Raw genomic sequence first — 57,671 nt, forward strand, 5'->3', positions numbered from 1 at the left:
ATATCAATTATTACAATAACGACAGGATAAGACTTAATCTAAAAGGAAAGAGTCCGGTACAGTACCGAACTCTTTCATATAATAATATTGTTTAATTTTGTCTAAACTTTTGGGTGCAGTCTACATTGAAGCGGATTTTTTTTATTGAGTCAGGAAGCTTGAGGATGGAAGAAGGGATTTACCTGATATTTTCATAACTCTTGGATTTCTTTCGTTATTAGAGGCAATTTTAACTGCTTATGGTAAAAATCAAACCTTATAGGTTTCTGAAACCTATAAGGTTTTTGGGTATTCAGAGAACATTTCAGTAATTATTATACCCAATAAGAACTTTAGTGGATACCAGTACTTCCAGCTTCATTCTTCCAACTTCCCGCCTTTAAAACGTCACATCCAGCCCCACATAGAAGTTCGCCTTCATAATAGGAGCATATACCATTCCGCCGTCAAAATAACTTCCGAAAGGATTTTTAAAATCTACAATCGCATTTTTCTGATAATAAGAAGTAAGGTTTTCACCTCCTGCATAAGCTCTGATCTTTTTATTGAAATTTCTTGAGATCTGAGCATTCAAAACAGCGTAAGATTCAGAATAGGCTGGCAGCTGAAACTCTGCCGGATTCGTTGATGTATCCGGAAGTCTCTGTTTTCCCACCCAGTTTAAAGTAGTATCAAAGCTCCAGAATCCGTCGTTATCATTCTTATTGGTTGAATACGCCAGGTTCACAAATCCTCTGTGCTTCGCCATAAAAGGAACTTCTCTTCTTCCACCGATATAATCTGCCTGTACATCATAATATTTATAAGCCAGTCTTACCTCTAGATTTTTTACAGGCATGAAATCCCATTGGGTCTGGAATGAATTCGCAAAAGATTTCCCATCCAGATTATAGAATGTCAGTTGTTGAGGAGATTGATCTAGGTCTACCAATACCTGATCCTGGAAGTCTGTTCTGAAGAAGTCAGCAATAATGCTTGATTTCCTTCCGAACAACTTAAATTCCTGCTGTAAACTTGCTCCGTAGTTCCATGCAATTTCAGGCTTTAATCCATAAATATTTCCTCCGTTAGGTAAAATATTGATAGCCCTGTTTGATGCAAAGTACTGCTGGCTTTCCGCAAATACATTTGCTGTTCTGAAACCTCTTCCCGCAGAAAGTCTTAAAATTGTCTGAGGTGTGAAGTCATATTTGAAATTAAGCCTTGGTGTAAACTGAGTTCCTGCCAGATTATGAAAATCTACTCTGGACCCTGCTACTAAAGTATATTTTAAACCTGTTAAAGTATATTCAGCAAAAATACCGGGTACAATTTCATTTCTTCTGATGTCATCCAGCAAATACGTTTCTTTATAACCGTCATATAAGAAACTTGCCCCTGCTTTATACTTATGGTTGGTATTTCCAATGATGCTTTCAAAGATTAGATTAGAATAATACGTATGCTGTTGTCCCGCATAATTTCTCAATCCGAAAAAGCTGTCCTGTTGATGATAAACGTACTGATTCATCCAGCCGATACTCTGATAAGGTTTTCCTTTAAAAATATATCCTGTTTTATTCCAGACCTGGAACCTTGAAATATCGATTCCTACCCCATAAAAAGGCTGTTTGTCCTGACCCAGTTTTTTATCAAAACCAATTTCTCCTGCCGTTCTCTCATCTCTGATAAAATTAATTCCGAAGTGAGACCCGAATCCCGACTTTTCAAGATCGTTATAATTCAGCAGATATGCTGCGTTGATCTGCGTTCCTTTTGGTCTGTCCAGAAAGCCGTCATGATTCATATCCGTATTTCCGAAAGTTCCGTTTCCGTGCAGAAGGAATGTCTGTGACCATTTATCGTTGATAGGAGAAACATTGGTAATATTGATTTCAGCTCTTCCATTGAAGTCAGAAAAGAGATTTAATGAGGTTTCAGGAGTTTTTGCATTCTTCAAAAGTTCAGTATTGATCTGTCCTGTAATACTTTCATACCCATTCGTTACGGTGCTTCCTCCTTTGGTAAGCTGGATGCTTTCAATCCATCTTCCCGGGATAAAATTTAATCCATAAGCGGATGCCAGGCCTCTGATTTCTGGCAACTGCTCTTTTGTTAAGCTGGTATATTTCTGATCCAAACCAAGCATTTTCAGCTGTTTTGTTCCCGTAACCGCATTGCTGAAAGAAACATCTACTGTTGCATTGGTTTCGAAGCTCTCAGAAAGATTACAACAGGCAGCCTTTAACAGTTCTTTTTTATCGATATTAAAAACAAGTCCGGTTTCTTTTTTGCTTAAAGCTGTCGCTGCTTTGGAGCCTGTTACCACAACACCATCAATACTTTTTTCATGCTGAGAATGATCTTCTTTAGTTGCAGAGGTTTCATTGTCTTTATGATCTTCATGCTTTGCTCCTTCTTCGTAATGGACCTTTGGATTAGGTTCACCAAAGGTAAAATCCCTGTCATACAGGCAGCATCCCGGAAGGCCATTGTAAACAGCATCAGACGCTTTATATTTTTCATTATCATGACCTGCATCAGCAATAGCCTTTAAAATCTTATCTGATGATGTTTTTGAAGGATTAAAATTTAAAGTAACCGTTTGTTTCTCTGCATTCCATTCTGCAGTATCGGCTCCGGCATCTTTTGATGCTTTTTCAATTCTGGCTTTACAAGAAGCACAGTTTCCTCTTACGTAGAACTCATTTTCTTTTTTAGCGGAAGCATTAGCATCTGCATGATGTTCATGATGTGTTTCCGCTTTAGAAGGTTGTACATCTCTGTCGTAATGGCAACATCCCGGAAGCCCTTCGTACGTTGCATCAGACGTTTTGAATTTCTCATTGTCATGTCCTGCTTCTGCTACCTTTTTCAGAATATCATCAGAAGATACCTTATCTGTTTCTAACGTTAAGGTTTGCAGATCAATGGAGTAAACTGCTGTTTTGGCACCTGCTTTTTTAGCTGCACTCTCAATTCTTGTTTTGCACATTTCACAGTTCCCTTTTACCTTGAACTGATTTTTTGAAAGTGTCTGAGCAGATATACATTGTGTAAATAGGAATAATGCACCAAGTATGAACCTAGAAATATATAATTTCATTTTGTTTAAAGTTTTAATTAATTAAAAAAACAGTTCATTATAAGGCATAATGAACCCATGGTATTTAATTAACCTATCTTGGGCGGCTGCCAGATCTCCTTTAAACGGTCTGAAAGATAAGGATCTGAATATTGGAACTGAGGATTTTTATTCGCTTTGTAATAAGAGAGTTCCAAACGTAGATTTTTTGAGAAAGGGGTTTCAATAAAAGTATAGCAGGCAATGCATGATGAGCAACAGTCATCATTACATGATTTTGTTTTATCATGTTTGCTTTCCTTTTTTGAAGAATGATTTTTACAGCAGTTCGTTTTCTTGTAAGACTCTGCTTTACAGCATGTTTCCTGCATTTCCTGCGCATAGAAATTATCCTTGGGAACCAGAAAGATTCCCAGACAAAATACTATAGCAAGTAGGTGAAACAGCTTCATATCTGCAAAAATAAGAAATTTATGGCAAAGGATCACCAACTTTCAGAGAACAGCTGTGCCACGGTTCACCATGGGCAGGATTTAATTTTGGTTTTTCTCCCATTGCGAGATTCTGTGCAGCAGGTGCAGGAGACGGGGTCGGAGTTGTCTGTACTGCATTTTGAACGGATTGAGGAGCCGGAGCAGGCTTGCTGTTTAATGGTTGTCCTACAGGAATATCACATCGATGTCCGGGCTGCCCGTGGAGCGGATTCATTCCCGGAGCCGTTTTTACCTGCTTTCCGTTGTTATCAAGGGTAATTTTTCCAGGTGATACAGCATTCGGGTCAATCTGTATGGTGTTGCCTCCGTTCACATTTACATTTTGTGTTGAAGGAGCAGCTGCAGCAGGTTGTCCGTTCAAAGGTTGTCCCACAGGAATATCGCATCGGTGTCCCGGCTGTCCGTGTGGAGGATTCATCCCCGGAGCTGTAGCCATAGGAGCGGGGGTTGGATTAGACTGAATGCCTGCCTGATCCATCAGCGCTGTTTTTGAGGTGGTATTAAAGGCAACGTTCGGTTGTCCGGCGCTAGCTTCTTCTTTTAAATAGGTAGCTCTTTCATCCTTTTTACAGGATGCAGCTAATAGTGATACGGCGATAAAACCAATAAATGTATTCTTCATATCCATGGGTATGAAAACAAAATTAGCAAAACATTTTCAATTGTTTTGCTAATTTTATACTTATAATTTGATTTTTGGATTAATTTTTTACCAAAAGTCTAAATCCTTCTCCATGAACATTGATGATTTCCAAGCCCTCGTCATCTTTTAACAGCTTACGAAGTTTTGCAATATATACGTCCATACTTCTTGCCGTAAAATAATTTTCTTTTTTCCAGATCTTTCTTAAAGCAAGATCTCTCGGCATGAAATCATTTCTGTGAATGCAAAGAAGCTTCAATAATTCATTTTCTTTAGGAGAAAGCTTGTATTCCTTATCACCTACTTTCAGCTGTCTCAGCATAGAATCAAAGAAGATATTGCTGATCTTGAACTGCTCCTGTTCTTCATTTTCCAAAGTGGAACTTCTCTGAAGAATTGCCTTGATTTTGTATAAAAGAAGCTCAGTATCGAAAGGTTTTGTGATATAATCATCAGCGCCTAACTGGTATCCCTTTAAGATATCTTCTCTCATATTTCTTGCGGTAAGGAATATGATCGGTGTATTTTTATCAATCTTTTTTACGTCTTCCGCTAATGAAAACCCGTCTTTTTTAGGCATCATTACGTCAAATATGCAGATGTCGAATTCATTTTCTGTAAATTCTTTAAGTCCCTGCTCTCCATCAGTGGCAAGAGTTACTTCAAAATTATTGATGGTCAAATAATCTTTAAGCACCGCCCCGAAACTCTGATCGTCCTCTACTAATAATATTCTGTTGCTCATAATTTTAATAATTAAAAATTAACAATTAAGAATGAACTTTCTCACTCTATCTTCTATATTTTGATATTTGGTTTTACTTTTTATAATTGATGAATGATCATTGATGTAAAAGAGATTTTTATCATTTATCGCTTATCATCTGTCATTTATCTTTCTAGCTCATCGGCAGCTTGATCGTAAACGTACTTCCTTTTCCTTTATGAGAGTCCACGATAATCTGTCCTTTGTGCAGTTCCACAATTTTTTTAACGTAGGAAAGTCCTAATCCCTGTCCCTTTACGTTGTGTATATTTCCGGTTTCTTCCCTGAAGAATTTCTCGAAAATTTTAGTTTTATTCTGAGTATCCATTCCCATTCCTTTATCAGAAATTTCAATCACATACCAGTGTCCTTCATTTCTTGTTTTCACATGTATTTCCGGTGCTTCAGGAGAATATTTATTGGCATTATCCAGTAAGTTGACCAGCATGTTTGAGATATGGAATTCGTCTATTTTAAAATTATAATGAGTGGCATTGAACTCCTGTGTAAGGGTTCCGTTTCTTTGCTGTACAATCAGATTGAAAGATTCTGTAGTTTTTTTGATAAGTTCCCTGACATTGGTTTCTTTTAGGAAAAGCTCTACTTCATTTCTTTCAAGCTTCGACATATTAAGGACGTTTTCCACCTGCTTTTTCATCCTCAGGTTCTCTTGCTTGATCAGTTCGGAATAATATTTCACCTTATCCGGATTGGTAGCAATTTTGTCATTAGCCAATGAATCTGTTGCGACAGAAATGGTTGCCAATGGTGTTTTAAACTCATGGGACATATTGTTGATGAAGTCGGTTTTTACTTCAGCAAGCTTCTTCTGTCTCATCATATAATTGATGGAAATAATGTAAATCCCAAGAATGGTAAGAAGAGAAAGGAATGTTCCGAGCAGCATTGGCCAGTTGTTCATCGCCAGGGAATATTCTTTTTTAGGGAATACCAATGCAAGGCTGTATAAGGTATTTTTCTTATCTGCAAATAAAGGGAAGCTGTAGGTATTGCTGTCTTTTTTCTCTTTGTAAGCTTTGTTTGCTATACTTGTAAGTTTGTTGTTACGGTCAAGAACTCCGTATCCGAATTTAGCCGTAATTCCTCTTATTTTAAGCTCTTTCGCAATAACGGAATCAAGCGTTTTTGAATCAACTCTTTTGGTAATGGGAAGATTATTTCCGTATACCTTCACAAACTCCTTCATGGAATAATCACCGGTTTCGATTTCCTGGTTAATATCCGTGGTAAGAAGTTCGCGATTGGTCGTATCTCTCTTTATTTTGTAGGCTGCCTCGTCTGTATATAGCGTTGTCAGCTTAATAGAATCTCCTTTTTGAGAAATCGGAAGCTGCGTTTTTTCAATAATGTTTTTGGAATAGATGATCTGTCTCTGGGTGCCGGAATCTTCCACCTGCTGAATCGTAGTTAAGGATGGCTGCTTACTGTTGGCAATAATATTTTTTCTGAAATCTTTGTAATCCTGATTCAGGTACTTGTCAGCTTCAATCTCTTCAATACTTTTTGAAGTACTTTCCAAAACCGCATACACTTTATTCGAAAAATCCTGTTCCAGTACGCCGTAATAGCCTTTCAACCAATAAAATTGGAGCGTCACAAAGACAATCAGTGAGATCGTCATAAACACCGAAATTATTGGGATGAATTTGTTATTCATTATTTAATTATATATGTTTTGGAAAGATGAATGTTAAAATTAATTGTTTTAAGACTACATAAACAAAAAACGAGCCAAAAAATTGTTTTTTTTTTCTTAAAAGAGTGTTTTTTAACAATTATTTATGAATTATATTTTACTTGCCATATGAAAAGTCCCTTTCAGTAAATAAAGTGCTAACTTTATTAAAAATAAATATTTATGGAATCTAATATCACTTTCAACAAAGATTTTGACGAACTCAGCACTTATGTCATGAAGATGTATAAGGCTGATGTTTTGACAGTATGGAACTATTTTACCAAGGCCGAACTGTTGGATAAATGGTGGGGACCTAAGCCATGGAAGTGCGAAACGGTAAGCCAGGATTTCAGAGAAGGAGGAGTTTGGTTTTATGCCATGGTAGGGCCTAATGGAGAAAAAGGGTATTCCCAGTCAGAATATGGAGAAATTACAGAACACAGAAGTTTTGACTGGATGAGTGCTTTTTGTGATGAAAAAGGAAATATCAATGAAGATTTTCCAATGTCAAAATGGCTGATCGGCTTTACAGGAGTGGAAGAAGGTACCAAAGTCACTATTAATATTCATTACCAGTCTCAGGATGTAATGAAGAAGATGATGGATATGGGGTTCGAACAAGGGTTTACCATGGGATTGAACCAGCTGGAGGAACTGATTGGATAAATTTGAACATGTTAAAAATAATTATTTATAAAAAAGAGGATTTTCCATAGAAAATCCTCTTTGTATGTACTGGAAGTTAAGTTATAACTTAACTTCCATTTTCCAGCCTTTATAAAAGCTCTTCTTCCTGGAAATACTGAATAATAGCCTTTTTCATAAGCAGAGTCTGCTCGTTTGGCTTTAATTCAGGAAGTTCTTCCAGTTTTTCAAACTGCGGCCACCCGTCTTCATAGTGTGTAAATTTATAATATCCAAAAGGCTCAAGCAGCCTGCATACAGCAATGTGAATAAGGTTTACCTTGTCGTCTTTGGTATATTTCTGCTGGCCACTTCCCAACTCCTGTAATCCTATCAGAAACAAAAGAGTTTCAATAGGAGGGTTCTTCTCTGTCTGAAAGTTGTCTTCGAAGAACTGTTCTATTTTTTTCCAATATTCGGACTCGTTCATATAATTGATAAATGATGATTAATAATTGATCTTGTTAACGTTTTAATTCTTCACCTAATTTCCTTTTATAAGCAGAGGTTACTTTCAAAATTTCACTGGCTTCGTTAATAAGAATATCTAAATTTTCTTTTTTTAGTATATGGGGTTCATCTATTAACTCCAGCCAGAATAAAGTTTCGTCAGCTTCTTCTACAACAATGCATATTTTGGAATATTTTTCTTTGGTAGATCTGGCTCTGCACATTGCTCTATAGTTGCTTGCTGTGGATGAAACAGATCTGAAAACTTGTTTCCTTATATTTGATATTTTATCAGAATATGAAATATCAGACAACTCATTAATGATTGCAATGGTTAAAGATTTAGTCTTTTGTGCAAACATCTGGTTGTAGTTGTTGTCCGTAATCATATCAATTATCTTTTATCAATTATCATTTATCTTTAACAGAAACGCATACTCCAATGCATCTTCTTTCAGAGATTCAAATCTTCCGCTTGCTCCTCCATGTCCGGAACTCATGTCGGTTTTAAAGACTAAAATATTATTGTCTGTCTTTAGTTCTCTAAGTTTTGCCGTCCATTTGGCAGGTTCCCAATACTGCACCTGTGAATCGTGGAATCCTGTTGTGATAAGCATATGTGGATAGTCTTTAGCTTCTACATTATCATAGGGAGAGTAATCTTTCATGTAATGGTAATATTCCTCATCATTCGGATTTCCCCATTCATCATATTCTCCGGTAGTCAAAGGGATGGTATCATCTAACATGGTCGTAACAACATCTACGAAAGGAACCTGTGCTACGATTCCGTTGAATAGCTGAGGCTCATAGTTGACCACGGCACCTACCAACAGACCTCCGGCACTTCCTCCCATCGCGTACATATGTCTCGATGAAGTATAATTTTCTTTGATTAAATGTTTTCCTGCATCTATAAAATCAAAGAATGTATTTTTCTTGAATAACATTTTTCCGTCCTCATACCATTCTCTTCCCAAATACTCTCCACCACGGATGTGAGCAATGGCATAAATAAAGCCTCTGTCAAGAATAGATAATCTTACATTGGAAAAGCTGGCATCTACAGTATGTCCATAACTTCCATATCCATACAGAAGAAGTGGAGTGTCAGCTGATTTTTTGGTGTCTTTATGGTAGACTAATGAAATAGGAACTTTTACTTTTCCGTCTCTGGAATCTGCCCATATTCTTTCTGAAATATAATTTTCAGGGATGAATTTTCCACCCAGAACTTCCTGCTGTTTCAGTAGTTTTGTGGTCTTTTCCTTCATGTTATACTCATAGGTAGAGCTTGGCTGTGTAAGAGACGTATAGCCATAACGTAAGATCTCTGTATCAAATTCCAGATTGATCCCAATATAAGCGGTATAAGTTGGATCTGAAAAAGGTAGATAGTAAGACTCCTTAGTTTTCTCATCAATGATTTTGATCTGAAGCAGTCCTTTTTCTCTTTCTTCAAGAACCAGGTAGTCCTTAAAAATTTCAAAACCTTCCAGTAAAACTTCTGCGCGGTGCGGAATAACGTCTATCCAGTTTTCCATCCCACAGTTATCTATTTTTGTTTTTACAATCTTGAAGTTGATCGCATCATCAGCATTGGTAATGATGTAAAATTCGTCCTCGTAATGCTCTACTGAATATTCAAGGTCATCTATTCTTGGCTGGATCACTGTCCATTCAGCAAATACATTATCAGAAGGGATAAAACGGTGCTCATCAGAAATAGTACTTGAGCTGGCAATGAAAATATACTCTAAAGATTTTGTCTTAAATACATTGACGTCAAACGTGTCATCCTCTTCGTGGAAGATCAGGATATCTTCTGCTGAATCTGTTCCCAATTGATGTCTGTACACCTGGAATGCACGAAGGCTTTTATCTTTTCTGATATAAAAAACATGCTGGTTGTCATTCGCCCATACTGCTTTTCCTGTTGTGTTCAGGATAGTATCGGGAAGGATTTCACCGGTCTTTAAGTTTTTAAAATTAAGGGTGTAAATTCTTCTTCCCACGTCATCCGACGAAAAAGATGCCAGTTCGTTGTTTGGGCTTACGGCTACACTTCCTACTTCAAAAAAATCTTTGCCTTCTGCCAGAGTATTAACGTCAAGTACGATTTCCTCTTCGTTGTCGAGGCTCTTATGCTTTCTGCAGAAAATAGGATATTCCTTGCCTTCTTCATAACGCACAATATACCAGTACTCATTAAAGAAATAAGGAAGGGATTCGTCATCCTTTTTATACCGTGCTTTCATCTCTTCGAACAGCTCTTCCTGAAGAGCTTCAGTATCTTTCATGATGAATTCCTCGTAAGCATTTTCTTCTTCAATATATTGGATGACTTCAGGGTTTTCCCTTTCATTCAGCCAGAAGTAATTATCAATCCTTTTATCACCGTGGGTTTCTAATATTTTTTCTATTTTTTTTGCCTGTGGAACTTTCATCCGGATATTTTGGTTTTTTTTATAGAGCAGCATCTGTCTGCACTTTTCTTCTGAAAGTAAGCGGTTTACACAGATGTCTTGTTCAATGTTAATTTTTGTTCAAATTTAGGTAAAAAAAAACCATCTTCCCTTTATTGAAAAGATGGTTGATTGTATTTTTATAGTAAAGACTATTTGTGAAGTGCTTTAATATACTTTTCCAGGGCCATTGTCATTGAAGGAGTTTCCTTCGTAGGCGCCATTAAATCTACTTTTAATCCCGCTTCTTCTGCAGCTGCCAAAGTCGTGTTTCCAAAAACTCCGATTTTGGTTTCTTCCTGCTTGAAGTCAGGGAAATTTTGTTGCAGTGATTTGATCCCCTGCGGGCTGAAGAATATCAACATGTCATAATCTTTGACATTGATATCCGTAAGGTCGCTGCATACGGTACGGTACATGATTGCTCTTGTCCAGTCTACATTAGATGCATCCATGGTTTTTACAATATCCGGGCTTAAAACATCTGAAGATGGCAACAGATATTTTTCAGTTGGAAACTTTTTGAAAAGAGGAAGCAGGTCTGAGAAATTTTTCTCCCCAAAGCTGATTTTTCTTTTCCTGTACACAATATGCTTTTGAAGATAGTTGGCAATTGCTTCCGACTGGCAGATGTATCTCATCGTATCCGGAACAGCAAAACGCAATTCCTCTGCTAGTCTGAAGTAATGGTCAATCGCATTTTTACTGGTAAAAATAATACCGGTATACTGCGTCAGATCTATTTTCTGTGTTCTGAGCTCTTTATTGTCAACTCCTTCGACGTGGATAAATGGACGGAAATCAATCTTTATTTTTTCCTTCTTCGCTATATCCAGATATGGAGAAGACTCACTAGGCGCTGGTTGAGAAACCAATATAGACTTTATTCTCATCATTGACTTTTATTAAAAAAATAACAACTTCCAAAGCAATAATAATGGTGCGATTTGGAGGGTGCAAATATACAAAAATTTATAATACCATTTCTCTGGAAGAATCTTGTTCTTGTGAAATAAATAGAAAAAAACTTTGAAAATGAATACAAAAGAAAAGAAGCAGAAATAATATAAAAACATTTTATTTCTGTCTATCGGGAAGTAATAATGGGCTACACAAAGAATGATCAGTAAAAATGAAAGAATGAAATAAAACTTTGTGGAGGTAAAATAAAAAATAGTCCATTTTTTTCCATCCCCTATACTTTGATAAAATAAAAAACCTAATGTTGATTTTATGAGATAAAAAAATAGCACTGCCAGCAAAGTATATCCGAATTTATTAAGCTGATAGCCTAAAAGCTGAAGATCGGCAATAAATTTAGGCACAATAGGGATATACTGTGAAATTAGTACAGAAAGAGTAAGGGTAGTGACACAGGAAGTGATAATCCAGCTGGGAAGGTTGTTACTTGCATCAAAATATTTCTGAAGCAGAAAATCTTTGAGACTGGCATCTCTCTCTATAACGTTCATCATAAAAACGTATAAAAATATACAGCCTACAAGAATAAAGATTACCCAATCATTGTTCTCAGGTATTCTTACGTGATTGATGAAGTGTTGTGATGATGGCAAAATTTAAGTTTTTTATTTATTATTTAACTTCAATATAACACAGCCCGGCACAGATTTTCCTGTCAGATCCATGAATTTGCAGTTAAAATATTTGCTCTCACCGATTTTACGTACTGTTCAGATCTGTTGAATAAAAGTTTCTGTTTCATCCGCTCAATCCCTGAGAAATATTTTTGCAAAATTATAGATTATTTTGTATAAAATAAAAAGGTTAAATAAACTATCTTTGCAAACTGAAATGAAAAAACTCGTCATCATCCCAACGTATAACGAAAAGGAAAATATTGAAAATATTATTTCCGCAGTTTTTGCATTGGAGGATGACTTTCATATCTTAGTGGTGGATGATACTTCTCCAGATGGAACAGCAGAGGTTGTAAAAGAATTACAGAAGCAATATCCACATTATCTCCACCTGTCGGTAAGGCATGTGAAAGATGGGTTGGGAAAGGCATATATTCACGGATTTAAATGGGCTATTGAAAATAAGTACGACTATATTTTTGAAATGGATGCCGATTTTTCACATAATCCAAATGATCTGCCTAAGCTGTTTGAAGCATGTATCAATGCTGATATGGCAATCGGTTCCCGTTACTCAAAAGGAGTGAACGTAGTGAACTGGCCTATGGGAAGGGTATTGCTCTCTTACTTCGCATCAAAATATGTAAGGTTTGTATTGGGACTGCCTATTCATGATACCACAGCAGGCTTTGTCTGTTTTTCAAGAAAAGTGTTGGAGGAAATAGGGCTGGACAATGTAAAACTGAAAGGATATGGATTTCAGATAGAAATGAAATTCAGAGCATTTAAAAAAGGTTTCAGAATTGTGGAAGTTCCTATTATATTTACCAACAGAATTTTAGGAGAAAGCAAAATGAACGGCGGAATAATCCATGAAGCTGTTTTTGGAGTATTGAACTTAAAATGGAAATCAATCATCAACAGATTATGAAACTGATGAAAAAGCTAATCTTTATTTTCGTTTTACTGAGCCTGTTTTCGTGTGGTGATTATATTGATAAGCCTAAAAACCTGATCGATAAAGATATGATGGCAGAAATCATTGCCGATCTTGCGATCAATGATCAGGCTATCTTTGTATACCCTGACAAAAACATGGAAGCAGGTACAAGAGCTGTCCTGAAGTCACATAACGTAAAACCTGATGACTTTGTAGACAGTTTCAAATACTATGTAATTAAAGAAGAAATGGATGGGATTGCCAATGATGCTCAGGAAAAATTGCTGAAGAAAGATCCCAAAGCAGAAAAATATGTAAAGGATAAACAGAAAGAAAGTGGTCCTGTAACACCTTTGGTAAGGTAAAGTGTCACCGGAGTTTCTGTCCTGCAGAAAGTCACTGAGAAAAACAGTGTATCAAAAAAGTATAGAGATGAAATTTTTTAATATAGAAAAAACCTCTGAAGGAAAAGCCAGAGCAGGGGAAATTACCACAGATCACGGGAAGGTTCAAACGCCTATTTTTATGCCTGTGGGAACTGTTGCAAGTGTGAAAACAGTTCATCAGAGAGAATTAAAAGAAGACATTAAAGCCCAGATCATTCTGGGAAATACCTATCACCTTTATCTTCGTCCTGGAATGGAAACGATGCAGGATGCAGGTGGTTTACACAAATTCATGAACTGGGACCTTCCTATTCTTACCGATTCCGGAGGTTTTCAGGTTTTTTCTCTGGCCAGTAACAGAAAGATGACGGAAGAAGGGGCAAGATTCAAATCTCATATCGATGGAAGTTATCACATGTTTTCTCCTGAGAGATCAATGGAAATTCAAAGACAGATCGGAGCCGATATTTTTATGGCTTTCGATGAATGTACTCCTTATCCATGCGAATATAACCAGGCAAAATCATCTATGGAGCTCACCCATCGCTGGCTGAAAAGATGTATTGAATGGACAGATAATAATCCCGAATTATACGGACACAAGCAAAGACTTTTCCCGATTGTTCAGGGATCTACTTACTCCGATCTCAGAAAAATCTCTGCAGAAGTGATTTCTGAAGCAGGAGCAGAAGGAAACGCCATTGGAGGACTTTCCGTTGGAGAGCCTGAAGAAGAAATGTACAGAATTACAGATGAAGTGACAGATATCCTTCCGAAAGAAAAACCAAGATACCTGATGGGAGTGGGTACTCCATGGAATATCCTGGAGTCTATCGGACTGGGAATTGATATGATGGATTGTGTAATGCCGACAAGAAATGCAAGAAATGCAATGCTTTTCACATGGCAGGGGGTGATGAATCTTAAAAATGAAAAATGGAAGCGTGATTTTTCGCCTCTGGATGAATTTGGGACCAGTTTTGTAGATCGTGAATATTCAAAAGCGTATCTTCGTCACCTGTTTGTATCTAAAGAATACCTGGCAAAACAGATTGCTTCAATTCATAATCTTGCATTCTACCTGGATTTGGTAAAAGTAGCAAGAGAACATATTATTGCCGGAGATTTCTATGAATGGAAAAACTCAGTGGTGCCGGTTCTTAGACAAAGACTGTAAGAGAGTATGCTTAAAATTGTAGACAGATATATCATTAAAAAATACCTTGGAACGTTCAGTTTCATGTTGGTATTGTTGTCTATAGTCGTATTGGTAATTGATGTTCAGCAGAAGATTCCAAGGATAGAAAATGCGAAAGCCATTGATCCGAAGCTGGATCTGATGTATTTCCTTGTTCATTTTTATCCGTTCTGGATTATCAATCTTGTGGTGACCTTTCTTTCCATTCTGGTTTTTATTTCGGTGATCTATTTTACTTCCAGAATGGCAAATAATACCGAAATTGTTGCCATTATCAGTAGTGGAGCAAGCTTTCACAGGTTTTCCAAACCTTACCTCCTTACCTCCATTTTTATCGGTCTGATTGCTCTGGTGGTATATCATATGGTGCTGCCATGGGCTAATATCAAGAAAAATGAGCTGGAGGCCTATACATATAATGCAGCCAATAAAGAAAAGATTTTGGGAACGGCTCCGGCCTCCTCACAGCTGAGCAAAACAGAATACATTTTTGTTGATTCCTGGAATAAGAGAGAGAAAAGAGGATCAAGTTTCGTTTATCAGAAATATGATAAAGATAGAAAAATGACTTATGAGCTGAAAGCGAGCGAAGTATATTGGGACAAAGAAAAAAAACAGTTTGTTTTAAATAATTATTTAGAAAAAACAATCAACAGGGACAATACCGAAAAGCTGAATAACGGAATCGAATTAAGAAAAAATTATGGACATTCACCGGAAGAACTTTTTCCTAATGAGCTTCTGGGACAAAATAAAACCACCCCCGAACTCTTAAAATTTATTGAAAGAGAAAAGGCAAGAGGAAACAGTAACCTGAATTCTTACCTGAATGAGCTTCACCAAAGAACATCTATGCCTGTTTCGATCATTATTCTGACATTCCTGGCGCTTTCCCTGTCATCACAAAAGAAAAGAGGGGGATTGGGTATCAACCTTGCCATAGGGATTTCATTGGCTTTTATTTTCGTGTTTTCATTTGAAGCCCTAAAAGTGGTTTCTGAAAACAAAAGCTTGTCTCCGGCTGTAGCGATGTGGCTGCCCAATATGGTGTTTTTGCCACTTACGCTTTATCTTTACATTAAAAGAGCCAATCAGTAAAGGAGTTTTACTTCCTTATGATAAAAGGAGCGCATTCCGTCTTCCAGCTCGATCCAAAGTTCACCTTTTTCGTCTGCATTACGGATGATGCCATTTTGTCGTTCTTTTTCAATTTCAAAGACTGATATCTGATCTTTTCTGAAAAGGTTTTTGTTAAATCCATCCAGTATTTTCTGGTCGGGAGGGATATTTTTTAGTTTTTCGCACAGATATTCATGCAGATTCAAAGCAAGCTCTTCCAGATCAAAATGAATGCCTGTCTGCGTCAGGAGTGATCCTGCATGAGATATTTCGTCAAAATTTTCCTGAAGAATGTTAATCCCGGCTCCTATGATGAAATAATTATTTTGATTAATTTTTTTCTTTTCTATTAAAATTCCAACGATTTTTTTACCTTTAAGGATGATATCATTCGGCCACTTGATCTTTACCTCAGAGTCAGACAATTTGGCAAGGAAATCCCGGATAACCATTGCGGTATAATAATTGAATATAAAGTCGGAGCACAAGATGTTCTGAGTATTCACTGCCAGCGTATAAGCCAGATTTTTTCCGGCAGTCTGAGTCCAGATATTTCCATACTGACCACGGCCTTTAGTTTGATTAAAAGTATGAAGCCCTATAAAATTTGAATCTCCGTAAAGTAAAAACTTTGATATTTCGTCATTAGTAGAAGAACATTCTTTCAGGTAGAAGAGTTGGCTCATTTAAGAAAACTTTAAGACATTAAGAGGGTAAAAGTAAGGTTAAAGTAAAGAAAAAACAATAAATTTGCAGATTATAGTATTTTTTTAATGAATAAAACAGCAGAAAAACAAGCGTTAATAGATAAAATCGTTGAAGCTATCCAGGATGTAAAAGGAGAGGACATTATGATCTTTGATCTTTCCAACATCGAAAACTCCGTAGCAGAGACGTTCGTGATATGTAGTGGAAACTCAAATACACAGGTTTCTGCATTGGCAGGGAGTGTAGAGAAAAAAGTGAGAAACGAACTGAAGGACAGACCTTGGCATGTAGAAGGTACGGAAAATGCAATGTGGGTATTGGTAGATTATGTTTCAGTGGTGGTTCATATATTTCAAAAACAGGTACGTGAGTACTATGATATAGAAGAGCTTTGGGGTGACGCCGTCATTACCAAAATTGAAAATGAGTAATAAAATTTTAAAAAGTTTAAATGAATAATAAAGGATTCAACTGGTTCTTTCCCATTGCAATCATAGCTCTTTTGCTATTTTTTGGCTCCAATTTCCTTGGAGGTGATAGTGCAAAATCTATTGATGAGGATGGTTTCTTTAGAGAAATGCAGGCGGGGAAAGTCCAGAATATAATTATATACAAAGACATAGAGAAAGCTGATGTTTTCCTTACAAAAGAGGCAAAATCAGCAATGGTTTCCAAAACAGGAAAGGAAAACAACCCTTTTTCGGCGTTAGATATGACTCCTAAAGCAGATTTTTCTTTGAAATACGGAGATCTTCAGCTTTTCCTTCAGAAATTTGAACAGATCAAAGCGACCAATCCGGCAATCAAAACAACTAAAGATTACGGAACAGGTAAAAGTGCCTTAATGGATATTTTAGTTCCTGCACTGGTTTGGATTTCAATTCTAGGGTTATTCTACTTTCTTCTTTTCAGGAAGATGGGTGGAGGAGGAGGCCCTGGCGGACAAATCTTCTCTATTGGAAAATCTAAAGCGAAACTTTTTGACGAAAAAGAAAGGATTCAGGTAACATTCAAAGATGTTGCAGGACTTGAAGGAGCAAAAGAAGAGGTTCAGGAAGTTGTGGATTTTCTTAAAAACTCTGAGAAATATACAAAACTGGGAGGTAAAATTCCTAAGGGAGTCCTTTTGGTAGGCCCTCCGGGAACAGGTAAAACCTTATTGGCAAAAGCTGTTGCAGGGGAAGCTAAAGTTCCGTTTTTCTCACTGTCGGGTTCTGATTTTGTTGAAATGTTTGTGGGGGTAGGCGCTTCAAGAGTGAGAGATCTTTTTGCCCAGGCCAAAGCAAAATCTCCGGCGATCATCTTTATCGATGAGATTGATGCTATCGGACGTGCAAGAGGAAAGAATAATTTCTCCGGCGGAAACGACGAAAGAGAAAATACATTGAACCAGCTTCTTACAGAGATGGATGGTTTCGGAACCGATACGAATGTTATCGTAATGGCTGCAACCAACAGGGCCGATATCCTTGATAAAGCTTTGATGAGAGCAGGACGTTTTGACCGTTCTATTTATGTAGACCTGCCGGAGCTTCATGAAAGAAGACAGATCTTTGACGTTCACTTGAAAAAGATTAAGCTTGATGACAATGTAGACAGAGAATTCCTTGCAAAACAGACCCCTGGATTCAGTGGTGCAGATATTGCCAACGTTTGTAATGAAGCAGCACTTATCGCCGCAAGAAATAACCATACATCAGTTACAAAGCAGGATTTTCTTGATGCTGTGGACAGAATCATCGGAGGTCTTGAGAAGAAAAACAAAGCCATCAAACCTTCTGAAAAAAGAAGAGTGGCTTACCACGAGGCTGGACATGCTACTATTTCCTGGCTGGTAGAGCACGCATCACCGCTTTTAAAAGTGACGATTGTACCAAGGGGACGTTCATTAGGAGCAGCATGGTATCTTCCTGAAGAAAGACAGCTTACGACTACTGAGCAAATGCTGGACGAAATGTGTGCAACGTTAGGAGGTAGAGCGGCAGAGCAGGTGATTTTCAATAATATTTCAACAGGAGCGCTTTCTGATCTGGAAACGGTCACCAAGAGAGCTCAGGCAATGGTTACCATCTATGGTTTAAGTCCGAATATCGGTAATATCTCTTACTATGACAGTTCAGGCCAGTCTGAATATAACTTCGGAAAGCCATATTCTGAAGAAACTGCTACAAAGATTGATGCAGAAATCAAGTCAATCATTGAAAATCAATACGAGAGAGCGGTAAGAATTCTTGCTGAGAATAAAGACAAGCTTGACGCTTTAGCAAGTAAATTATTAGAAAAAGAAGTGATCTTCCGTGAAGATTTAGAAGAAATATTCGGAAAAAGAGCATGGGATCCAGAATTGACAGAGAAACCGGTAACCAATACTATTCCTGTAAAAGATCAGCCGGTAGTAGAGGATGCTCCTCAGATCAAAGAAAAAGAAGAGGAAAGCGAAATACAGGCTCCCGAAAGCCCAACACAGCTTTAAAGCTCTTAAAAATAGAATGAATACAACCTGACAACTTTGAAATTGTCAGGTTTTTTCATATTTAAAGAGATATTTTGGACACTATTGTAATTTATTTTCTATTTTTGTATAAAGTTGACTAAAAATAGATTAAGTTGAATTTATTCAAGAGGATTGTAAGCAAACTTACCAACCAGCCTGAAGAAGATGAAAAACAGAGCCTGGAGAAGCTTGGAGATTCGCTGAAAAATGCGGATCTCGACTATAAGTTTGCCCAATTATTTACGCATTCGGGAGGATTTTTTAATTATTGTGCAGATGAAGCGGAGGCTCTACAAACTTTAAATCAAATTATCAAAATAGAAGGTATCCACAATCTCTTCTGCTGGGATAAAGAACTTCAGAACTTTTTGAACGTGGTGAAAACTTCTTATACCTCAGAACTGCAGCAGCCAAATGATGCAGCATTCATCACCTGTGAATACCTGATCGCCTATGACGGAAGAATTATGCTTTCGCATAACAATATTCTTCATTATCATTCCTCAAGGCTTCCCGATAAAATTATCATCATTGCCAATGTTTCTCAGATTGTAAACAACCTGAATGATGCTATGGGGAAAATAAAAAGAAACGGAAATATCAAAAACCTTACTTCTATCAGCGGAAGCCAATCCAAAATGGACAGTTCTTCCAACGCCAATACAAAACTGTTTTTATTGCTGCTTGAAGATTAGCAACCACTTCTAAATTTTAAATTTTGGATAAAAATCTCATTCAAAGAACCGTATCAGGTATCGTTTATGTAGCCATCATTATTCTTTGTTCTACTCCGCTTGGAGCACAACTGCTGAACAGCATTGCCCCGGGACTTATCAAACAGCAATATCTTTATTATGGGTTAATGAGCTTGTTGCTGATCGTCGGAACATGGGAATGTGTAAAAATCATGAAATTTGGAAATGGGTACGAAAAATGGGTGGTATACCCATTGGTCATTTTTATATTTTATATTTTTTCCAAAAGATATTTTAACCATGATTTCTTTTTTGATTTCAGACTCAGTGAAATATTAGCCCTGGCTCTTATTGGCATTGCTGTGGTGACTTTATTCAAATATCCTAACGAATTATATTTCGACAGCGGAAAACTTATTTTTACCGTTATTTACGTAGCTCTGCCGTTCAGTTTTGCATTAGGCTTACCTAAGTTCTCCAGTTATAGTGATCATTTTTCTCTTGAGGTTCTGTTCCTGTTTATTCTGATCTGGAGTAGTGATACCTTTGCTTATCTGGTAGGGAAGTTTTTTGGTAAACATAAAATGGCTCCTAAAATTTCTCCCAAAAAAACATGGGAAGGATATGCCGGAGGAGTTGTTTTAACATTGATTTTATCTTATTTTATTGAACATTATCAGCCTGAATTGAGAGGAAACTGGATGATTGTAGGATTTTTGGTTGCAGCCTTTGCTCCATTAGGAGATTTGGTAGAGAGTCAATTGAAAAGAAATTTCGGTGTGAAAGACAGTGGAAACATCATTCCGGGACATGGAGGAGTTTTAGACAGGCTGGATAGTTTTATTATCTGCGTTCCTGTCGTATATTTGTACTTTATTTTAGAAAAATTTATTTAATCTCATGAAATTACATAGAGAATCAAAAGGAACGATTACCGTTGCGACTATACTTTTTATTATTGTAAGCGCTTTAGCGATTTATTTCCTTAAAATATGGTCACTGTTGATCATCATGCCTTTGTTGGTTATTTACAGTTTAGTCTTCTGGTTTTTCAGAGTTCCAAACCGTAATATTCTTGACCACAGAGAAAATGTGATCGCTCCGGTGGACGGAAAAGTGGTAATGATCAAAGAAGTAGAAGAGGATGAATTTATAAAAGGGAAAGCAATTCAGGTTTCTATTTTTATGTCTCCATTGAATGTTCACATCTGTAGATATCCGGTTTCGGGAGAAGTTATCTATAAGAAATATCACCCGGGGAAATATCTGGTGGCATGGCATGAAAAGTCTTCTACGGAAAATGAAAGAACTACAGTAGCAGTACAAACTTTCACCAACCATAAAGTAGTTTTCAGACAGATTGCCGGATATGTAGCCAGAAGGATAGTATTCTACTGTAATGAAGGTGATAAAGCAAAAGCAGGACACGAGTTCGGGTTTATCAAATTCGGCTCCAGAATGGATGTTTTCCTGCCTTTGGATACTGAGATTATCTGTAAGATCGGGGATATCACGAAAGGAGGTTTGGATGTAATTGCCAAACTGAAGGAAAATTAAAATTCTTATTAAATATAAACGCAAAAAGAGGGTCATTAAGGCTCTCTTTTTTGCTTTATAGGGGGTATATTTTGTTGAGTTTAACTACGCATGAGTGATATTGAGTACTGAGGGATTAAAGCTTATTTGTACAGATCAATAATTTTGCAGCTACACAAACACAGGTTATAAACGCTTTTATACCCATACAGAAAATGACTGAATATGACATATGATTTTAAGTGCTGATTTTTTTTATATTGATCAGGTTTGTTGAATAAACTAATCAGATTTTTACTAAATTAGAATGGAAAAACACGAATCATATTCTTTTATCACTGAAATTACAGACAGCTGTTTTGCTTGGTCAGTTTTTATGTCGTTTAAAAGCTATTAACATTGGAAAATTTATGCTTTCAGTAGTGCAAATGCCAATTTGAGCTTGTGAAAACATAAAAAAACAACAGGATGATTTATAAGTTTTTCTTTAAAGTGATCAACGATGAAGCAGAGAAAATGGATGATGGTTTTGAAAGCAGCTATCTGAATCTTATTAACCGGTATCTGCTTTTGTTATTTTTCATATTTCTATTTTATTCCATTTTTATTATTACTTTTTTCGGAGATAAGCTGATCTCAACATTTCTTACGGTTATTACTTTTTTCTGGTTGTTTTTAATGGCTGTAAAAGGAAAGACAAAACGATTTAAAACAATTTTGAAACCTTTCATTATCGGAATATTTGTTTTACTTACGTTTATAGTCAACTTCTTTAATATTTATACTTACAAAAATGCTGGTGTAGAGTATTTTTATTTTTGTCTTCTGTTTGCTGTCCCGTTTTTTTTAAACTATAAAAAAGATGCCTATTCTATTTTTTTTATTACTTTAATGATCAGTATTAACTTTATTATATGCCTGTACTTTGATTTTGACTTCCTGCCTAAAAGCCGGTTTTTAGAAAAAAAGGATTTTAAAATAATAAAATCATTGAATATTTTGTTCTCTATTGCCTCTTTTCTGATGGATATTGTCTTTATTACACAGAAAGATGAACTTATTAACGGTTTGATAACCGATAAAAAAGTAAAAGACTCTACCATCAAAGATCTTGTCAAAACAAATACAGAACTGATGAAGCATCAGATGCTTATCAATCATCTTTCAGAAGAAAATATTCAGGAGATACTGAATCTGGCAGAAACTAACTCTCCGGTCTTTTTTGAAAAATTTCAAGTGTTTTTTCCTTATTTTATTCCGGAAATTCTAAAAATAAACCCTAATCTGATCCATTCTGAATTATATTTCTGTGCTTTAATGAAACTTGATTTTGATACGAAGAAGATCGCACAATGTACCAATAACAGCATTCGCGCAGTAGAAAGCAAAAAATACAGAATACGAAAAAAACTCAATATTCCTTCTGAGATCAATATCAATAGTTACCTTATTAAAATTTAAACAGAATTCCGATTTTTATTACTCATACGTAGTCTTAAGTAGTGTCTGATGGTTTTTATTGTTTTTCTTGTCAATATTTTTAAATAAAAATGTTGTGATGAATATTAAGAACATTCATATCGGACCACTGATCAGATCTAAAGTGGAAGAATATGGGCTTCCCATAGAAAGAATCTGCCGCTTTTTAGACAAAACAGAAGATGACATAGAAAAAATGTATAATGCCAAAAGCATTGATACTGAAGTTCTGTTGAAATGGTGCAAACTTTTGAAATTTGATTTTTTCAGGTTTTATACAGGGCATTTGATTTTGTATGCTCCACCGCTTGTAAGAATTCAAAAGGCGGGAAAGGATAAGGAAAATACAATCATCTTCAGGAAGAATATCTATACAAAGGAAATAAAGGATTTTATACTTGAGAAGATAGAGACGGGAACAATGACCGCCGGTGAAGCGGTTGAACGATATAAGATTCCCAAGACAACCTTATATAAATGGATGAAAAAAATATAAAATGATGCCTGATTACAAACAGATTTATACTGACATTCTTGAGGAGAAATTTCCTGAAAAATTAACAGATGCTCACGTCAGATATCAACTTGAATCACTGTATTCTGCTATTGACGTTCTGAAATTTAATCAGTTAATTTTTGGGGAACCTGACTATACAACCGGGATTAATAATCAACAACTGCGTTCTTATGATAAAGAGTCTGTTTTGAAAATTCTCAGATATCAGCAGAAAAATAAACTTACCAATCTTCAGCTTAGCAGCCATTTTAAAATAAGCCGGAATACAATTGCCCGGTGGAAGGCTATTTTTAAAATATGAAGGATATGAAATCTGTTTAAGTTGAAGTATGTTTTTTTTAATTAAATAAGGTTTGATGGAATAACTGAATTTCTTTATTTGTGGGTTTGTTTATTTAAAATTATAGCTGTTTGTGAGTTTTACTACGTGTGAGTAGAATTGCGTATTGTGAGGTGATTTGATAATTGTAGGTTGATGATATTTTTGTCCCAATTAAATGACTTATTTAAATCTTATGTATTAAACAATTATAACTTATACAATGATGAGCACAAAATTTACTATGCCTCCGATCAAAGTCCTGCTTATAACGCTGATCTTTGCCTTTGGAAAATACTATTCTCAAGGCACTAATGGTGCTGTAGGGATCAATACCACAACACCCAATGCCAATTCTGTACTGGATATCGTTTCGGGTAATAATAACAAAGGAATATTTATTCCCCGTTTAACTGAGGCCCAGCGAAATGCAATTGTAATCAACACATCTCAGGATGATGGGTTGACGGTTTACAATACGACAGAAGACTGCCTTAATTACTGGAGCCTTGCTGATAATGAATGGAAAAGTGTCTGCGGACAAATGGGAAAATCTGTTTTTACGGTAGACTGCCCAAATTCCAAAGCAATGGGAAGCTATGTGAAAGGTAAAGATCTTACCAATTCCAATTATCTGAGCATTGCGGTTAATGTAACAAAGATTGGAAATTATACAATTACCGGGACTACTTCAAACGGATATAATTTTTACGGAACCGGGGTGTTCCTTAATACAGGAACACAAACGGTACAGGTCCCGGGCCAGGGTAATCCTCAGAATATCCAGACCGATAATATTGCAATTGATGCTAATGGCACCGAAGTAACATGTACTCCAGCGGTCTCTGTTACTGTTCTTAGCCCTTCAGGAACGTATACCATGAGTTGTGGAAGTGCAACCGTAAACGGAGTGTACAAAGTGGGAACGGCTCTTACGTCTTCCAATACGATTACTTTACCTGTCAATGTCTCAGCATTGGGTAGTTACACCATTACCACGAATACGGTAGATGGTATCTCTTTCAGTGGCTCCGGAACATTTACCTCTACGGGAAATCAGAATATTACCTTAAACGGATCGGGAACTCCGTCTTCTACATCTGTGAAAACAATTACAATTACTTCTGATAGTCAGGGAGGAGTGTCTACAACTTGTTCTGTCAATGTAATTGTTGTCATTCCTAAAAAAACAGTTTTACATATCGGACTGGAAACAGTCTATGGTTATAGTGCTTATACTGGTCCTTCGCGAAGTCTTATGGATTCCCCGACAAACTTTGGAGTTACTGCTTCAAGTATTATTAAATCTGAAGGCTTTAACCATATATCTTTAGGCAATGCACCTTCATCAGCTGCTCTTCAGACAGCGCTTAATAATAAACCGGATATTGTTGTAATTGGATACAGCTATACACCTAATACGACGGATGCTGGTAATATAGCTTCCTACTTAAATAAAAAAGGAGTTGTAATTGCTTTTGTAGACGATGTAACTACTTCACAAAATTTACTTAGGGGAATTTTTTCTGATCCTACAATTTCAGCGGCCAACGGAGCCGGAGCGGGTTCTGTCTATGCACTTAGCAATTCTGATGATCCGGTCCTTAACGGTCCTTTTGGAGATGTAAGAGGAAAAAACTGGGGTGAAGATGCTTCTACAACAGTAAATGTTTCAGGATTGACAAGCGGTTTTACTCCTTATAGTTTTGCCCAGCCTATCAACAGTACTACTAGCAGAACAGGGATTTCAGGATTAAGAAGTACTAATCTAAACTTTGTCTGGTTTGGAGACGGAGGATTCTTAAGTAATGAAAACGCCAACGGAAATCAATATACAAGTAATACTATTGAACCGTTTGTAGCACCAAGCTCGGGGGGATATTTACCTGTTCAGAAATCTGCCTACGGATATGCAGGAAATGGATATACTGCAGGCTCAATGCAGGTTCAAAATTCAATACTTTTTGCCAATATGCTCGCCTGGGCAATTCAACAGGCAGAATTCAACGGCATAAACACACAATGATGACGTTTTTAAAGAAGGCTCCGGTACGATTATTCGTACCGGAGTTTTTTATTTTATATATTTTTTAATTTCTTCTGTCAGATTGATGATAAATTCTACAGAAAGATCTTTTTCCATATCAATAAGAAGGATCTTGAACTTCTTTCTGCCGTCCTGTATCAGTTCAGGATAATCCAGCTTATCTCCATGGTAAAAGCTGATATAGTGTTTCTTATATTTTTTGCTGTAATAAAAATAGCACAGCATTTTCTTTTTATATTTGATAAATGGAAGCCCAAAACTGAATGTTTCTGAAATATTCTCGGGATCTGAAGCCAGAATCTTATCACGCAAAAATAAAAGAGTACTTCTTTCAGGCTCTTCGATTCTGTAGAAATACTCCTGTATAGGGTTCATTTTAATTCAGTTAAGGATTAATCAAAATTTTGAAGTTCGACAAGCTTGTGATACATTCCTCTTTTTGCAATCAGGTCATGGTGGGTTCCCTGTTCTACAATATCGCCTTTTTCCATTACTACAATCCAGTCTGCTTTCTGAATGGTTGAAAGACGGTGAGCAATGACCAAAGAAGTTCTGTTCTCCATCATTTTTTCAAGAGCATCCTGTACAAATCTTTCAGATTCCGTATCCAGCGCGGACGTGGCTTCATCCAGAATCATGATTGGTGGGTTTTTCAATACGGCTCTTGCTATAGAAACCCTCTGTTTCTGACCTCCGGAAAGCTTGTTTCCGTCATCCCCGATGTTGGTATCATATCCCTCGGAAAGATTGGAGATGAAAGAATCTGCATTGGCGATTTTAGCTGCTGCAATTACTTCATCTTTGGTAGCATCAGGTTTACCCATCAGGATATTATTATAAACAGAATCATTGAATAATACTGATTCCTGTGTTACCATTCCCAGGAGCTGTCGGTACTCCTGTAATTTTAGATGTTTGATGTCTGTACCGTCTATCAGGATTTCCCCTTCCGAAACATCATAGAATCTTGCTAAAAGATTGGCAATGGTTGTTTTACCACTTCCGCTTTGTCCTACCAAAGCCACCGTTTTTCCCTTAGGAATGGTTAAATTGAAGTTTTTAAGAATAAGATTCGCTTTATCATAATAGAATCCAATATCTTTAAATTCAATACTATTCTGAAGCGTTGTAATAGATACAGGCTCTGCAATTTCTTCAATCTTTACATCGGCTTCAAGGATTTCCAATACTCTCTTCAGGGAAGCTTCTCCCTTTTGAACGTTAGAAATAGAAGTAGATAAACTTTTTGCAGGAGGTAAAATCTGGAAGAACATTCCTAAAAATACAAGGAAGTCTGCCGGAGAAATACTTTGCTCAACAATAATTTGTTTTCCTCCATACCAGGCAATGATCAGGAAGGTAATAGAGCCTAAGAATTCGCTCATTGGAGAAGCCAGTTCTTTCTTTTTACCCAAATTAATAGAGCTTGAAATCCATTTGTTCATAGAATGCATGAATCTGTTATTCATGATTTTCTCACCATTAAATATTTTAATGACTTTTGAAGATTTCAATGTTTCATCCACAATGGAGAAAATGGTTCCCAGCTCACTTTGTGCTTCATGTGAATCTTTTTTAAGGCTTTTTCCGATCAGTGCAATCATTGTTCCCATTACAGGAAGAACCAGTAAAGAGAAAAGAGTCATTTCCGGGCTCAGGAAAAATAAAGTGACTAAGGTGCTGATCAGCATAAAAGGGGCGTTGATCAGTTCAATTAAGCTTCCTAAAATATTTCCCTCTACTTCTCCTACGTCATTAGACATACGGGACATCATATCTCCCTTTCTGCTCTCCGTAAAGAATGAAACAGGAAGAGAAAGTATTTTTCTATACATCGCTCCACGCAAGTCTTTGGTTACGCCCACGCGGTAATTGATCAATAATAAAGAACCGAAATACCGGAATGCATTTCTTAAAAAGAACATAAATGCAGTAATTATACACAGCCAGGCAAGAACGGTAAGAGCACCATGTTCACTTACCAACGTCTGTACATAATAGTTGGAATATTCTTTTAAATAAGAGAAAAAATCAACAATCTCACCAGAATACACCGGAGCTTTTTCATACTTCTCAGGCTTTATAGTACCAAAGAGCATTCCCAAAACGGGCAGGATGGTCCCTAAGGAAGCAATCTGAAATACAGAATACAGGATATTGAAAAATAAACTTCCGTATATATATTTCTGATGTGGTTTCGCGAACTTTAAGATTTTTTTGTATTCGTTCATTCAATGAAAAAATTGGATAGCAAAATTACGTAAAATTAAAAGATAAGACGTTCTTAATCTTGTTTTACTTTAATGGATAAGTTCCAAAAAATGTCTTTTTGTTACAATTCGGTACTATTGGGCTTTGTTTTTTTTTGACAGATACCATTGAGTATTCTGTCAAGACAGGGATAAGAAGGATGAGAGATTAATAATAAAAACCGCTGAAAAGCGGTTTTGTATGATGATCCCATTAAAATTTTACCTGGTCGTTATACTTCGGAGCAAAATTTTTAGGACTCAGTTTCTCCAGTGTTTTTCCAAAATTATTGATAATCTGTGTCATATTATCAAAATCAACAATGTTGATATCATCATTTTCGTGATGATAATGGGATGCTTTCGTCATATCAACCGTAGAGAATGAATGGGCGATAATTTTCTTTTTTACAAAGCTGACATTGTCTGAGCGGTAGAAAAGCTGTTGTTTGGCATAAGGATCTGCATTGATTTTTAATCCATTGACAGCGTTTTTATTAAACAGTTCATCAAGATCAGAGAATCCGTCACCCGTCATGTATAATGCGTTTTTCCCCCACTGAGATTCTGTAGCTACCATTTCAAAGTTGAAAAGTGCTGTCATCTTATTGTAAATAGGATCTAAATTTTTATCTGTTGAAATGGCCCTTGATCCCAACATGCCCTTCTCCTCGCCATTAAATGCCATGAAAACCATAGAGAATTCAGGTTTCTTATTTTTAAAATAATCGGCAATGCCAATAAGGGTGGTGATTCCGCTGGCATCATCATCCGCTCCGTTATAAATATTGTCTCCGCTTTTATCACTGGTCCCTATATGATCAAAATGTCCTGAAAACCCCAGGTATTGATCTGTTTTTCCCTTTTTGATCCCGCAGACATTGTACGCTGTTTTTCCATTATAGTCAAAAGGAATCAGATAGGATGTTCCGGTACAGTATTCCAGATTATTTTCTTTAAAAAGTTTAGCAATATAATTCGCTGCATTTTCATTTTCCTGAGTGCCGATTTCACGGCCTCTCATTTCATCTGATGCGAGAGTGGAAAGCACTGTTTTTACTCTGTCTTTGGAAACTGCCTGTGCAAAGGTGGCCATGGAAAATAGAGATAATGTAAGATACGTTAGCTTTTTCATTGTCTTTTATTAAAATTAAAAGTTATATGATCTGTCGCATATTGGACTAAAAAGTTGCAATGAATTTACATAAATTAATTGATCTGTACGAACTGGATGTGTATATAGAATATCAGAAAAATAAAAAACAGCTCCTTAAAAGAAGCTGTTCTCACTCAAAAAATCGTTGTAAGGCTATCGAAGTCTGTCTACAGATTTTACGAGCCTCTCATCTTTACGGATGTAAATGTTTGCAATAAGCAGACATATCACCGCGATCAATGGGAAAACCGGCTCAATACCCTTCTCAGGAAACTGAATTCCTCCGGATAAATTTAGTAACCAGTACGCCAATACACCAATCAACAAAGCGTTTATAATGATGCTGATGGTATTCAGCAAAATTTGTCTTTTCCTGTTTTTGAAACTGAAAATACTTAATGCTCCAGTAATAACAAGTATTATACAGCCGATATTAACTAACGGAATACGGTCTGAAATGACAGCATCCTGTCCTGTTATAAAAAGGAAAACAGCAGCTAAAACTGCTAATAATGTCCATATAGTTTGTATTCTCTGTAGCATTGAATATTAAATTCTTGGCAAAAATAATATAAATTTTGCACAATTCAAAAATAAGTGTAGATTTGCATTATACAATGTACTTGAAAACAAAAGTCACCGGACTTACTTTTCTTACTCACAATTAATTACATTTTTACATTAAATATGTTTAACATAGAAACGTTAAGGTCAAAATCCGTAACGGAACTGACTAAAATCTTAAAAGATTTGGGCGTTAAAGTTGCAAGAAACAGCAATGAAAATGACAAAATCTTTGCTATTCTTGACTTTCAGGCTTCTAATCCTAAAGTTGCAAAAGATTATTTCAACGCCACAGAACCTGCCAGTGTAAATACTGAAGAGGCTCCAGCAGAAAAACCTGCTAAAGCCCCGGCAAAAAAAGCTGCCCCCAAAAAAACAGCAGCCAAGCCAAAAACAAATACAAATACAAAAGCTCCGGTAGAACCTAAAGCAGAGGAAAAAACAGAAGAAAAGATACCGGCTTCTGAAGAAATAAAACCAGAAGAGCCAAAAGTTGAAACCGCTGTAGCTGCAACAACAGAAGAGTCAGCACAAACGGCTCAGGCAAAAAAGAAAAGAAAAAGAGTTTCTACCAATACAGGTAATACAGAAGTATCCCAGGAAAAAACAGAAACTCCAAAAAACACAGAATCTCAAGAGCCTGCACAGGCTGAAGAAAAGCCTAACAATCTCCCTCAACAACAGGCTAACAGACCTCAAAAAGGACACAACCATCCACAGAACAGTGGAAATCAACATAAAAATCAAAACCAGAACCAACATCAGCAGCACCAAAACCAGAATCAGAATCAAAACAGGCATTCTGACAAGGCAGAGGAGCAGAATGACCATAAAAAAGAATTTAATTTTGATGGATTGGTAAGCATTGAAGGTGTTCTGGAAATTTTACCTGACAACTACGGATTCTTACGCTCATCAGATTTCAGTTATATCTCTTCTCCTGATGATGTATATGTTTCTACAGCACAGATCAGAAATTTTGGTTTAAAAACGGGAGACACCGTAAAAGGAATTGTAAGGCTTCCGAAAGAAGGAGAAAAATACTTTTCACTGTTAAGACCTACAGAGGTTAACGGACGTGATCTGGCATTTATCAAAGACCGTGTAGCGTTTGAATATCTGACACCTCTTTTCCCGGAAGAAAAATTCAATCTTGCAGGAAGCGGATCTACAGTGTCCACAAGAATTGTGGATTTATTTGCACCTATCGGAAAAGGGCAGAGAGCGATGATTGTTGCGCAGCCTAAAACAGGTAAAACGATGTTGCTTAAAGATATCGCGAATTCTATTGCCGCGAATCACCCGGAAGTATACATGATGGTTCTTCTGATCGATGAACGTCCGGAAGAGGTTACCGATATGGAAAGAAGTGTAAATGCAGAAGTTATTGCTTCTACGTTTGACGAAGCAGCAGAAAAGCATGTGAAAGTAGCCAACCTTGTTCTTGCAAAAGCACAAAGAATGGTAGAATGTGGTCATGATGTAGTCATCTTACTGGATTCTATCACCAGATTGGCGAGAGCATACAACACCGTAACCCCTGCATCAGGAAAAGTGCTTTCCGGTGGGGTGGATGCTAATGCTCTTCACAAACCGAAAAGATTCTTCGGAGCAGCAAGAAAAATTGAAGGAGGAGGATCTCTTACAATCATTGCCACTGCATTGATTGATACAGGATCTAAAATGGATGAAGTAATCTTTGAAGAATTCAAAGGTACAGGTAACATGGAACTTCAGCTGGATAGAAAAATCGCTAACAGAAGGATTTATCCTGCTATTGATCTTGTAGCATCAAGTACCCGTAGAGATGATCTTCTGCTTGATGAAGTAACTTCACAGAGAATGTGGATTCTGAGAAAATATCTTTCTGAGATGAATCCTGTAGAAGCTATGGAATTTGTTGATAAAAACATCAAAGGAACACTTAATAATGAAGAATTCCTGATGTCTATGAATAAATAAATTTAATTATTGTTAATTAAAAAGCATGAACCGTTGGGTTTGTGCTTTTTTTTGCTGAAATCTGAAATTCTAACAATAGCCATATTTAAAATTAAAACTGTTTTTAGTCCCAATTAGCATCTTCAAAACTTCCTTACCTGAAAATTTAATTCATTCTAAATCAATATATCAATGTTAAAGATTTATTAAAGTAATCCCCAATCTTTGATAATACCTTAAATATTGGCTATTTTTGGATATAACATTAAAAATAAAGATTATGTCATTTGAATTACCAAAATTAGGATATGCATATGATGCATTAGAGCCAACTATTGATGCAAGAACTATGGAGATCCACTATACAAAACATCACCAGGCATACATTGACAATTTAAATAAAGCAATTGAGGGAACTGAACTGGCGGGAAAAACAATTGAGGAGATCTGCCAGACAGGAACAGATAAGCCTGCAGTAAGAAATAATGGAGGTGGACACTTCAACCACTCTTTATTCTGGGAAATTTTAACTCCTGGAGGAAGCAAGGAGCCGGTAGGAAATGTAAAAGCTGCTATCGAAAATTACGGTGGTTTTGATAAATTCAAAACTGATTTTTCTGATGCTGCCAAAACAAGATTCGGTTCAGGATGGGCTTGGTTAGTAAAAAATGCTGACGGTTCTGTATCTGTATCTTCTACACCAAACCAGGACAATCCATTAATGCCTGTAGCAGACGTTAAAGGAACTCCGGTTTTAGGATTGGACGTTTGGGAGCATGCTTATTATTTAAACTACCAAAACAGAAGACCTGACTATGTTTCTGCATTCTTCGATGTGGTAAACTGGGATAAAGTAGAGGAATTATTCAATAAATAATTTTCAGCTATTATAAAAATGAAAAGGTTCAGAAATTGCTCTGAACCTTTTTTATTAAGTTTACATTTTACCTTATGGCATCAGCTCCGGATAGTCCGTTCATTTTTAGCTTGTATTTCCAGTTTACATATGCAAAAACCTGGTATAGTTTATATTCAAACTTGATCCCATAATTTTCCTTTGGATCATAATCTATTCCGGATTCAATAATATTTCTATACCTGCCGGAATTATAATAGCTGTTCCATTCGTTGACCAGAAATGTGTTTTTTGCCTTCAGATAGGATTCTGAGTACTGACTGATGGGTTTGGCCACAGCGCTCAGAAAATAATCAAACTGGGTATCGATGACGGTAAGATCCCATTCCCCGTCTTCATTTTTGGATGGTTTCATTTCATGCTGCTCTTTATCTTTCTTTGGTGTTTCCTGAGAAAAACAGCTGAAAGGGACCAATGCGAACAATACTAATAGAATAATATTTTTCATGATTAAGGTATTTATATAAAAAAAGCACTCCAATAAGAGTGCCTAACTTTTTTATGGTTCTTTCTGAAGAACTACAAATGCCGGGAAGTGGTCACTGTAGCCTCCTGTAAACTGGTCTCCGTTCCAGGATCTGAACGGATAGCCTTTATAGTTTCCTTCCTTGTTTACAAGATAAGCAGGGGCAAAGATTTCTGCTTTATATACTGAGTATTCTTTGGTTACCTGATCTGAGATTACATTTTTAGAAACGATAATCTGATCAAAGAGGTTGGGTGCATCCTGATATGCCAAAGAAGCAACTCCTTTCTTATATAAAGGGTACATCAGGTTAAGATATGGGGTTTCTTCACTTAAATCTTTAGGGCTTGCCTGAGCTTTCAGATGATTTTTTAAACTTGGACTTACAGGATCATCATTGAAGTCACCCATTGCAAAAAGCTTTGTTGTCGGGTCTGCAGCCCTTACACTGTCCATCTGTTGTTTTAATAATGCAGCTGCGGCATTTCTTTTAGGTAAAGAAATCGCTTCACCGCCCCTTCTTGAAGGCCAGTGGTTCATGAAAAATGCTACTTTTTCATTATCTAAAAATCCTGTTACGACAAGAATATCTCTCGTATATTCTCTTTTGCCGTTGTCACCATAAATGACCAGTTCCTTTTTTAATGAATTGGTGGGGGTGAATCTTCTTTTCTGATAGATCAGTGCAACATCAATTCCTCTGTAATCATATGAATTGTAATGAATGATTCCGTAATCATATTTCTTTAAAGCAGGCTCATTGATCAGATCCTGAATAACCTGTCTGTTTTCAACCTCTATTAAACCCACTACCGCAGGAGCTGTTTTGGTATATTGTGCTCCCATTTCAGAAATTACCTTGGCTTCGTTGGCCAGTTTTGCCTTATAAATTTTTGTTCCGTAGTTTTTGGCACTTTTAGGAGTGAATTCATCAGAACCACTTTGCTCTCTTACTACTTTTTTCCCTTTTAAAGCACTGTCACTCCATGGACCATCATATTTTTCAGCTTCCAGGAACTTGATAGAATCCATAGGAATACTTCTGTGAAATGCAGGGTTTCTGATGTCTTTAGTCCCGTCAATATAATCTGCAGAGCGGATGGTGTCCCAAAGGTTTTCTACATTTAAAAAACCTACGGTAGCCACTTTTCTCAGTTTCCCTTGTTGTTGCGAGAATGCCATGATCGAAATAAAAATGGCCAACAGAGTCGAAAATCTTTTCATCTCTTTTAGTTATTATTAATACTGTTTAATTTACAAATTTACTTTTTTTTAATTCACTGCCTTTTAAATATTTGTAAATTTAAAAGCAGTAAATTGAAACACTCTTATATAATGATTCTTAAAAGTTTGCAATGTTAAGAAAAAATAATGTTAAAAAAGTTGTGAATTGTAAAATTTGATTAAATTTGTGCCCCCAACTTTTAAACCGTTGAAAATTAACAAGAAAAGTATTTAAAAAAATAAATATACTCATGATTAAAAAACTATCATTAATCTCTTTATTTACTTTGCTGCCTGCTTCATATTACTATGCGCAGACAACAGTGTTTGCGTATCTTAAGGATGCGGACGGAAAGCCTGTTGAGCAAGCAAATGTAGATTTAAAAGGAGCAGGAAATGATGCAAAGGCAGACAAAATCGGTTATTTCCAATTTACTGATTTGATGCCTGGACATTATCAAATTATGGTTACAAAACCAAATTTTGAAACTAAAATTTTTGAATTTGATGTAACCAGTGATGAGAAAAGAAAAGATCTTGGAGTAATTACTCTTTATTCTGCATTGAATGGTGCAGATCAGGGTTTAGCCATTGTAGAGGACTCTGGAGAAAGTGACAGCGGTGGTGCACAGCAGACTGCAACTGTAGGATTGCTACAGTCTTCCCAGGATGTTTTCAACAGAATTGCAAGTTTCGATTTAGGACCATACTGGTTCCGACCGAGAGGAATTGATAGCAGAACAGGGGAGAATATGATCAACGGGGTTTCTATGGCTGCTGCAGATAATGGAGATGTAGACTTCAGCACATGGGGAGGTTTGAACGAAATTACCCGTTATCCGGAAATTTCAGCCAATCATGCACCTTCCGAATATGCTTTCGGAGGAACTACCGGAGTATTTTATAAGAATACTAAAGCCAGCGAGTACAGAAAAGGAAGTCAGCTTACTTACTCTCTGACCAACAGAAACTATACCAACAGATTATCTTACAGATTTTCTTCCGGGATGAACAAGAACGGATGGGCATTTACAGGGATGATTGCCAGAAGATGGGCACAGGAAGGAATTCAGGATGGTACTGCCTATGATGCGTACAGTGGATATATTGGTATTGAGAAGAAATTCAGCGACAGCCATACCATGACCCTAAACGCGATTGGTTCTAAATATGCAAGAAGTTCTTCAAGTCCAAGTACTCAGGAAGTATATGATTTCAGAGGAGTTCATTATAATTCTTACTGGGGATGGCAAAACGGGGATAAAAGAAACGAAAGAGTGAAAAGAGGCTTCCAGCCAATGATCCAGTTGCAGGATTTCTGGAAAATCAATAAAAACTCTCAATTGTGGACGTCTGTATCTTATCAGTTCGGTAAAGAATACAGTTCAAGACTAGACTGGTACAGAGCCAATAACCCGTCTCCAACCTATTACCGTAATTTACCAAGCTATTGGTTAAACTATAAGAACCCTGCTCCGGAGCAGGCTGCCAACATCGGAATTACAAGAGACTGGTGGACCAATGATGACCAGTCACATACTCAGATCAACTGGGATAATCTTTATAATGCCAACAGAAACGTACAATACAATGCTTTTCTTGGAGGCAGAAGAGCTGCTTATTATCTGGTGGATGATGTAAAAGATGATAAAGTATGGAATGTAGCAACTCACTATACTTATAATTTTAATGATACCTCCCGTTTTATTTTAAATTTATCATATCAGAATTACAGATCTGAACAGTATAGAGAGGTAAATGATCTTTTAGGAGCTGATTTTGCTCTTAATATGGACCCGTTTGCATCCAATACAACAGCAGGAAGTGTTTGGGGAAAATTCAATACAAGAGAAAGCGATACTGATGTTGCCAAAAGAGAAGGAGATAAAATCGGGTACAGCTATATTTTCAGAAGACAGGAATTCAAAATAAATCCAGCTTTCAAATTCTCAACAGGTAAATTTGATGTTTTTGTTTCCGGATTATTCGGTTATACGACCAACAGCAGAGAAGGATTGTTCCAGCATTATCTGTATGAGTCATCTTACGGAAAAGGAGCGGACCAGAATTTCTGGAATGCTGGTGTCAAAGGACAGGTTACCTATAAGATCAACGGTAGAAATTTCCTTGTTTATAACGGAGCCTATTTTTCACAGTCTCCTTTTTTAAATGATATTTATTTTAATACAAGAGTAAGTGGTGTTACGACTCCGGGTATCAAAAACGTTGTTATTGATGCAAACGATTTGAGCTATGTAATCTCTACTCCGATTCTAAAAGTTAGACTGACAGGATATCTTGTTAATACTCAGAATGAAACAAGTGTACAAAGATACTTTGCACAGGGAGTTAAGCTGACAACTCTGACAGAAAGCGGAGATCAGGCCCCGATTCAGGATGGTGCTTTCATTACACAGGTATTGGCAGGAGCTAACAAGAGAAATATGGGTATTGAACTTGGTGCACAGGTGAAAGTGACTCCTACTTTAACCGCTAGCGGATTATTAAGCTTAGGACAGTATACTTATACTAATAATCCTACTGTTTATTTTGCATCTGATGCGGTTGGAACATTCAGAGAGCTTGATGGAAACGGAAATATCGTATCAAGGTCTTACACCAACATGGGGGAAGCTACCCTTAAGAATTACAGACAGGGTGGAACTCCTCAGGAAGCCTATACTTTAGGTCTACGTTACAGCAGCCCTAAATACTGGTGGCTTGGAGCAACATGGAACTATTTCGGACACTCTTTCCTAGATCCGTCTCCTGTAACCAGAACAGCGAGATTCTATACAAACCCTAACACACCGGGAGTTCCTTATGACAACGTAACGGAAGAGGAGCTTGCAAGAGTTCTGGCTCCTACAAAATTACCTTCAGCATTCTTCTTCAACGTGAATGCAGGTAAATCATGGATGATCGGTAAATATTATGTGTTGGTGTCTGCATCTGTCAATAACATTTTAAATAACAGAAATTATATTACGGGTGGATTTGAGCAGACCAGAAACGTTAACTATACTGACTATACGAATGATTATGACAGCGGAAATATGGTATTCGCACCTAAATATTGGTATAACCAGGGTAGATCTTATTTTGTTAACCTTCAATTCAGATTCTAAAAAATTAAATTAAAAATCGAAACAATGAAAAATATATATTTTAAAGCAGCGGTATTCAGTGCCATTTCCATGCTGACGTTCTCGTCTTGTGTAAAAACTGATGATTATGAAGTACCGGAGATTAAATGTACCAACAAATTTGCAGCAGCTAATCACCAGTTGTCAGAACTTGCGACGATTGCAAAGCCAAAACCTACAGCTGCAGATATCATTACAGAAGACTATATCGTTGAAGCGTATGTTTCTTCAAGTGATGAGTCTGGGAATATTTATAAAATGATGTTCCTTCAGGATAAACCTGAAAACCCTACACAGGGGATTGAGATTGATATCGACGGAGGAAACCAGTATCTTGATTTCCCAACAGGAGCTTTGTTGAGAATCAACCTGAAAGGATTAATCGTTCAGGGAGTTAATGGAAACATTAAAGTAGGTTCTTATGATCCTAACTATCCTATCGGTAGAATCAACCCGAACAAAGTTTCCAATTATATTGCAAGAGTTTGTGACGGGCAAAAGCCAGTTGTAGCTACAATGAAGCCATTAGAGTTCGCTTCTATCTCGGATGCACTGAAAAACGGTGCTCACATCAACCAGCTTGTAAAAATTAAAAATGTTCAGTTTGAAGATCCTGAATTAACAAAAACTTTTGCTGATGAATCGGGAACAGGTGACCGTTATATTACAGATAAAAAAGCAGGTAGATTAGATCTTCGTTTCAGTAACTATGCAACTTTTGCGAAGTCTCCAATTTCTCCTAAGTATGCAAAAAGTGGTGATATCGTTCTTCTTTTAAGCCGTTATACAGGTACAAGCAACACTACAATTTATACAGAACAGGCTTATATCAGAGATCTTTATGATATAAACTTCCCGAACGACAGATTCACTCCCGGTGAGCCTGAACTTCCATCTGCTAGTGCTGTTAATCTTTTCCCAGGATCTGATTTTGAAAACTGGCCATCTTTCTTATCAAGTTTAAATAGCTTTGGGCTTATGCCTTATGCTACACAAGGTATTGGTTTAGGATACAATGGTACAAATTCCCTTCAGATTAAAGGAACACCTTCCAATAATGACTATGTATTTACATCGAATGCAGCGTCAGGAATACCAGCGGCTCCAAAAAGAATTACCATGTATATCAAAGGTACTGCATCAGGAAAATCACTTTCTTTCAATGTATACAGAGCAACACCACTTGCTCCTAATACGTCTGCTTTCTATACATTCAATTTAGGAACATTTTCTACAGGTGCCACTTTAAGTCCAGAAAGTACAAATTCATATAACGGGGCTATCAATACGAACGGACAATGGAGGCTGATTGAGCTTACTCTTACAGGTCTTACAGATCTTAATATTACCCCTGGAAAAACTATGTTTGCCCTTAAAACAGGAAAAGACGGAGTGTATGATCTTCAGATTGATAACATCAAAATTGAGTAATTCTTTCTTTTAAAGTGGTCGTGTTATTTCATTATAATTTCAAAGAAGCCAGCCCGATAGGGCTGGCTTCTTTTTGATCAAAAATTATGGTATGGTTTCAAAAATTTTTATTTCTCGTATTTTAGTGATGATTAATTTATGTTGAGTGCAATAAAGAAAAACTAAACATGACAGAAATTCAAAAACTGCAGAATATTCTCAATCATTTCTACCCGATAGTCGTAAAAAATATTACAGTAATGGAACCCGGCTGGGCTGCATTAGCATATAAGGTATATACAGATGACGGAAATCTGTTTTTTCTGAAGGTATATGATAAGAACAGAAATTCTACTGCATATATCCTGGAAGCGGTTCCTACCTATTTGTTTTTTATTGATTGGCTGAATTCGGATACTCTTTTAAAAGGAAAGATTTCGAAGCTGGCTCATACCCATGACGGAAATATTAAAGTAGAAGATGAAAGCTATATTTACATTTTGATGGAATATATAGAAGGGCATACGGTAGGAGAAAGGCAGCTTACTAGGAAACAGGTTAGGGAACTGGCTGATATAGTGGCCCGGCTTCATGAAATAGTACCTCCTGTATCCATCCATACCGAATCTATTACCGAAAAATTTCAACTTGTATTTCTCAATACATTAAGAGAATGGCTGACTTCTGAGTTGGGAAGATTGAAACCAGATATTCAAGATGTTCTGATGCCATTTCGTATCAGTCTGATTCCGCAGATTGATGAATTGGAGATCCGGAAAACAGAGCTTTCCGGAGGTGATTTTTCCTTTGTACTTTGCCATACGGATATTCATAACTGGAACATTATCGCAGATGAAAGTAATATCCATCTTATAGATTGGGAAGGGATAAAGTATGCACCTGCCGAAGCTGATATTTTTGGGATTTATCAGGAAGTTTATTTCCCGGAATTCATGAAATACTATCAGGATTTGCGTCCGTCTTATAAAATCAATATGGAATTGCTTAGATATTATATGATAAGTCGGCATATGACAGATCTCTGGGAGGGAATTGAGCAGCTACAATTCGATGAATTATCCGCTGAAGAGTATATCAGTCAATTGAAAGCTTTGAAGGCTGTATGCGAAGAAAATGAAGCGTTTGTCAAACTGCTGTAAAAAACAAAAACCACCGTATCAGCGGTGGTTTTGTTATTTCTATTTATTTAACTGTAATGGTTGGATCCCAGTAAAAGTAACCGTACAAGATTTGTTTATTACTGTCATTAGGGTCTAAAATGTAAAGTCCGAACTGTACATAGAAATTCTCTTTTCCTGTAGCTCTTACTCTAGCGTCTATACTTGCAAAAGTAATATCTGCAGTAGTGGCAGGAAGGCCGTTTTGGGAATTTACGTTAGGAACCGCTGCCTTTCTTCTTTCAACAGAATTGTATACAAAATTATTAAAAACCTGATCTCCGGACCAATATTTAATATTATAGATGATGACTGCATCATCCGAATTCTGATAAATTGAAGTTCCTCTGAAAGAAACTATATCTCCGGCCCTTGCGCTGAAGTTGAGGTCAGCAGTACCCTGTCCGGAAATAGCATTGGCATTGGAAACGATCATATGCTGGCTGTTATGATCAATTCCTACCGGATTATTAGGATCTGTACTTGGGCTTTTATAATGTGATCTTACATAATCCGTGTCTATTACAATCAGGACGTCTATTTCCTGACTGGATGCGTTAAGTTGTATATCTTCCATGATATTTAGTTTTTGTTTGGTGTTTTCCTACTCGTCTGGCTTTTCAGATTCCGCCCCGTTATTTAAGTGATGCAGCTTCACCTTTTGGCTGTAATTACAATACAAATGTACAGTGCTGAAAATGAAAATGGTAGCGTGTAAATGCTGAAATTTGAAATTAAGTATTTGTACTTAATTACTCTCTTGCATGTGATTTTTGCTGTTCTCAAAAAAATACCCTGGAAAATTTATTCTCCAGGGTACCCGTTTATAATGGTTAAATCTAATTTACATTTAAAAAGAAACCTCGTTCACTTCTTTTCCTCTTTGGAAGTTCATTGTTTTCTGGCTGCCTTTGTAGGCAATATTAACAATATTAATCTGCTTAGGAAAAGCGCTTAAAAGAATCGTATTTTTAATCTTTAAGGTGTTGATATCTGAAACTCCTCCGGTTTCAAAATACACCCATACAGTTTCTCCGCTGACCTGACTTCCTGTGAAGGTAATCGTTTTTGGAGCTCCATTGACAAATACATCAAAATTATTGTTCACATATTTTTTTACCTCTGCTTCAAATCCTGCTGTATTAGGGTTGATTTTAATAGCATCCGAGATATGGCTTGTATTCATTTTTGTGGTAAACTTCAACGTTTTGCTTCCATCTATATAGTCAACTTTGGTCATTGAAGAGAAAAAGTCTGCATACATAAAACTCATTAACACAAAAAATGTTAAAATACCTAATATATATAAAAGTTTTTTCATCTTAATTAATAGATTTACAATCATACTTGTTCGTTATAAGTCACAAATAATATGCCAATTAAAAATTTACATTCACAGAATATTTATCATAAAAGGCCTTAATATGTGCTACAGCCTCGTCAGCACTATCTACCACACGATAAAGATCAAGATCATCTTCAGCAATCATTCCTTCTTTTAGCAGTGTGTCTTTGAACCAATCCAGCAGTCCGCCCCAGAAATCACTTCCTACCAGTACAATAGGGAATTTCCCTATTTTGTTGGTTTGAATCAGTGTCATTGCTTCAGTGAGTTCATCCAAAGTACCAAAACCGCCGGGCATTACGACAAATCCTTGAGAATATTTTACAAACATTACTTTTCTCACAAAAAAGTAATCAAAATTCATGGAGTAGGATTTATTGATATAAGGATTAAAATGCTGTTCAAAAGGGAGATCAATATTAAGACCGATAGATCTTCCTTTGGCGTTGAAAGCCCCCTTGTTTCCTGCTTCCATGATTCCCGGGCCGCCTCCGGTAATAATTCCGAAGCCTAATCTGGTAATCTTTTCAGCAATGTCCACTGCCATTTCATAATATTTGCTTTCCGGCTTCAGACGGGCAGAGCCAAATATAGAAACACACGGGCCAATCTTGGCCAGCTTTTCATAGCCATCTACAAATTCAGCCATGACTTTGAAGACCATCCAGCTGTCTTTGGTGATCGTCTCGTCCCAGGTTTTCTGCCTGAAACTGTTGTGTAGTTTCGTTTCGTTAATGTCAAATTCCGGATTTACTAAGCTTTCATCTCGGGTTCCATCCATTTCCATTGCAAGATTTATTTAAAATGTTTTTCGGCTTCTGTTACGGATGAGGGTCTCCCGACATCAATAAGAATACTGTCATGTACAAAACCATGGATATGCTCGGTCTGCATCAGATCCAGATACTCTTCCATTACAGAAAATTTGCCTGTTCTTTTTATTTTTTCAAAGATAATAGGGTTGATACAGTGTATTCCGCTGAAAGCAAGAGCTTTAAAGCCTTTGTTGAACTCAGCCAGCCGCTGTTCACCGGTCTGTACATTCAGCCAGCCTCTCAAAACCATATTATCATTGAAAAGGAGTTTTCTCGAACTTTCTCTGTCCGAAACTGCTAAAGTAGCAAAATCTTTTATCTTTTTGTGGTATTCTACCAGTGCATTGATGTTAAGATCGGTAAGAATATCAGCATTCATGATCAGAAAATCTTCTCCGTGATCAAGAAATTTTCTTGCAAAAACCAAGCCGCCCCCTGTTTCAAGAAGTTCATTGGTTTCATCAGAGATCTCAATTTTACATCCGAAATTATTGTTTTTATGTAAAAAATCAACAATCTGGTTCCCAAAATGATGAATATTGATTACAAAATCCTTTATTCCAAAACTTTTCAGATAGTTGATATTTCTTTCCAGTAGTGGAATACCATTTACTTTTGCCAGTGCTTTCGGATGGTGATCTGTGAACGGTTTAAGTCTGGTTCCTTTTCCGGCTGCGAAAATTAGAGCTTTCATTTCTTATAATTGATAAATGATAGTTGATGAGTGATAAAACTTTTATAATTAATAAATGATCATTAAAATAACAGTGGAAAATAATCATTTATCAATCATTGCTTATCTTTTATGAATTCAGTTGCGGCTGTTCATCGTGATGAAGAGTAACCTCAGTTCCTTCAGGATATTTTTCCCGGATAAATTCGGAAATTTTTATGGCACAATATACTGATCTGTGCTGCCCTCCTGTACATCCGAAATTAATTTGCAGATGTTCGAAGCCTCTTTCCAGGTAATTATCAATATTGATGGAAACCAGAGATTTTACCAGTTCTAAGAATTTCGGCATTTCTGTTTTTGTTTCCAGATATTCCTGGACTCCAGTGTCATTCCCGGTTTGGCTTTTATATTCTTCGATTCTTCCTGGATTTAAAATTCCACGGCAGTCAAAGGCAAAACCACCTCCGTTTCCTGAATCGTCTTTAGGAATTCCTCCTTTCTTATACGAAAAGCTGTGTATATCGATGTGTAGCATATTCTTTCTTTTAAATTTTTAAACCATTAAGGCTTATTTAGTTTTTAAGGGTAAGTTAAGATTCTGATAAATCAAAATTGAGTCAGGAAGCTCTTTGAAAAATTCATTAATAAAGGGTTTCATTGACTTTGTAATATTGTTAGTTAAAGCCAGTAATTTCATGACAGTTGAGTAATTTCTTTTTTGGTCATAACCTTAATGTTCTTAATGACTTAAAGTATTCTTAATGGTTTAAATTTATAATTTCTTCAATTTTTTGTTTTGTTTTTTCTGATTCCAATTGCTGAATGACTTTATAGAGTTCAGGATAATTCTTCATTTGTTCCCAGGAATCTGAAAACTGTATAATGTTCTGGATTCCCTTTTCCAGGCTGGCGATGAAATGCTGTTTCCTCTGGATCAATCCACGGAATCCATAAGCCCCTAATACCTGTAGATATCTCATCATCTGAATAGGCATTACAGCATTTTTCAGCTGCATTTTTGTTTCAGAATCTTCGAACTGCCGAATATAAAATTCAAGCATTTCCTGTTTGAAATCTTCGGGAAAATTGGCTTTAGCCTGAAAAAGAAAAGAAATAACATCATACATGAACGGTCCTTTCATTGCAGACTGATAATCAATGAATGATACTTCATTCTTTTCATTGACCATAATATTCCTTGCCTGAAAATCGCGGATCATAATTCCTTTAGGTTCAAGGCTTTCAATGAGTACTGCAATTTTTTTGAATTCTTTAAGCAGGGTAGACTTGTTGTATTCAAGCTCCAGAAAATCGGCTATGAAATTTTTAAAATAATAAAGATCATGAATCACCGGGAGCTCATCATAGCTTTCATATTCAAACGTTCTGGAATAATCAATTTTATCGAGCGTTTGTATTTGCATTTGGAAAAGCTTTTCTAAAGTCTGTCGTACTAAAGATCGTACTTCAGGAGATAATTGCTCTTTTGTGATGATCTCAGAAAGGGTATGCTGCCCTAAAAATTCCTGGATATACATTGTTCTGTCATCAGAAACTGCAATAATGGAAGGAGTATTCAGGTTTAAGTTTGAAAATATTTCAGAATAGTAAAGGAAGCTCTCATTTTCCGGAATATTTTCATTGTATGTGATAATATATTTTTCGGTACCGGCTGTGGCCAGAAAATTTACCCTTGCAGAACCGCTTTGAGCTAATGTAACAAATTCAGAAGATTTTTTACCTAAATGGTTTTCAAAAAATCGTTTTGCGTTTTCAGAAGTCATAATAATATGAAACAAATATACTAAATTAACGTGAGTTGAATTATTGTTTAAGGAAGTAATATATGAAGGTTCAGGTGTATTACATTTAAGTTGTAGAATATAGGCTGTATTGGAGGATTTAGAGAAAATTTTTTCGTTATATATCACATGGTTGTTGAGTTTTGTATCATGTTTTTAACTTTCCTGATTCAAATTCAGGATATTACAGTCTAATTTTTATCTTTGCATTATGCTGAAAGACTTTAAACCTGTATTAGGTATTTTACTGCGTTTTATTATTATCTATCTGGTATTGCTTTTTGCCTATCAGTTCTATCTGAATAGTGGTAAAGATTCCGGATTGGATGCCTTTTCCAGAATTATTGCCAATCAGGTAACTTCTCTTCAGAATGCGATAGGCTATCCTACGGAATTATATGATGATGTCAGGAATGAACAGGTTTGGTTCTATGTAAAACAAAACTATGTGACGAGAATGGTGGAGGGATGTAATGCTGTTTCTGTCATTATTTTATTTGTGTCCTTTGTTTTTGCGTTTTATAAAGGGATAAAAACTTTTGTTTTTGTGGGCGCAGGATTGCTGATTCTGTATCTTATGAATCTTTTGAGAATTGTAGGATTAAACATTGTGATGTCTGATTATGCTGACTATGGAAAGATGTTTCACGATTTTATTTTTCCTGCTGTCATTTACGGAACTGTTGTTGTGCTTTGGCTGATCTGGATTAAATTTTTTGCTTTAAAACATGAAAATTCTTAATTGGCTCCTGGTTATCGCGGGAATATGCGGATTGATAGGTGTAAGGGTTCTGGAAGACACTATTTTCTATGACCCTTTTTTAGACTATTTTCATGAAGCCAATAAAAATATTGAGTTCCCTGCATTTGAATGGGGAAAACTGATTGCCGGACATGTATTCAGATTTATTTTAAATCTTCTTTTTTCCTGCCTGATAATGTATGGCTTATTTAAAAATAAAGAATGGACTTTGCAGGGTGCCGTATTAATGATTGTTGTGTTTGCCATTACACTGCCAATTTACCTGTATTGCATTCATGATAAATTTGAAATAGGGTATCTTTTCTCTTTTTACATGCGGAGGTTTGTAATTCAGCCACTGATTATATTACTGATTGTACCGATGTTCTATTACAGAAAACAGATGACTGACAAGGAAATTTGAAAAATCAAATCTAATTTTTTTCCTCTTCCTCATGGATCGTATGTTTATCCACACTGGTTACATTTTCCGGGGTCCATTCTACACGTTTAATGAAGTCTTTTTCACGGACAGGACAGTCTTTGATCTGGCAGATAGGGCATGAGATCGGTTTGCAGTCATCCATATGGAAGTTGAACTCAATACTGCGTTTGATGTTTCCGGCAAGAAGGAGAATAACGTTTTCCATTTCACTGTGTGCATCACGCAGATCATAATACCAGGGAAGGGTAATATGTGCATCAATATGCAGAGAAGAACCAAACTGCTGGATTTTCATATTGTGTACATCAATCCACTCTGTATGCCTGTTTTTTTCGAGAATTTTAATGATCTGGTTTAATATCTCAGGATCCTGTTCGTCCATAATACCGCTTAATGACTTTCGGACGATTTTATAGCCTACAAATATGATGTATACACCAAAACTTAGTGCTACAGCGGAATCCAGCCAATAGATTTTGGTGAAATAAACAATGACTAAACTGGCAACCACGCCTAGTGTTGTAATGGTATCGGACTGAAGATGTTTACCAGATGAAATAAGAACCAGAGAATTTTCTCTTTCTCCTTTTTTGATAGAGATATACCCCAATAAATAGTTAATGATTGCGGTCGCAGCAATAATCCAGATTCCCAGATCAATTTTACTCAGTGTTTTTCCTACAATAAGGCTGTGAATCCCTTCATAGATAATCATAACGCCGGCAATAGCGATAAGGGCTCCTTCAATACCGGAGGTCACGAATTCAACTTTTCCATGACCATAAGGATGGTCTTCATCTTTGGGTTTGGCTGCGAGGTGCAATGAATAAAGTCCCATGAATGCACTGATGACATTGACAATACTTTCCATGGCATCAGAAAAGACAGCGTCTGAACTGGTCAGCTTCCAGGCAATAATCTTTCCGATGAAAAGAATGATCCCAAATATGGCAATAAGTTTTTGAAATCCTATTTTCTCTTTGTGGGTATTTTTCTGGGTATTCATATGAGTTTGATAAAAAAAAGAATCTCAATTCTGAGACTCTTTTTTATTTTGTTAGTTTATACTAAGTTGTTTGCTACAAGGTATTCTGCGATCTGTACAGCGTTTGTTGCTGCTCCTTTCCTCAGATTGTCTGCCACGATCCACAGGTTGAGCGTTTTGGGCTGTGACAGATCCCTTCTGATCCTTCCCACAAAAACTTCGTCTTTTCCTTCCGAGTACAGCGGCATAGGGTAGTGGTTGTTTTTCACATCATCCATTACAATGACCCCAGGTGTTTCAGATAAGATTTTTCTTACTTCATCCAGTTCAAATTCATTTTCGAATTCGATGTTTACACTTTCAGAATGTCCTCCCTGAACGGGTACTCTTACAGCAGTTGCTGTCAGGTTGAAAGTATCATCTCCTAAAATTTTCTTAGGCTCTTTCATCAGTTTGATCTCTTCTTTCGTGTAATCATCATCAGCAAATACATCACAGTGTGGCAATGCATTTTTGAAAATCTGATAAGGATATACTTTTTCAGTAGATTCATTTCCGCTAATCTCACCGTTTAGCTGGTCTACAGCAGCTTTACCTGTTCCTGTTACAGACTGATACGTAGAAACGATTACTCTTTTTAAATCATATTTCTTGTTCAATGGTCCAAGAACCATTACCAATTGGATGGTAGAACAATTCGGATTGGCGATGATTTTATCTTCTTTCGTTAAAACATCAGCATTGATTTCAGGAACGACTAATTTTTTATCAGGATCCATTCTCCATGCTGAAGAATTATCGATTACTGTTGTTCCTGCTTCTGCAAACAGAGGAGCAAATTCAAGGGAAGTAGAACCTCCTGCAGAGAAGATGGCAATATCCGGTTTGGCAGCTATAGCGTCCTTCATGCTTACAATCGTAAATTCCTTCTGTTTATACTTCACCTTCTTACCTACAGATTTTTCGGATGCTACCGGAATTAATTCTGTTACAGGGAAGTTTCTCTCCTCCAAAACTTTAAGCATGACTTGTCCAACCATTCCTGTTGAACCTACTACAGCTACTTTCATTGATTTAATTAAAAATTTAAGATTAAACTATTTATAAATTATAACGCATATAATTTCTTTATCTTTTTAAGCCCCAAAGACTCTTGTCCAAGGGAAAGCGAATGCAAATAAACCTACTGCAATCAGCCCCATGATCACTACTCCTAAAGAAATGGTATCATTGGATTTTACTTTTTTGTTGACAATAGTCATCAAAACAGCTGCAATAAGCATAGAAAATGGATGTTCAACATATTGGAATCTTGCATATGCATCACTCATTAGTGTTCCGGAAGCTAAAGCTGCTTTCACACCAGGTGAAACAAATAATAAGAAAAGCCCTGCTAGAAATTGAACGTGAAAGAAAATCATTGTAAAAAGTGTAGTCTTCTTCAAAAACTTGTTCACTTTTCCACTGAAACCAAACATGGTAGCCAAAAGTGCAATGATAAATAATGCAACCAAAAGTAATTCCAGATATCCGAATCCTTTGTGAGCACTAAGTAAAATCTTGTAAAAATCCATAATCCTATTTTTTTGTACACAAAGATAACAAAAATCCCGGCTCAAAGCCGGGATTGATATTGAGAAAATCTAATATTGTGATATTATTAGAAGTTGAATGATAATGTTGCTGCCCAAGTAGTTCCGAAACCGAAATAAGCACGGTTACCTGTTGCAATACCATTGTACATCATACCTAGCTGTTCGTAGGTCTGATTTTTAGAGTTAAGAGTTTTTCCATCAGCCAGATATTTTGGCTTATCATCAGCAAATACACTTGTAGCAGAGTCAGAGATGTAAACTTTATCAAACAAGTTGTAAACGTTAGCTCCGATTGTGAAATACTGAGCTTCATTTTGTAATCTGATTTTGTAAGAGAATCCTACATCGAATAAGTTGAAATCAGGCAATTTCAATACTCCTCTTTCCTGAGCTGAAATATTTGTGAACGTTCCAGCGTCAATAGTAGAGTAAAGTTTACCTACATATCTCCAGGTTCCGAAGATATTAAGATCTTTTACCGGCTTTACAGTAAGTCCTAATGATGCAGTCATCTGAGGGATACTGTTATTGCTTGAACCTCCTACTTTTACTTTATCTAAATATAGTTCGCTTCCTGCTGAACCAGCTAAAGTAACAGGATTATTGTTATCATCAAAAGAAGCTACACTAGCATTTCCTTTGTAATAGTAATCTCCCCAAGAGAACATACCCTGAACTTCCAAGAAACGGTTAGGTCTGTATACTCCATCAAATTCTACTCCCTGGTGAACCTCAGTAATACCATTGATTTCAGAATAACCTGTAGTCGTGGAACCGTCTGCTAAAGTGAAAGTCTGACCTGTTTTTCTTAACCATCTGTCTTTCCACTGTGTTCTGTATACGTTAACATTTGCCGTGAATTTTGCTGATCTGAATCCATAACCAATTTCAGCAGAAGAAATCTTCTCGTTAGTCAGATATGGGTTAATAAGCTGCTGGTTACTTGGATAAACAGTGTTTAGGAAAGGCTGCTTGCTATAATAGCCAATGTTGGCAAAAACGTTATGTTGCTCATTGATATTATAATTAGCACCCCCTTTAATATTATATCCGAAAATGTTTTTAAATCCTGTTTTCGTATTTACTGTCTGACCTTTTAATGTGCTTCCGTCTACTACATAGTTATCAATTCTTTGGTAACCCTGATTAGATACAGAACCTTGTAAGAATGCAGATAAATTATCTTTGGTATATTCTACTTGCGCAAATCCACTGTACCAAAGTACTTCTCCGTCATTGCTATATCCTACCTGATCTTCAGCTGGAGCTAATTTTCCTCCGAAAGGATTCCAGGTAAGTTTTTTATAATCATAAAGAGTATTTACAATTCTTGGAGCAGGTAAGTTTTTGTTCGCATTATCCTTGTATCCTGCAGCTCCATAAAGATCTGTAAGGACCTGATAGTGATAACCGTAGTAATATCTGTCATCTGTACCTACTGAGAAGTTCCAGTTGTCATTAATTTTATGTTGGAAGTTAGCCAAGATACCATACCAGTTGTGAGAGTTGATATTGGATCTACGAACTAATGTACTTCCAGCACCTGCGGTATTTAAATTAACGGCTGCGTTAGCTGCAAAAATAGCATCATAGTTGAAGTGACCTGCTGCATCATAGAAGTCAGTCATTCCCTTTCCTCCAACTTTACCTAAGTCACCTGTTCCTCCACCTCTACCATTAGACATGTATAAAACTGTACTTAGCTTAGATTTTTCACTCATTGTCCAGTCCCAGTTTAGCATCATTACCGGTTTAGCATAGTAGTTTGATCTGTTTGCTAAAGCAACTTTATTTCCGTTGGCATCAGTATAGTAACCATAATCTGAATTATATCTTCTATAAGGATTTCCATCGTGGTCAGGATTATAATTGATATAGTTTTGGATTGTTGGAGCAAAAGTTCTCTGATCATGCCACTGAGGAGCAGAGGTTATTGTAAACTGTAAGTTATGTTTTTTATTGATTTCATAACCTAATGCAAAGAAATATGCATAAGATTCATAATCAGTATTTTCAATATAAGTACCTCCGGCTTGTCTGCTCATCAAGAATGACGCAGATACACCATCTTTAGATTTACCAGTGTTGTAAGAGAAAGACGTTTTTAAATAATCGTTGTTACCAACACCTAATCTGATTACCCCTCCTTTTTTCATATCAGCAGAACGGGTAAGGAAGTTTACTGTTCCTCCTACAGAAGCAATAGCCAATTTAGAAGAACCTAGACCTCTCTGAACTTGTAATGTACTTGTTACATCAGATAGCCCAGTCCAGTTTGAGAAATAAACAGCACCACCTTCCATATCGTTTACAGGCATACCGTTTACCATTACAGCGATGTTTCTTGATTCAAAACCTCTGATTGTAAGGCCTCCATCACCAAAACCACCTCCGGATTTTGTAGCGTAAACAGATGGAGTAGTGTTCAAAATCTCAGGCAGTTCCTGGTTACCTAATCTTTCTGCAAGTTGTGCTGCCTTAATAGTAGATGCAGCAACAGGTGTCTTTCTATCTTTAGCGATATCCGTAACACCTCTTAAGATTACCTCTTCAATATCTTTGGACTTTGCCTGGGCAGTGTCCTGAACTTGTTGAGCGTAATAAACACTAGCTGTAGATAATGTAATAACCGCAGTTAGTATTGATTTGTTGATTAATTTCATAATCGTTAGTAATAATTAGATTTAATTTTCTGCAAAATTCGCAAAATAAAATTTAACTATTATTAACTCAATGTTAATTTTTAATCAGTCTTAATAATGTTAATGTGTTAAAAATCAGTATTATCGCTAAAAATTGAATTTTTGTATGAAAAAAGTCATGTTATTGAATTTTTAACAAAGGGGGTGTGTTTTTGTTAAAAATTCAACGCTATTTCACTGCTTTGAGACTCAAATCTATATTCTCAGCGGAGTGCGTAAGAGCCCCTACAGAGATGTAAGTAACGCCTGTTGCTGCAATTTCTTTCAGCATATCACGGGTAATCCCACCTGATGCTTCAGACTCACATGAACCGTTGATCATTTTTACAGCTTCCTTCATCGTCTTTACATCCATGTTGTCAAGCATAATTCTGTCAACCTTAGCGTTGATGGCTTCCTGTACTTCTTCAAGATTTCTTGTTTCAACCTCTATTTTTAACTTTTTCTTATTCTTTTTAACGTAATCCTTGGCCATTGCTACAGCATTGGTGATACTTCCGTTGTAATCAATGTGATTGTCCTTCAGCATAATCATGTCATAAAGACCATATCTGTGATTGGTTCCGCCACCAATAGCTACTGCCCATTTTTCACACATTCTGAAGTTGGGAGTAGTTTTTCTGGTATCTAAAAGTTTAGTTTTTGTACCTACCAGTCTTGAGTCCCAATCGTGGGTAAGCGTAGCGATACCGCTCATTCTCTGCATACAGTTAAGAACAAATCTTTCAGTAGAGAGGATAGATCTGGCGCTTCCGGTTACAATAAGAGCTACATCGCCGACTTTACAGGGAGTTCCGTCTTTAATAAAAACTTCAACTTTTAGGTTTTTGTCAAAAGTGTTGAAAATGATTTCTGCCAGCTCAACACCTGCAAGAATACAGTTCTGTTTTACCAAAAGTTTTGCACTTTGTATAAGATCCTGCGGAATGGTAGAAAGGGTAGAGTGATCACCATCCTGAATATCTTCTTCAAGAGCACTTTTTATAAATGTCTTTAATGCTTTGTCTGTTACGTATGCTGGTCTTTTCATTATTTTTTGCTTTTAAGCTAGATCTTTATTATAGAATGCTCCCTTATTCTCCTTCATTTCCATGGATTGGGTAATGATAAGGTGGGCAACAGTTGTTAAGTTTCTTAATTCTGACAATTGCGGGGAAAGAATAGAGTAATGGTATATTTCATCAACGGCAGCAGCAATCTCCTGATGTTTTTGCAGGGCCATATTCAGACGTCGGTTGCTCCTTACAATACCTACCAGATCGCTCATCATCTCCTGGAGCTGTTTTCTCAGATAGCTGATAATGACCATTTCATCCATGATTTTCATTCCTTCTTCATCCCACTCAGGAACGGCCTTCAGATCATCGAAGTTGAAATTGTTTTCATTCAGAAGGTCTACGGTTTTCATGGCAGCATTGTGTCCAAAAACCAATCCCTCAAGGAGCGAATTGGATGCAAGTCTGTTGGCACCATGCAGTCCTGAGTTGGTACATTCTCCCACAGCAAAAAGATTTCTGATGGAAGATTGCCCGTCCCTGTCTACTTCGATACCTCCCATTAAATAGTGGCAGGCAGGTACAACGGGAATCAGTTGGGTAAAAGGATCAATGCCCTCATCTTTACATTTTTTATAAATATTGGGGAAATGCTCCAGGAATTTTTCATGGTTCATTTCCTTGCAGTCTAGTCCAACAAATTCGTCTCCGGTAATTTTCATTTCAGCGTCGATGGCTCTTGCAACGATGTCTCTGGAAGCTAATTCTTCGCGTTCATCATATTTGTACATGAATTTTTCGCCCCTTTTGGTTCTTAGTTTTGCTCCGTCTCCACGAACGGCTTCTGATATTAAAAACAGCATTCCGTCCATTTTGCTGTATAAAGCTGTTGGGTGGAACTGGTAATACTGCATATTGGAAACCTTACCTTTTGCGCGGGCAACGAAAGCAATTCCGTCTCCTGTGGCAATCGTAGGGTTGGTTGTGTTTTTATAAACATGTCCGGCACCTCCCGTGGCCACCAGTGTTATTTTGGAAGTGATCTTTTTGATGGTTTTGGATTTTTCATCCAGAATGTAGGCACCATAGCAATGGATATCTCCCTCGTTGAGTTCTTTTCCCGGAACATGGTGCTGTGTGATGATATCAATGACATAATGATGATCAAGAATTTCTATATTCGGGCTGTTATTGGCTGTTTCCAAAAGAGCTCTTTCAATTTCAAAACCTGTGATATCTTTATGATGGACGATTCTGTTTTCAGTATGGCCTCCTTCTCTCCCTAAAGCGAATTTACCATTCTTCATATCAAACTGTGCGCCCCATTCTACAATTTCATTGAATCTTGCAGGTGCTTCTCTTACCACCATTTCTACGACATCACGTTTATTTTCTCCGTCGCCGGCACGCATGGTGTCATCGATATGTTTTTGAAAATTGTCATTCTGAAAATCTGTAACGACAGCGAGGCCGCCCTGTGCATACTTGGTGTTGCTTTCGTCTTCGTCAGATTTGGTTACAATAATGATTTTGGCATCAGGGAGCTGTTCAGAAACTTTAATGGCATAGGAAAGTCCGGAAATACCGGAACCGATTACTAATACATCCGCTTTTATCATATGCTGGCTTTAGGTACAATCGTTTAAAATATTAAATAAATTTAAACAATTTTTCGTTTGGTTTTCTTACTTTTTTCATGTGCTGGAAATGGTCTTCTTCAGAACGGTAGCCTAAAGCGAGGGTAACGGTTACTTTTTCTGTTTCAGGATTGATATTCAGAATATTTTCTATAAGGTCCTGACGGAAACCCTCCATAGGGCAGGAGTCTATATTTTCAATAGCAGCGGCGTACATAAGATTAGCCAATACTATATAGGACTGTTTTTCTGCCCAGTTGAAAATTTCATCATGTGTTTTTTGGTTGATGTGCTGATTAATGCTGTTTCTGAATGGATCCAGTTTTTCAATGGGGGTGTTCCGTACTTCAGAAATATGATTAAAATAGCCACGGATATAGTTCTCTTCAATAACTTTTTTTGAAATAATAACAATAAGATGAGAACAGGTGGAAATTTGCGATGGATTATAGAAAGCCGGGATCAGTTTCTGCTTCATCTCCTCACTCTCAACAACGATCATCTTATAGGGTTGAAGCCCAAGCGAACTGGCAGACAGCTTCCCTGACTCAAGAATGTTGTGAAGAGTTTCCTGAGGAATAATCTGATGATTGAATTTTTTTACAGAATATCTTCTGCTTAAAGCTTCCAAATAATTCATATGACAAATTTAAGAATTGAATATGAATAAAGCGTCTTTTAAATGAAATATCTCCTCCCTGTAAATGCAAAAAATCACCCCGGTCAGCGGGGTGATTTTTTTGATGGGAAGGAAAGTGTAATTATTCTCTGTTTTTTACAACAATCCATCCTGAGAATTTTATCGGAGTACTGTTTTTATTATTTTCATTCCATGAAATAGAATACCAATAATTTCCGGTAGGAACTTTTTTGCTTCCATTAGTGGTTCCTGCCCATTTGTAACCGTTGGTTTTGTCTGCCTGGAACATTTTGTAACCATACCTGTCGAAAATAGCGATCTCCAGATTCTGTTTATTGGCCAGCGCCGAATAATCAACAAAATCATTAATACCATCATCATTTGGTGTGATAATATTGATCAGATTAGGAACGGTAATATTAACTTCAACAGGAATACAATTGTAGCCGTCTCTTACGTATACCTTAGCTTCTCCTCTGGCAATATTGGTGAAAACATTGGTATCCTGCCAGTTGATATTATCCATTGAATACTGATATGGAGGAGTCCCCCCGTTGGCATATACTGTCACGGTACTTCCGGAGATATCAATGGTGGTGATAACCGGATTGTCAGAAGGGTATACGGTTACTTTTTGTGTTGCAATACAGTCTCCGGTTTTAAGTTTTACCCAATAGGTTCCTACTCCTACATTCTTGATAGATTGGGTTGTAGCACCGGTGCTCCATTCGTAGCTTTTGAAACCGGCTCCTGCATCTAATGTTGTTGTGTTTTCAATACAGATGGTCTGATCGTGGAGAGTTCTTGAAAAAACAGGAGGGATTACAGTTAATGTAACTTTAGCAATAGAGTAACATCCGTCTGCACTGAATACTTTAATATAAGCGACTCCATTAGGAGCGATGTAGGCTGCCGGAGTAGAGATTGCGTTAGTTCCACTGATCGCGTCAGTCAATGATGGGTAATATTCTTTTGTAAGCCCGCCTTGAGAAACAATAGCTCCTAAAAGATTAAAGGATGCCGTAGAAGGATTGGCTTCAATAAAACAGGATTTTATTTCAGTATCATTTACCACTACGACAGGATAAATGTTCAGCGTAATTTTCGCTGTGCTTACACAACCCTGAGGGGTCGTTACCTTTACATATATGGTTGCAGCAGCAGATACATATGCAGAAGGGTTGGTAATCTGGTTTGTACCATTGTTCATGTCGTATAAGGTAGGATAGAATTCTTTGGTAGCCCCCGTGACGGTTGTCACAGCAGCCGTGTTAAGATCAAAGGTTGCAGTCCCTGCATTGTTGTTATTACATCCGCTAAGGGTTGCATCTGTTGCCGCAAACGGAGTAGGATTGAGCTGAATGATGCCGTCGCCATTATCACAAAGAGTAGAAGAGGGATCTTTGACAACCACTTTAATTGTTGTATTTCCCGAATATTGAAAACTTGAAGGGTTGGCGATAGGGGTAGAGCTTCCTAATAGATAATAGGTGAAAATATAATTTCCGGGATTATTGACAAATTGGGAATTATAAGAAGTGAGGTCTACCACGCCATTTCCGGTAGCTGGATTGGTGCACACAAATGGAGTTATGGTATTGCTTAAGATCGGAACTTTGTCTACAAAGACTTTAGCATTTTTAATAGAGTGTCTTGCGCTGGCTCCCCCAGTTGCTGCAGAAAACCCGAAATAGCCTTGTGACATTCCCACTGCACCCCCTGAAGGAGCAAATGACTGATCTACGATAAGAACACCATTTATTCTTACTTTGATGATCCAGTTCGTAGGATTGGTAAGGTCTGTTTCTCCATTTACTTCAACGTGTCTGTAGGTGTCTCCTACAAATGGCTGGGTGGCATTAAGATCTGGAGAATGAAATGTACTTCCGGCAGTGTTGTTGAATTCGATATTATTACCTGCTGTATTATTGGTTCCGTAAAGGATATGAACTTTACTCATCTGACCTTCTGTGGTATTATTGAAAATATCAAAACCAACCATTAGTCCTGAAGCGTTAGCTGGAATACCTAGTCCTCCTCCTGATACGAATCCCGTAGGCGGATTGGCAAGATACCAGAACGTAAAGCCATCTCCTCTTCCATATTGTGTGGTTCCGTTTCCGTCAATTCTGAAATCAAATTCCACTTTCCATTTATCACAATAGCTCAAGGTGATCGGGGTGGATAGTTTTATAGCTCCGTATTTGCTGGTCTGATCAGTTGTCAGCCTTACAAAATCTCCGCTTACTACAGCATCGGAGACAAGATCCCAGCCTGTTGTATTTACAGGGTTTCCGGTGAGTTGATATGTTTGTGAAAATAACCTTCCCGGTAAGCATAGTAAGATAGTCAGTAAAAAAATGAGTATATCTTTTTTCATAGTGGATGGATTATGATGTTATTTGTTCTTGGATATAAAATTGTTTTTTAGCCGTTAATTAATGACAACGCCATATTGCAGGGGGTCGGACAGTAAAGGGTATTAATACCGAAACTACCCCAAAAGAGGTAGTTTCTGATATTAAATTATTCTCTGTTTTTTACCAATACCCATCCTGAATATTTGGTTTCAGTATTGTCTTTGTTGTTTTCGTTCCATGAGATGGTGTACCAGTAAGTTCCTGTAAGTACTTTTTTGCCGGAAGCGGTTCCGTCCCATGTGAAGTTTCTCATTTTTCCGGCCTCGTAAAGTTTGTTGCCATATCTGTCGTAGACAATAAATACCAGGTTTTTCTTGTATGCCAGTGCAGAGTAGTCAATAAAGTCATTTACATGGTCGCCGTTCGGAGTGATGGCGTTGATAAGGTTAGGAACAGTGATCTGAACCTCAACAGGGGTACAGTTGTAAAAATCTTTTACATAAACTCTTACCTCTCCTCTTGCTAGTCCTGTGAATATATTGCTGGTCTGCCAGTTCATTCCATCCAAAGAATATTGGTATGGAGGAGTTCCTCCTGCCACATTTACGGTTATTGTGTTGTTGTCAATATTAATGCTTGAAATAACAGGATTTGCAGATGCTTTTACATTGACAATCTGTGTGGTGATACAGTTGCCTGTTTTGAGTTTTACCCAATAAGAGCCTACTCCCACATCTTTAATAGATGAGGTTGTTGCTCCCGTACTCCATTCGTACCCATTGAATCCAGGTCCTGCATCAAGGTCTGTTTTTTCACCAATACAAATGATTTTATCTTTCAGAACAGAAGAGGGTACAGGTGGTAATACAATAAGATTGATTTTAGCAATATTAAAACATCCGTTAGCATCCGTTACTTTGGCATATACAGCTGTACTTGTTGATAAGTACTGAAGAGGATTCATGATCTCATTGGTGCCGTCCACAGCATTGGCTATTGATGTAAAGTATTTTTTTGTAAAACCGCTGCTTAAGGTAGTGACGTCAGCTGTGGTCAAGTCAAATATAGCACTAGTGATATTGTTTTCAATAAAGCATGACCTTAAAGTGGCTTCCTTCACAGGAGTATCAGGGTAGAATGCTAATGTGATTTTTGCAGAACCTGTACATCCCTGTGGAGTGGTCACTTTTACATACACGACACCTGGAGCCGATAAATAATTGGTTGGATTCTGGATTTCATTAATGTCGGCATTAAGATCTGCTAATGTTTTATAATATTTTTTAGTAACCCCTAATACATCTGTTACATTTGCTGTGTTGAGATTAAAGGTTGCGGTTCCTGCTTTATTGTTATTACATGCCAGGATTGTTCTGTCCTC

54 protein-coding genes (1 of these 54 running past the window's edge) are annotated in these 57,671 nt (G+C 36.9%); 22 read left to right on the top strand and 32 right to left on the bottom strand.

Going from position 1 to position 57,671, the window contains the following annotated elements; genetic code table 11:
- Positions 1 to 2: 2 nt before the first annotated feature.
- Positions 3 to 95 carry an IS3 family transposase gene (locus tag CRS_RS24890; protein WP_373995763.1) on the top strand — a complete coding sequence of 31 codons (93 nt, stop codon included), beginning with the start codon at positions 3 to 5 and terminating at the stop codon, positions 93 to 95.
- A gap of 284 nt (positions 96 to 379) precedes the next feature.
- On the opposite strand, the gene CRS_RS23575 is transcribed toward CRS_RS24890, so the two are convergent.
- The 5 genes from CRS_RS23575 to CRS_RS23595 form a co-directional block, all read right to left on the bottom strand.
- Entirely contained in the window at positions 380 to 3,085 is a 2,706-nt protein-coding gene (locus CRS_RS23575; protein WP_142726393.1) for a TonB-dependent receptor domain-containing protein, read from the bottom strand.
- Positions 3,086 to 3,153: 68 nt separating this feature from the next.
- A complete protein-coding gene (locus CRS_RS23580; RefSeq protein WP_228451336.1) occupies positions 3,154 to 3,516 on the bottom strand; it encodes a hypothetical protein in 363 nt (120 codons plus the stop codon).
- A gap of 19 nt (positions 3,517 to 3,535) precedes the next feature.
- Entirely contained in the window at positions 3,536 to 4,180 is a 645-nt protein-coding gene (locus tag CRS_RS23585; protein ID WP_228451337.1) for a hypothetical protein, read from the bottom strand.
- A gap of 79 nt (positions 4,181 to 4,259) precedes the next feature.
- A complete protein-coding gene (locus CRS_RS23590) occupies positions 4,260 to 4,946 on the bottom strand; it encodes a response regulator transcription factor (RefSeq protein WP_002982671.1) in 687 nt (228 codons plus the stop codon).
- A gap of 154 nt (positions 4,947 to 5,100) precedes the next feature.
- On the bottom strand, positions 5,101 to 6,645 hold the full coding sequence (locus CRS_RS23595; RefSeq protein ID WP_131437199.1) for a sensor histidine kinase KdpD: 1,545 nt from the start codon (positions 6,643 to 6,645) through the stop codon (positions 5,101 to 5,103).
- A gap of 201 nt (positions 6,646 to 6,846) precedes the next feature.
- Here CRS_RS23595 and CRS_RS23600 point away from each other — a divergent pair, with 201 nt between their 5' ends.
- Positions 6,847 to 7,332 (top strand): SRPBCC domain-containing protein, encoded by a 486-nt coding sequence (locus tag CRS_RS23600; protein ID WP_142726396.1) that lies wholly within the window; start codon positions 6,847 to 6,849, stop codon positions 7,330 to 7,332.
- Positions 7,333 to 7,441: 109 nt separating this feature from the next.
- Here the strand turns inward: CRS_RS23600 and CRS_RS23605 are convergent, their stop codons facing one another.
- From CRS_RS23605 to CRS_RS23625, 5 genes are all read right to left on the bottom strand, one after another.
- Positions 7,442 to 7,780: a hypothetical protein gene (locus tag CRS_RS23605; protein ID WP_142726397.1), complete on the bottom strand. Its 339-nt coding sequence runs from the start codon at positions 7,778 to 7,780 to the stop codon at positions 7,442 to 7,444.
- Positions 7,781 to 7,814: 34 nt separating this feature from the next.
- Positions 7,815 to 8,189: a four helix bundle protein gene (locus CRS_RS23610; RefSeq protein ID WP_142726398.1), complete on the bottom strand. Its 375-nt coding sequence runs from the start codon at positions 8,187 to 8,189 to the stop codon at positions 7,815 to 7,817.
- A 15-nt stretch (positions 8,190 to 8,204) separates the two neighbouring features.
- Positions 8,205 to 10,247 carry a S9 family peptidase gene (locus CRS_RS23615; RefSeq protein ID WP_142726399.1) on the bottom strand — a complete coding sequence of 681 codons (2,043 nt, stop codon included), beginning with the start codon at positions 10,245 to 10,247 and terminating at the stop codon, positions 8,205 to 8,207.
- Between the two features lie 170 nt (positions 10,248 to 10,417).
- The gene (locus CRS_RS23620; RefSeq protein ID WP_041461971.1) at positions 10,418 to 11,158 is read right to left on the bottom strand and encodes a uroporphyrinogen-III synthase; all 741 of its coding nucleotides are present in this window, start codon (positions 11,156 to 11,158) and stop codon (positions 10,418 to 10,420) included.
- A 12-nt stretch (positions 11,159 to 11,170) separates the two neighbouring features.
- The gene (locus CRS_RS23625) at positions 11,171 to 11,839 is read right to left on the bottom strand and encodes a DUF4271 domain-containing protein (protein ID WP_142726400.1); all 669 of its coding nucleotides are present in this window, start codon (positions 11,837 to 11,839) and stop codon (positions 11,171 to 11,173) included.
- Between the two features lie 238 nt (positions 11,840 to 12,077).
- On the opposite strand from CRS_RS23625, the gene CRS_RS23630 reads away from it, so the two are divergent.
- The 4 genes from CRS_RS23630 (at position 12,078) to CRS_RS23645 (ending at position 15,485) form a co-directional block, all read left to right on the top strand.
- The gene (locus tag CRS_RS23630) at positions 12,078 to 12,794 is read left to right on the top strand and encodes a polyprenol monophosphomannose synthase (protein ID WP_142726401.1); all 717 of its coding nucleotides are present in this window, start codon (positions 12,078 to 12,080) and stop codon (positions 12,792 to 12,794) included.
- Between the two features lie 5 nt (positions 12,795 to 12,799).
- Positions 12,800 to 13,168, top strand: a complete 369-nt coding sequence (locus CRS_RS23635; protein WP_228451338.1) for a DUF4296 domain-containing protein — start codon at positions 12,800 to 12,802, stop codon at positions 13,166 to 13,168.
- Between the two features lie 67 nt (positions 13,169 to 13,235).
- Positions 13,236 to 14,366: a tRNA guanosine(34) transglycosylase Tgt gene (gene tgt / locus CRS_RS23640; RefSeq protein ID WP_142726403.1), complete on the top strand. Its 1,131-nt coding sequence runs from the start codon at positions 13,236 to 13,238 to the stop codon at positions 14,364 to 14,366.
- 6 nt (positions 14,367 to 14,372) lie between these two features.
- A complete protein-coding gene (locus CRS_RS23645; RefSeq protein ID WP_142726404.1) occupies positions 14,373 to 15,485 on the top strand; it encodes an LptF/LptG family permease in 1,113 nt (370 codons plus the stop codon).
- On the opposite strand, the gene CRS_RS23650 is transcribed toward CRS_RS23645, so the two are convergent.
- On the bottom strand, positions 15,479 to 16,192 hold the full coding sequence (locus CRS_RS23650) for a biotin--[acetyl-CoA-carboxylase] ligase (RefSeq protein WP_142726405.1): 714 nt from the start codon (positions 16,190 to 16,192) through the stop codon (positions 15,479 to 15,481). The genes CRS_RS23645 and CRS_RS23650 overlap by 7 nt on opposite strands.
- Before the next feature lie 87 nt (positions 16,193 to 16,279).
- Between CRS_RS23650 and rsfS the strand changes: the two genes are divergently transcribed.
- The 9 genes from rsfS to CRS_RS23695 all read left to right on the top strand — a co-directional run bounded on the left by rsfS (position 16,280) and on the right by CRS_RS23695 (position 25,280).
- Positions 16,280 to 16,645 carry a ribosome silencing factor gene (rsfS, locus tag CRS_RS23655; RefSeq protein ID WP_142726406.1) on the top strand — a complete coding sequence of 122 codons (366 nt, stop codon included), beginning with the start codon at positions 16,280 to 16,282 and terminating at the stop codon, positions 16,643 to 16,645.
- Between the two features lie 20 nt (positions 16,646 to 16,665).
- Positions 16,666 to 18,687 (top strand): ATP-dependent zinc metalloprotease FtsH, encoded by a 2,022-nt coding sequence (gene ftsH / locus CRS_RS23660; RefSeq protein ID WP_142726407.1) that lies wholly within the window; start codon positions 16,666 to 16,668, stop codon positions 18,685 to 18,687.
- 134 nt (positions 18,688 to 18,821) lie between these two features.
- A complete protein-coding gene (locus tag CRS_RS23665; protein ID WP_142726408.1) occupies positions 18,822 to 19,403 on the top strand; it encodes an LUD domain-containing protein in 582 nt (193 codons plus the stop codon).
- A 23-nt stretch (positions 19,404 to 19,426) separates the two neighbouring features.
- Positions 19,427 to 20,299 (top strand): phosphatidate cytidylyltransferase, encoded by an 873-nt coding sequence (locus CRS_RS23670; RefSeq protein ID WP_142726409.1) that lies wholly within the window; start codon positions 19,427 to 19,429, stop codon positions 20,297 to 20,299.
- A gap of 4 nt (positions 20,300 to 20,303) precedes the next feature.
- Positions 20,304 to 20,960: a phosphatidylserine decarboxylase family protein gene (locus CRS_RS23675; protein ID WP_142726410.1), complete on the top strand. Its 657-nt coding sequence runs from the start codon at positions 20,304 to 20,306 to the stop codon at positions 20,958 to 20,960.
- Positions 20,961 to 21,407: 447 nt separating this feature from the next.
- A complete protein-coding gene (locus CRS_RS23680; protein WP_142726411.1) occupies positions 21,408 to 22,400 on the top strand; it encodes a Two component regulator three Y domain-containing protein in 993 nt (330 codons plus the stop codon).
- A 97-nt stretch (positions 22,401 to 22,497) separates the two neighbouring features.
- A complete protein-coding gene (locus CRS_RS23685; protein ID WP_142726412.1) occupies positions 22,498 to 22,914 on the top strand; it encodes a transposase in 417 nt (138 codons plus the stop codon).
- Position 22,915: 1 nt separating this feature from the next.
- Positions 22,916 to 23,236, top strand: coding sequence for a helix-turn-helix domain-containing protein (locus CRS_RS23690; protein ID WP_142726413.1), 321 nt, complete (start codon positions 22,916 to 22,918; stop codon positions 23,234 to 23,236).
- A gap of 241 nt (positions 23,237 to 23,477) precedes the next feature.
- The gene (locus tag CRS_RS23695; protein WP_228451339.1) at positions 23,478 to 25,280 is read left to right on the top strand and encodes a hypothetical protein; all 1,803 of its coding nucleotides are present in this window, start codon (positions 23,478 to 23,480) and stop codon (positions 25,278 to 25,280) included.
- A gap of 48 nt (positions 25,281 to 25,328) precedes the next feature.
- Here CRS_RS23695 and CRS_RS23700 read toward each other — a convergent pair whose 3' ends face one another.
- From CRS_RS23700 to CRS_RS23715, 4 genes are all read right to left on the bottom strand, one after another.
- Positions 25,329 to 25,676, bottom strand: a complete 348-nt coding sequence (locus CRS_RS23700; RefSeq protein WP_142726415.1) for a DUF1801 domain-containing protein — start codon at positions 25,674 to 25,676, stop codon at positions 25,329 to 25,331.
- A 17-nt stretch (positions 25,677 to 25,693) separates the two neighbouring features.
- On the bottom strand, positions 25,694 to 27,532 hold the full coding sequence (locus CRS_RS23705) for an ABC transporter ATP-binding protein (RefSeq protein WP_142726416.1): 1,839 nt from the start codon (positions 27,530 to 27,532) through the stop codon (positions 25,694 to 25,696).
- A 232-nt stretch (positions 27,533 to 27,764) separates the two neighbouring features.
- Positions 27,765 to 28,685: a M28 family peptidase gene (locus CRS_RS23710; RefSeq protein WP_142726417.1), complete on the bottom strand. Its 921-nt coding sequence runs from the start codon at positions 28,683 to 28,685 to the stop codon at positions 27,765 to 27,767.
- Between the two features lie 174 nt (positions 28,686 to 28,859).
- Positions 28,860 to 29,249 (bottom strand): DUF4293 family protein, encoded by a 390-nt coding sequence (locus tag CRS_RS23715; protein WP_142726418.1) that lies wholly within the window; start codon positions 29,247 to 29,249, stop codon positions 28,860 to 28,862.
- Positions 29,250 to 29,393: 144 nt separating this feature from the next.
- Between CRS_RS23715 and rho the strand changes: the two genes are divergently transcribed.
- Positions 29,394 to 31,232, top strand: coding sequence for a transcription termination factor Rho (gene rho, locus CRS_RS23720; RefSeq protein WP_142726419.1), 1,839 nt, complete (start codon positions 29,394 to 29,396; stop codon positions 31,230 to 31,232).
- Between the two features lie 259 nt (positions 31,233 to 31,491).
- Positions 31,492 to 32,088: a superoxide dismutase gene (locus CRS_RS23725; RefSeq protein WP_142726420.1), complete on the top strand. Its 597-nt coding sequence runs from the start codon at positions 31,492 to 31,494 to the stop codon at positions 32,086 to 32,088.
- Between the two features lie 67 nt (positions 32,089 to 32,155).
- On the opposite strand, the gene CRS_RS23730 is transcribed toward CRS_RS23725, so the two are convergent.
- Together CRS_RS23730 and CRS_RS23735 are read right to left on the bottom strand one after the other, a co-directional pair.
- Complete coding sequence (locus CRS_RS23730) at positions 32,156 to 32,575, bottom strand: DUF6146 family protein (RefSeq protein ID WP_142726421.1); 420 nt, start codon at positions 32,573 to 32,575, stop codon at positions 32,156 to 32,158.
- A 51-nt stretch (positions 32,576 to 32,626) separates the two neighbouring features.
- A complete protein-coding gene (locus CRS_RS23735; protein WP_142726422.1) occupies positions 32,627 to 33,817 on the bottom strand; it encodes an endonuclease in 1,191 nt (396 codons plus the stop codon).
- Between the two features lie 251 nt (positions 33,818 to 34,068).
- Between CRS_RS23735 and CRS_RS23740 the strand changes: the two genes are divergently transcribed.
- The 3 genes from CRS_RS23740 (at position 34,069) to CRS_RS23750 (ending at position 39,533) form a co-directional block, all read left to right on the top strand.
- Positions 34,069 to 36,945 (top strand): carboxypeptidase-like regulatory domain-containing protein, encoded by a 2,877-nt coding sequence (locus tag CRS_RS23740; protein ID WP_142726423.1) that lies wholly within the window; start codon positions 34,069 to 34,071, stop codon positions 36,943 to 36,945.
- A 24-nt stretch (positions 36,946 to 36,969) separates the two neighbouring features.
- Positions 36,970 to 38,394 carry a DUF5689 domain-containing protein gene (locus CRS_RS23745; RefSeq protein ID WP_142726424.1) on the top strand — a complete coding sequence of 475 codons (1,425 nt, stop codon included), beginning with the start codon at positions 36,970 to 36,972 and terminating at the stop codon, positions 38,392 to 38,394.
- A 167-nt stretch (positions 38,395 to 38,561) separates the two neighbouring features.
- Complete coding sequence (locus tag CRS_RS23750) at positions 38,562 to 39,533, top strand: phosphotransferase enzyme family protein (RefSeq protein ID WP_142726425.1); 972 nt, start codon at positions 38,562 to 38,564, stop codon at positions 39,531 to 39,533.
- A 43-nt stretch (positions 39,534 to 39,576) separates the two neighbouring features.
- On the opposite strand, the gene CRS_RS23755 is transcribed toward CRS_RS23750, so the two are convergent.
- The 6 genes from CRS_RS23755 to CRS_RS23780 all read right to left on the bottom strand — a co-directional run bounded on the left by CRS_RS23755 (position 39,577) and on the right by CRS_RS23780 (position 44,171).
- Positions 39,577 to 40,128 (bottom strand): inclusion body family protein, encoded by a 552-nt coding sequence (locus tag CRS_RS23755; RefSeq protein WP_142726426.1) that lies wholly within the window; start codon positions 40,126 to 40,128, stop codon positions 39,577 to 39,579.
- Between the two features lie 273 nt (positions 40,129 to 40,401).
- Positions 40,402 to 40,872 (bottom strand): DUF6702 family protein, encoded by a 471-nt coding sequence (locus CRS_RS23760; RefSeq protein ID WP_228451340.1) that lies wholly within the window; start codon positions 40,870 to 40,872, stop codon positions 40,402 to 40,404.
- 58 nt (positions 40,873 to 40,930) lie between these two features.
- The gene (locus tag CRS_RS23765; RefSeq protein WP_373995774.1) at positions 40,931 to 41,683 is read right to left on the bottom strand and encodes a TIGR00730 family Rossman fold protein; all 753 of its coding nucleotides are present in this window, start codon (positions 41,681 to 41,683) and stop codon (positions 40,931 to 40,933) included.
- Positions 41,684 to 41,691: 8 nt separating this feature from the next.
- Positions 41,692 to 42,405 carry a nucleotidyltransferase family protein gene (locus tag CRS_RS23770; RefSeq protein ID WP_142726428.1) on the bottom strand — a complete coding sequence of 238 codons (714 nt, stop codon included), beginning with the start codon at positions 42,403 to 42,405 and terminating at the stop codon, positions 41,692 to 41,694.
- 109 nt (positions 42,406 to 42,514) lie between these two features.
- A complete protein-coding gene (locus CRS_RS23775; protein WP_142726429.1) occupies positions 42,515 to 42,922 on the bottom strand; it encodes an RNase adapter RapZ in 408 nt (135 codons plus the stop codon).
- 223 nt (positions 42,923 to 43,145) lie between these two features.
- Positions 43,146 to 44,171 (bottom strand): aminoglycoside phosphotransferase family protein, encoded by a 1,026-nt coding sequence (locus tag CRS_RS23780; RefSeq protein ID WP_142726430.1) that lies wholly within the window; start codon positions 44,169 to 44,171, stop codon positions 43,146 to 43,148.
- Between the two features lie 229 nt (positions 44,172 to 44,400).
- Between CRS_RS23780 and xrtF the strand changes: the two genes are divergently transcribed.
- Positions 44,401 to 44,931: an exosortase family protein XrtF gene (gene xrtF, locus CRS_RS23785; RefSeq protein ID WP_142726431.1), complete on the top strand. Its 531-nt coding sequence runs from the start codon at positions 44,401 to 44,403 to the stop codon at positions 44,929 to 44,931.
- On the top strand, positions 44,918 to 45,355 hold the full coding sequence (locus CRS_RS23790; RefSeq protein WP_142726432.1) for an exosortase F system-associated protein: 438 nt from the start codon (positions 44,918 to 44,920) through the stop codon (positions 45,353 to 45,355). Before xrtF ends, CRS_RS23790 begins: the two co-directional genes overlap by 14 nt.
- Positions 45,356 to 45,365: 10 nt before the next feature.
- Here the strand turns inward: CRS_RS23790 and CRS_RS23795 are convergent, their stop codons facing one another.
- From CRS_RS23795 to CRS_RS23835, 9 genes are all read right to left on the bottom strand, one after another.
- Positions 45,366 to 46,382 (bottom strand): cation diffusion facilitator family transporter, encoded by a 1,017-nt coding sequence (locus CRS_RS23795; RefSeq protein WP_142726433.1) that lies wholly within the window; start codon positions 46,380 to 46,382, stop codon positions 45,366 to 45,368.
- A 56-nt stretch (positions 46,383 to 46,438) separates the two neighbouring features.
- Complete coding sequence (locus tag CRS_RS23800; protein ID WP_002982780.1) at positions 46,439 to 47,431, bottom strand: aspartate-semialdehyde dehydrogenase; 993 nt, start codon at positions 47,429 to 47,431, stop codon at positions 46,439 to 46,441.
- Between the two features lie 66 nt (positions 47,432 to 47,497).
- Positions 47,498 to 47,935: a hypothetical protein gene (locus CRS_RS23805; RefSeq protein WP_142726434.1), complete on the bottom strand. Its 438-nt coding sequence runs from the start codon at positions 47,933 to 47,935 to the stop codon at positions 47,498 to 47,500.
- An 86-nt stretch (positions 47,936 to 48,021) separates the two neighbouring features.
- Positions 48,022 to 50,619, bottom strand: coding sequence for a TonB-dependent receptor (locus CRS_RS23810; protein WP_142726435.1), 2,598 nt, complete (start codon positions 50,617 to 50,619; stop codon positions 48,022 to 48,024).
- Between the two features lie 208 nt (positions 50,620 to 50,827).
- Positions 50,828 to 51,688, bottom strand: a complete 861-nt coding sequence (gene nadC, locus CRS_RS23815; protein WP_142726436.1) for a carboxylating nicotinate-nucleotide diphosphorylase — start codon at positions 51,686 to 51,688, stop codon at positions 50,828 to 50,830.
- A gap of 12 nt (positions 51,689 to 51,700) precedes the next feature.
- The gene (gene nadB / locus CRS_RS23820) at positions 51,701 to 53,272 is read right to left on the bottom strand and encodes an L-aspartate oxidase (protein ID WP_142726437.1); all 1,572 of its coding nucleotides are present in this window, start codon (positions 53,270 to 53,272) and stop codon (positions 51,701 to 51,703) included.
- Between the two features lie 31 nt (positions 53,273 to 53,303).
- Entirely contained in the window at positions 53,304 to 53,930 is a 627-nt protein-coding gene (locus tag CRS_RS23825) for an NAD(P)H-dependent oxidoreductase (protein ID WP_142726438.1), read from the bottom strand.
- A 121-nt stretch (positions 53,931 to 54,051) separates the two neighbouring features.
- Positions 54,052 to 56,310, bottom strand: a complete 2,259-nt coding sequence (locus tag CRS_RS23830; protein WP_142726439.1) for a T9SS type B sorting domain-containing protein — start codon at positions 56,308 to 56,310, stop codon at positions 54,052 to 54,054.
- Between the two features lie 146 nt (positions 56,311 to 56,456).
- Positions 56,457 to 57,671, bottom strand: the 3' portion of a protein-coding gene (locus CRS_RS23835; RefSeq protein WP_142726440.1) for a T9SS type B sorting domain-containing protein. It continues 1,044 nt past the right edge of the window; the window shows 1,215 of its 2,259 coding nt (coding positions 1,045-2,259); its start codon lies beyond the right edge, outside the window; the stop codon is at positions 56,457 to 56,459.

It is taken from the genome of Chryseobacterium sp. ON_d1 (genome assembly GCF_006829085.1).
Lineage (GTDB): Bacteria > Bacteroidota > Bacteroidia > Flavobacteriales > Weeksellaceae > Chryseobacterium.

Coding starts and splice junctions, on each gene's coding strand:
- CRS_RS23630 (WP_142726401.1), top strand. CDS start 12,078: ATGAAAAAACTCGTCATCATCCCAACGTATAACGAAAAGGAAAATATT.
- CRS_RS23810 (WP_142726435.1), bottom strand. CDS start 50,619: ATGAAATTAATCAACAAATCAATACTAACTGCGGTTATTACATTATCT.
- CRS_RS23605 (WP_142726397.1), bottom strand. CDS start 7,780: ATGAACGAGTCCGAATATTGGAAAAAAATAGAACAGTTCTTCGAAGAC.
- CRS_RS23620 (WP_041461971.1), bottom strand. CDS start 11,158: ATGAGAATAAAGTCTATATTGGTTTCTCAACCAGCGCCTAGTGAGTCT.
- CRS_RS23795 (WP_142726433.1), bottom strand. CDS start 46,382: ATGAATACCCAGAAAAATACCCACAAAGAGAAAATAGGATTTCAAAAA.
- nadB (WP_142726437.1), bottom strand. CDS start 53,272: ATGATAAAAGCGGATGTATTAGTAATCGGTTCCGGTATTTCCGGACTT.
- CRS_RS23755 (WP_142726426.1), bottom strand. CDS start 40,128: ATGGAAGATATACAACTTAACGCATCCAGTCAGGAAATAGACGTCCTG.
- CRS_RS23730 (WP_142726421.1), bottom strand. CDS start 32,575: ATGAAAAATATTATTCTATTAGTATTGTTCGCATTGGTCCCTTTCAGC.
- CRS_RS23830 (WP_142726439.1), bottom strand. CDS start 56,310: ATGAAAAAAGATATACTCATTTTTTTACTGACTATCTTACTATGCTTA.
- CRS_RS23705 (WP_142726416.1), bottom strand. CDS start 27,532: ATGAACGAATACAAAAAAATCTTAAAGTTCGCGAAACCACATCAGAAA.
- CRS_RS23750 (WP_142726425.1), top strand. CDS start 38,562: ATGACAGAAATTCAAAAACTGCAGAATATTCTCAATCATTTCTACCCG.
- CRS_RS23635 (WP_228451338.1), top strand. CDS start 12,800: ATGAAAAAGCTAATCTTTATTTTCGTTTTACTGAGCCTGTTTTCGTGT.
- CRS_RS23710 (WP_142726417.1), bottom strand. CDS start 28,685: ATGAAAAAGCTAACGTATCTTACATTATCTCTATTTTCCATGGCCACC.
- ftsH (WP_142726407.1), top strand. CDS start 16,666: ATGAATAATAAAGGATTCAACTGGTTCTTTCCCATTGCAATCATAGCT.
- rho (WP_142726419.1), top strand. CDS start 29,394: ATGTTTAACATAGAAACGTTAAGGTCAAAATCCGTAACGGAACTGACT.
- CRS_RS23765 (WP_373995774.1), bottom strand. CDS start 41,683: ATGGAAATGGATGGAACCCGAGATGAAAGCTTAGTAAATCCGGAATTT.
- CRS_RS23675 (WP_142726410.1), top strand. CDS start 20,304: ATGAAATTACATAGAGAATCAAAAGGAACGATTACCGTTGCGACTATA.
- CRS_RS23735 (WP_142726422.1), bottom strand. CDS start 33,817: ATGAAAAGATTTTCGACTCTGTTGGCCATTTTTATTTCGATCATGGCA.
- CRS_RS23650 (WP_142726405.1), bottom strand. CDS start 16,192: ATGAGCCAACTCTTCTACCTGAAAGAATGTTCTTCTACTAATGACGAA.
- CRS_RS23590 (WP_002982671.1), bottom strand. CDS start 4,946: ATGAGCAACAGAATATTATTAGTAGAGGACGATCAGAGTTTCGGGGCG.
- CRS_RS23690 (WP_142726413.1), top strand. CDS start 22,916: ATGATGCCTGATTACAAACAGATTTATACTGACATTCTTGAGGAGAAA.
- CRS_RS23775 (WP_142726429.1), bottom strand. CDS start 42,922: ATGCTACACATCGATATACACAGCTTTTCGTATAAGAAAGGAGGAATT.
- CRS_RS23610 (WP_142726398.1), bottom strand. CDS start 8,189: ATGATTACGGACAACAACTACAACCAGATGTTTGCACAAAAGACTAAA.
- CRS_RS23770 (WP_142726428.1), bottom strand. CDS start 42,405: ATGAAAGCTCTAATTTTCGCAGCCGGAAAAGGAACCAGACTTAAACCG.
- CRS_RS23745 (WP_142726424.1), top strand. CDS start 36,970: ATGAAAAATATATATTTTAAAGCAGCGGTATTCAGTGCCATTTCCATG.
- CRS_RS23805 (WP_142726434.1), bottom strand. CDS start 47,935: ATGGATTTTTACAAGATTTTACTTAGTGCTCACAAAGGATTCGGATAT.
- CRS_RS23695 (WP_228451339.1), top strand. CDS start 23,478: ATGATGAGCACAAAATTTACTATGCCTCCGATCAAAGTCCTGCTTATA.
- CRS_RS23575 (WP_142726393.1), bottom strand. CDS start 3,085: ATGAAATTATATATTTCTAGGTTCATACTTGGTGCATTATTCCTATTT.
- nadC (WP_142726436.1), bottom strand. CDS start 51,688: ATGAAAAGACCAGCATACGTAACAGACAAAGCATTAAAGACATTTATA.
- CRS_RS23585 (WP_228451337.1), bottom strand. CDS start 4,180: ATGAAGAATACATTTATTGGTTTTATCGCCGTATCACTATTAGCTGCA.
- rsfS (WP_142726406.1), top strand. CDS start 16,280: ATGAATAAAACAGCAGAAAAACAAGCGTTAATAGATAAAATCGTTGAA.
- CRS_RS23740 (WP_142726423.1), top strand. CDS start 34,069: ATGATTAAAAAACTATCATTAATCTCTTTATTTACTTTGCTGCCTGCT.
- CRS_RS23790 (WP_142726432.1), top strand. CDS start 44,918: ATGAAAATTCTTAATTGGCTCCTGGTTATCGCGGGAATATGCGGATTG.
- CRS_RS23580 (WP_228451336.1), bottom strand. CDS start 3,516: ATGAAGCTGTTTCACCTACTTGCTATAGTATTTTGTCTGGGAATCTTT.
- CRS_RS23760 (WP_228451340.1), bottom strand. CDS start 40,872: ATGAAAAAACTTTTATATATATTAGGTATTTTAACATTTTTTGTGTTA.
- CRS_RS23615 (WP_142726399.1), bottom strand. CDS start 10,247: ATGAAAGTTCCACAGGCAAAAAAAATAGAAAAAATATTAGAAACCCAC.
- CRS_RS23715 (WP_142726418.1), bottom strand. CDS start 29,249: ATGCTACAGAGAATACAAACTATATGGACATTATTAGCAGTTTTAGCT.
- CRS_RS23685 (WP_142726412.1), top strand. CDS start 22,498: ATGAATATTAAGAACATTCATATCGGACCACTGATCAGATCTAAAGTG.
- CRS_RS23825 (WP_142726438.1), bottom strand. CDS start 53,930: ATGAATTATTTGGAAGCTTTAAGCAGAAGATATTCTGTAAAAAAATTC.
- CRS_RS23800 (WP_002982780.1), bottom strand. CDS start 47,431: ATGAAAGTAGCTGTAGTAGGTTCAACAGGAATGGTTGGACAAGTCATG.
- xrtF (WP_142726431.1), top strand. CDS start 44,401: ATGCTGAAAGACTTTAAACCTGTATTAGGTATTTTACTGCGTTTTATT.
- CRS_RS23645 (WP_142726404.1), top strand. CDS start 14,373: ATGCTTAAAATTGTAGACAGATATATCATTAAAAAATACCTTGGAACG.
- CRS_RS23680 (WP_142726411.1), top strand. CDS start 21,408: ATGATTTATAAGTTTTTCTTTAAAGTGATCAACGATGAAGCAGAGAAA.
- CRS_RS23780 (WP_142726430.1), bottom strand. CDS start 44,171: ATGACTTCTGAAAACGCAAAACGATTTTTTGAAAACCATTTAGGTAAA.
- CRS_RS23595 (WP_131437199.1), bottom strand. CDS start 6,645: ATGAATAACAAATTCATCCCAATAATTTCGGTGTTTATGACGATCTCA.
- CRS_RS23725 (WP_142726420.1), top strand. CDS start 31,492: ATGTCATTTGAATTACCAAAATTAGGATATGCATATGATGCATTAGAG.
- tgt (WP_142726403.1), top strand. CDS start 13,236: ATGAAATTTTTTAATATAGAAAAAACCTCTGAAGGAAAAGCCAGAGCA.
- CRS_RS23600 (WP_142726396.1), top strand. CDS start 6,847: ATGGAATCTAATATCACTTTCAACAAAGATTTTGACGAACTCAGCACT.
- CRS_RS23700 (WP_142726415.1), bottom strand. CDS start 25,676: ATGAACCCTATACAGGAGTATTTCTACAGAATCGAAGAGCCTGAAAGA.